Annotated in this window: 52 protein-coding genes, 2 tRNA genes and 2 pseudogenes (1 of these 56 cut by a window edge); 40 read left to right on the forward strand and 16 right to left on the reverse strand. The window is 46.2% G+C overall.

Annotation, left to right across the window (positions count from 1 at the left end; translation table 11 throughout):
* The first annotated feature begins 83 nt into the window (after positions 1-83).
* Positions 84-1,246 (forward strand): annotated as a pseudogene (locus BST85_RS09350) (3-deoxy-D-manno-octulosonic acid transferase).
* Here BST85_RS09350 and BST85_RS09355 read toward each other — a convergent pair.
* Together BST85_RS09355 and BST85_RS09360 are read right to left on the reverse strand one after the other, a co-directional pair.
* Positions 1,223-1,873: a DUF2461 domain-containing protein gene (locus tag BST85_RS09355; protein WP_104813007.1), complete on the reverse strand. Its 651-nt coding sequence runs from the start codon at positions 1,871-1,873 to the stop codon at positions 1,223-1,225. The pseudogene BST85_RS09350 and the gene BST85_RS09355 overlap by 24 nt on opposite strands.
* Positions 1,870-2,637, reverse strand: coding sequence for an XRE family transcriptional regulator (locus BST85_RS09360; RefSeq protein ID WP_104813008.1), 768 nt, complete (start codon positions 2,635-2,637; stop codon positions 1,870-1,872). The genes BST85_RS09355 and BST85_RS09360 overlap by 4 nt, the downstream gene beginning before the upstream one ends.
* Positions 2,638-2,728: 91 nt before the next feature.
* On the opposite strand from BST85_RS09360, the gene BST85_RS09365 reads away from it, so the two are divergent.
* The 23 genes from BST85_RS09365 (at position 2,729) to BST85_RS09475 (ending at position 29,748) form a co-directional block, all read left to right on the forward strand.
* Positions 2,729-3,154, forward strand: coding sequence for a hypothetical protein (locus BST85_RS09365; protein WP_245917668.1), 426 nt, complete (start codon positions 2,729-2,731; stop codon positions 3,152-3,154).
* A gap of 963 nt (positions 3,155-4,117) precedes the next feature.
* Entirely contained in the window at positions 4,118-5,233 is a 1,116-nt protein-coding gene (locus BST85_RS09370) for an acyltransferase family protein (RefSeq protein WP_181039997.1), read from the forward strand.
* A 94-nt stretch (positions 5,234-5,327) separates the two neighbouring features.
* Positions 5,328-5,400, forward strand: a tRNA-Gly gene (locus BST85_RS09375).
* A 39-nt stretch (positions 5,401-5,439) separates the two neighbouring features.
* A tRNA-Leu gene (locus tag BST85_RS09380) sits at positions 5,440-5,525 on the forward strand.
* Between the two features lie 1,043 nt (positions 5,526-6,568).
* Positions 6,569-6,955: a response regulator gene (locus tag BST85_RS09385; RefSeq protein WP_104813969.1), complete on the forward strand. Its 387-nt coding sequence runs from the start codon at positions 6,569-6,571 to the stop codon at positions 6,953-6,955.
* Positions 6,956-6,997: 42 nt separating this feature from the next.
* On the forward strand, positions 6,998-8,176 hold the full coding sequence (locus tag BST85_RS09390; protein ID WP_104813010.1) for a sugar transferase: 1,179 nt from the start codon (positions 6,998-7,000) through the stop codon (positions 8,174-8,176).
* A 146-nt stretch (positions 8,177-8,322) separates the two neighbouring features.
* Positions 8,323-9,048 carry a TolC family protein gene (locus BST85_RS09395; RefSeq protein WP_104813011.1) on the forward strand — a complete coding sequence of 242 codons (726 nt, stop codon included), beginning with the start codon at positions 8,323-8,325 and terminating at the stop codon, positions 9,046-9,048.
* Positions 9,045-11,423 (forward strand): hypothetical protein, encoded by a 2,379-nt coding sequence (locus BST85_RS09400; protein WP_104813012.1) that lies wholly within the window; start codon positions 9,045-9,047, stop codon positions 11,421-11,423. Before BST85_RS09395 ends, BST85_RS09400 begins: the two co-directional genes overlap by 4 nt.
* A gap of 36 nt (positions 11,424-11,459) precedes the next feature.
* Complete coding sequence (locus tag BST85_RS14345) at positions 11,460-11,633, forward strand: hypothetical protein (RefSeq protein WP_181039998.1); 174 nt, start codon at positions 11,460-11,462, stop codon at positions 11,631-11,633.
* Positions 11,630-12,853: a lipopolysaccharide biosynthesis protein gene (locus BST85_RS09405; protein WP_146090698.1), complete on the forward strand. Its 1,224-nt coding sequence runs from the start codon at positions 11,630-11,632 to the stop codon at positions 12,851-12,853. Before BST85_RS14345 ends, BST85_RS09405 begins: the two co-directional genes overlap by 4 nt.
* Positions 12,850-14,331 (forward strand): O-antigen ligase family protein, encoded by a 1,482-nt coding sequence (locus BST85_RS09410; RefSeq protein WP_104813014.1) that lies wholly within the window; start codon positions 12,850-12,852, stop codon positions 14,329-14,331. The genes BST85_RS09405 and BST85_RS09410 overlap by 4 nt, the downstream gene beginning before the upstream one ends.
* Before the next feature lie 200 nt (positions 14,332-14,531).
* The gene (locus BST85_RS09415; RefSeq protein ID WP_104813970.1) at positions 14,532-15,515 is read left to right on the forward strand and encodes a phosphoribosyltransferase family protein; all 984 of its coding nucleotides are present in this window, start codon (positions 14,532-14,534) and stop codon (positions 15,513-15,515) included.
* 11 nt (positions 15,516-15,526) lie between these two features.
* Positions 15,527-16,729, forward strand: a complete 1,203-nt coding sequence (locus BST85_RS09420) for a glycosyltransferase family 2 protein (protein WP_104813015.1) — start codon at positions 15,527-15,529, stop codon at positions 16,727-16,729.
* 19 nt (positions 16,730-16,748) lie between these two features.
* A complete protein-coding gene (locus BST85_RS09425; protein ID WP_104813016.1) occupies positions 16,749-17,912 on the forward strand; it encodes a glycosyltransferase family 4 protein in 1,164 nt (387 codons plus the stop codon).
* Positions 17,909-19,123 (forward strand): glycosyltransferase, encoded by a 1,215-nt coding sequence (locus tag BST85_RS09430; protein WP_104813017.1) that lies wholly within the window; start codon positions 17,909-17,911, stop codon positions 19,121-19,123. The genes BST85_RS09425 and BST85_RS09430 overlap by 4 nt, the downstream gene beginning before the upstream one ends.
* Positions 19,114-19,731, forward strand: a complete 618-nt coding sequence (locus BST85_RS14590) for an acyltransferase (protein WP_104813018.1) — start codon at positions 19,114-19,116, stop codon at positions 19,729-19,731. The genes BST85_RS09430 and BST85_RS14590 overlap by 10 nt, the downstream gene beginning before the upstream one ends.
* 6 nt (positions 19,732-19,737) lie before the next feature.
* Positions 19,738-20,928, forward strand: coding sequence for a glycosyltransferase family 2 protein (locus tag BST85_RS09440; protein WP_104813019.1), 1,191 nt, complete (start codon positions 19,738-19,740; stop codon positions 20,926-20,928).
* A gap of 23 nt (positions 20,929-20,951) precedes the next feature.
* Positions 20,952-21,410 (forward strand): glycosyltransferase, encoded by a 459-nt coding sequence (locus tag BST85_RS09445; protein ID WP_104813020.1) that lies wholly within the window; start codon positions 20,952-20,954, stop codon positions 21,408-21,410.
* A 154-nt stretch (positions 21,411-21,564) separates the two neighbouring features.
* Positions 21,565-23,571 (forward strand): LruC domain-containing protein, encoded by a 2,007-nt coding sequence (locus BST85_RS09450; protein ID WP_104813021.1) that lies wholly within the window; start codon positions 21,565-21,567, stop codon positions 23,569-23,571.
* Positions 23,572-23,814: 243 nt separating this feature from the next.
* The gene (locus tag BST85_RS09455) at positions 23,815-26,187 is read left to right on the forward strand and encodes an arylsulfatase (protein WP_104813022.1); all 2,373 of its coding nucleotides are present in this window, start codon (positions 23,815-23,817) and stop codon (positions 26,185-26,187) included.
* 501 nt (positions 26,188-26,688) lie between these two features.
* The gene (locus BST85_RS09460; RefSeq protein WP_104813023.1) at positions 26,689-27,483 is read left to right on the forward strand and encodes a DUF3050 domain-containing protein; all 795 of its coding nucleotides are present in this window, start codon (positions 26,689-26,691) and stop codon (positions 27,481-27,483) included.
* A 229-nt stretch (positions 27,484-27,712) separates the two neighbouring features.
* Complete coding sequence (locus BST85_RS09465) at positions 27,713-28,411, forward strand: SIMPL domain-containing protein (RefSeq protein WP_245917669.1); 699 nt, start codon at positions 27,713-27,715, stop codon at positions 28,409-28,411.
* A gap of 776 nt (positions 28,412-29,187) precedes the next feature.
* Positions 29,188-29,748 carry a hypothetical protein gene (locus tag BST85_RS09475; protein ID WP_104813025.1) on the forward strand — a complete coding sequence of 187 codons (561 nt, stop codon included), beginning with the start codon at positions 29,188-29,190 and terminating at the stop codon, positions 29,746-29,748.
* Between the two features lie 255 nt (positions 29,749-30,003).
* On the opposite strand, the gene BST85_RS14350 is transcribed toward BST85_RS09475, so the two are convergent.
* Positions 30,004-30,171: a hypothetical protein gene (locus tag BST85_RS14350; RefSeq protein ID WP_181039999.1), complete on the reverse strand. Its 168-nt coding sequence runs from the start codon at positions 30,169-30,171 to the stop codon at positions 30,004-30,006.
* 101 nt (positions 30,172-30,272) lie between these two features.
* On the opposite strand from BST85_RS14350, the gene BST85_RS09480 reads away from it, so the two are divergent.
* The 4 genes from BST85_RS09480 to BST85_RS09495 all read left to right on the forward strand — a co-directional run bounded on the left by BST85_RS09480 (position 30,273) and on the right by BST85_RS09495 (position 32,360).
* A complete protein-coding gene (locus tag BST85_RS09480; protein WP_104813026.1) occupies positions 30,273-30,701 on the forward strand; it encodes a hypothetical protein in 429 nt (142 codons plus the stop codon).
* A complete protein-coding gene (locus BST85_RS09485) occupies positions 30,688-31,635 on the forward strand; it encodes a hypothetical protein (RefSeq protein WP_146090699.1) in 948 nt (315 codons plus the stop codon). The genes BST85_RS09480 and BST85_RS09485 overlap by 14 nt, the downstream gene beginning before the upstream one ends.
* 64 nt (positions 31,636-31,699) lie before the next feature.
* Positions 31,700-31,993, forward strand: coding sequence for a hypothetical protein (locus BST85_RS09490; protein WP_104813028.1), 294 nt, complete (start codon positions 31,700-31,702; stop codon positions 31,991-31,993).
* 19 nt (positions 31,994-32,012) lie between these two features.
* Positions 32,013-32,360, forward strand: a complete 348-nt coding sequence (locus BST85_RS09495; protein WP_104813029.1) for a hypothetical protein — start codon at positions 32,013-32,015, stop codon at positions 32,358-32,360.
* Here the strand turns inward: BST85_RS09495 and BST85_RS09500 are convergent, their stop codons facing one another.
* Positions 32,361-32,657 (reverse strand): hypothetical protein, encoded by a 297-nt coding sequence (locus BST85_RS09500; protein WP_104813030.1) that lies wholly within the window; start codon positions 32,655-32,657, stop codon positions 32,361-32,363.
* A gap of 640 nt (positions 32,658-33,297) precedes the next feature.
* Between BST85_RS09500 and BST85_RS09505 the strand changes: the two genes are divergently transcribed.
* Together BST85_RS09505 and BST85_RS09510 are read left to right on the forward strand one after the other, a co-directional pair.
* On the forward strand, positions 33,298-34,317 hold the full coding sequence (locus BST85_RS09505) for a serine hydrolase domain-containing protein (protein ID WP_181040000.1): 1,020 nt from the start codon (positions 33,298-33,300) through the stop codon (positions 34,315-34,317).
* A gap of 130 nt (positions 34,318-34,447) precedes the next feature.
* Positions 34,448-35,026, forward strand: coding sequence for a hypothetical protein (locus tag BST85_RS09510; RefSeq protein ID WP_104813032.1), 579 nt, complete (start codon positions 34,448-34,450; stop codon positions 35,024-35,026).
* Between the two features lie 151 nt (positions 35,027-35,177).
* On the opposite strand, the gene BST85_RS09515 is transcribed toward BST85_RS09510, so the two are convergent.
* Positions 35,178-35,696 (reverse strand): peroxiredoxin-like family protein, encoded by a 519-nt coding sequence (locus BST85_RS09515; RefSeq protein WP_104813033.1) that lies wholly within the window; start codon positions 35,694-35,696, stop codon positions 35,178-35,180.
* 10 nt (positions 35,697-35,706) lie between these two features.
* A complete protein-coding gene (locus BST85_RS09520; RefSeq protein WP_104813034.1) occupies positions 35,707-36,288 on the reverse strand; it encodes an NAD(P)H-dependent oxidoreductase in 582 nt (193 codons plus the stop codon).
* 105 nt (positions 36,289-36,393) lie between these two features.
* On the opposite strand from BST85_RS09520, the gene BST85_RS09525 reads away from it, so the two are divergent.
* From BST85_RS09525 to BST85_RS09545, 6 genes and pseudogenes are all read left to right on the forward strand, one after another.
* Positions 36,394-36,780 (forward strand): winged helix-turn-helix transcriptional regulator, encoded by a 387-nt coding sequence (locus BST85_RS09525; protein WP_104813035.1) that lies wholly within the window; start codon positions 36,394-36,396, stop codon positions 36,778-36,780.
* Between the two features lie 177 nt (positions 36,781-36,957).
* On the forward strand, positions 36,958-37,389 hold the full coding sequence (locus tag BST85_RS09530; RefSeq protein ID WP_146090700.1) for a hypothetical protein: 432 nt from the start codon (positions 36,958-36,960) through the stop codon (positions 37,387-37,389).
* 404 nt (positions 37,390-37,793) lie between these two features.
* A pseudogene (locus BST85_RS09535) lies at positions 37,794-38,578 on the forward strand (PhzF family phenazine biosynthesis protein).
* A gap of 778 nt (positions 38,579-39,356) precedes the next feature.
* Complete coding sequence (locus BST85_RS14515; RefSeq protein WP_245917671.1) at positions 39,357-39,581, forward strand: hypothetical protein; 225 nt, start codon at positions 39,357-39,359, stop codon at positions 39,579-39,581.
* On the forward strand, positions 39,503-40,243 hold the full coding sequence (locus tag BST85_RS09540; RefSeq protein ID WP_245917672.1) for a hypothetical protein: 741 nt from the start codon (positions 39,503-39,505) through the stop codon (positions 40,241-40,243). The genes BST85_RS14515 and BST85_RS09540 overlap by 79 nt, the downstream gene beginning before the upstream one ends.
* A 197-nt stretch (positions 40,244-40,440) precedes the next feature.
* Entirely contained in the window at positions 40,441-42,663 is a 2,223-nt protein-coding gene (locus BST85_RS09545) for a SulP family inorganic anion transporter (RefSeq protein ID WP_104813037.1), read from the forward strand.
* Positions 42,664-42,978: 315 nt separating this feature from the next.
* Here the strand turns inward: BST85_RS09545 and mutS are convergent, their stop codons facing one another.
* Both mutS and BST85_RS09555 read right to left on the reverse strand, forming a co-directional pair.
* The gene (gene mutS, locus BST85_RS09550) at positions 42,979-45,564 is read right to left on the reverse strand and encodes a DNA mismatch repair protein MutS (protein WP_104813972.1); all 2,586 of its coding nucleotides are present in this window, start codon (positions 45,562-45,564) and stop codon (positions 42,979-42,981) included.
* Positions 45,565-45,635: 71 nt separating this feature from the next.
* A complete protein-coding gene (locus BST85_RS09555; protein WP_104813038.1) occupies positions 45,636-45,932 on the reverse strand; it encodes a GIY-YIG nuclease family protein in 297 nt (98 codons plus the stop codon).
* A gap of 325 nt (positions 45,933-46,257) precedes the next feature.
* On the opposite strand from BST85_RS09555, the gene BST85_RS09560 reads away from it, so the two are divergent.
* A complete protein-coding gene (locus BST85_RS09560; RefSeq protein WP_245917673.1) occupies positions 46,258-46,806 on the forward strand; it encodes an RNA methyltransferase in 549 nt (182 codons plus the stop codon).
* Here the strand turns inward: BST85_RS09560 and folK are convergent.
* Positions 46,796-47,923, reverse strand: a complete 1,128-nt coding sequence (gene folK / locus BST85_RS09565) for a 2-amino-4-hydroxy-6-hydroxymethyldihydropteridine diphosphokinase (protein ID WP_342750425.1) — start codon at positions 47,921-47,923, stop codon at positions 46,796-46,798. The two genes, BST85_RS09560 and folK, sit on opposite strands and share 11 nt — an antisense overlap.
* Before the next feature lie 50 nt (positions 47,924-47,973).
* Between folK and BST85_RS09570 the strand changes: the two genes are divergently transcribed.
* Positions 47,974-48,705: a queuosine precursor transporter gene (locus BST85_RS09570; protein ID WP_425427894.1), complete on the forward strand. Its 732-nt coding sequence runs from the start codon at positions 47,974-47,976 to the stop codon at positions 48,703-48,705.
* A gap of 42 nt (positions 48,706-48,747) precedes the next feature.
* Positions 48,748-49,377 (forward strand): LysE family transporter, encoded by a 630-nt coding sequence (locus BST85_RS09575; protein WP_104813039.1) that lies wholly within the window; start codon positions 48,748-48,750, stop codon positions 49,375-49,377.
* On the opposite strand, the gene BST85_RS09580 is transcribed toward BST85_RS09575, so the two are convergent.
* On the reverse strand, positions 49,343-50,164 hold the full coding sequence (locus BST85_RS09580; RefSeq protein WP_104813040.1) for a DUF2797 domain-containing protein: 822 nt from the start codon (positions 50,162-50,164) through the stop codon (positions 49,343-49,345). The genes BST85_RS09575 and BST85_RS09580 overlap by 35 nt on opposite strands.
* A gap of 44 nt (positions 50,165-50,208) precedes the next feature.
* Between BST85_RS09580 and BST85_RS09585 the strand changes: the two genes are divergently transcribed.
* Positions 50,209-51,726, forward strand: a complete 1,518-nt coding sequence (locus tag BST85_RS09585) for a GH3 auxin-responsive promoter family protein (protein WP_104813041.1) — start codon at positions 50,209-50,211, stop codon at positions 51,724-51,726.
* 240 nt (positions 51,727-51,966) lie between these two features.
* On the opposite strand, the gene clpX is transcribed toward BST85_RS09585, so the two are convergent.
* The 6 genes from clpX to BST85_RS09615 all read right to left on the reverse strand — a co-directional run.
* Entirely contained in the window at positions 51,967-53,199 is a 1,233-nt protein-coding gene (gene clpX, locus BST85_RS09590; RefSeq protein WP_104813042.1) for an ATP-dependent Clp protease ATP-binding subunit ClpX, read from the reverse strand.
* Positions 53,200-53,220: 21 nt separating this feature from the next.
* Positions 53,221-53,895, reverse strand: coding sequence for an ATP-dependent Clp endopeptidase proteolytic subunit ClpP (gene clpP, locus BST85_RS09595; RefSeq protein WP_104813043.1), 675 nt, complete (start codon positions 53,893-53,895; stop codon positions 53,221-53,223).
* An 85-nt stretch (positions 53,896-53,980) separates the two neighbouring features.
* Positions 53,981-55,303: a trigger factor gene (tig, locus tag BST85_RS09600; protein WP_104813044.1), complete on the reverse strand. Its 1,323-nt coding sequence runs from the start codon at positions 55,301-55,303 to the stop codon at positions 53,981-53,983.
* An 89-nt stretch (positions 55,304-55,392) separates the two neighbouring features.
* The gene (locus BST85_RS09605) at positions 55,393-55,737 is read right to left on the reverse strand and encodes a phage holin family protein (protein WP_104813045.1); all 345 of its coding nucleotides are present in this window, start codon (positions 55,735-55,737) and stop codon (positions 55,393-55,395) included.
* Positions 55,738-55,818: 81 nt separating this feature from the next.
* Positions 55,819-57,351 (reverse strand): SGNH/GDSL hydrolase family protein, encoded by a 1,533-nt coding sequence (locus BST85_RS09610; RefSeq protein ID WP_104813046.1) that lies wholly within the window; start codon positions 57,349-57,351, stop codon positions 55,819-55,821.
* 19 nt (positions 57,352-57,370) lie between these two features.
* On the reverse strand, positions 57,371-57,671 hold the 3' end of the coding sequence (locus tag BST85_RS09615; RefSeq protein ID WP_104813976.1) for an OmpP1/FadL family transporter. Its footprint extends 950 nt past the window's final position; 301 of the gene's 1,251 nt are visible here — the last part of the coding sequence; the start codon falls outside the window, past its right edge; it ends in the stop codon at positions 57,371-57,373.

Consider the following 57,671-nt stretch of genomic DNA (forward strand, 5'->3'; position numbering starts at 1 on the left):
GGCTGCTCTACAACTTCCTGACCTATCTGACAGTCCCCATCCTTTGGCTGGCCGGAGTTTTTAGCCCCAAGATGGGGGAGTTTATGCGCGGCCGAAAAGGGGTTTTCCAAAAGTTGGAGAACGGCCTGGCCCCCAACAAAAAGACGATCTGGTTTCACTGTGCCTCCTTGGGCGAATTTGAACAAGGTGTTCCCATCATGGAAGCCCTGAGAAAAGAACTACCCAATTATCAGATCCTAGTCACCTTCTTTTCACCATCGGGCTTCACCATTAAAAAAGATACCCCCTCGCAGATGCCGTGATCTATCTACCCCTGGACACCCGGGCCAACGCAAGACGCTTAGTGGAGTTGGTCGATCCGGCCATCGCCATTTTTGTGAAATACGAGTTCTGGCCTAACTACCTTTTCGAGCTGGAAAAGCGAAGCATCCCGGCGATATTGGTTTCCGGTCTCTTTAGAAAAGATCAGGCCTTCTTTAAGTGGCATGGTGGACTGCTTAGAAAAGCGCTAGGCACCATGGAACATTATTTTGTGCAGGACCAGCATTCGTCCAGATTGTTGGCAGAATTAGGACAAAAGAATATTACCGTTAGCGGGGATACTCGCTTTGACCGGGTCTCTCATCAAATTGAACAGGACAACCAGCTGGATTTTGCCGATGAGTTCGTCAAGGGTCAACTCTGCCTGGTGGGAGGTAGTACCTGGCCGGAGGATATGGCGGTATTGCTGCCCTTCCTAAACCAAACCAACAATATAAAGACCATTCTGGCTCCCCATACTATGGACAAGGATAAGATCGATGCCATGGTATCCTCTCTGGACAAAAAAGTGATCCGTTACTCGGAAAGGGAAGGTAAAAACCTGGCTGATTACCAAGTACTGATCGTCGACACCATTGGTCTTCTCTCCCGGCTCTATTCCTACGGAGACATTGCCTATGTGGGAGGAGGCATGGGTACTTCTGGCCTACACAACATCCTAGAAGCCGCCACCTTTGGCGTCCCCATCGTCATTGGGAAGAATTATCAGAAGTTCCCCGAGGCAGTTAAGCTGGAAGATATAGCCGGATTACACACGGTTAAGAATGCGGAAGAATGCAGTGATATCCTGACCAAACTGACCACCGATAGACAGTTTAGGGAAAAGACAGGAATGATCTGCGGCCACTATGTGAATTCCAATACCGGGGCCACAGAAACGGTGATGGCCTATTTGCGCAAGCTACACGCTGACGGCCTGGTTTAAATATCTCCTAAAGGACAGCAATTCCATATAGGTCTTGATCACCTCTTGTTGAAAATCTTTCCCTGAGATCTGCTTCTGGCTAAAGGGACGGAAGACGGCAAAATTCGTGCGTTTTAAAAGCTCGATATGAGGATGATCCTTGTCAAAACCCTTGGGTGGTCGGCTAAGTGGTTCAGGATCTACCACCTGGAACATCTTTTTAAATGAAGGCTTATCCAATATTGCTTGTAGCTCCTCTCCATTGTAGTCTATAGCTTCGCGAATGCTGGCCAAGGCTTTGGAAGACGGATGCCAATAACCTCCGCCGACAAAACTCTCGTTCACCCCCAGTTCGATATAAAAATCCCCCTGTTTACTCACCTGATCCAGGCCTGCGCCAAAGTGATCCTTGTAGACCGGGCGGTTAGGGTGATAGAGCAAATTATTGTTGATCCGATTGATGGCCTTCCTTCCCGGGGTATCGAAATAATCCGGATCGATGGCCGCCAGTTGCTGGTTCATGTCCTCCAACCAGTCAATAAAGAAATCCCTGACCGCCATGTACTCCTTGCGGTGCTCGTCCATCCAGGCCTTGTGGTTATTGGCCTGTAAACGTTCTAAAAAATCGAAGAGATGGGCAAAACTCATGCCTGCAGATCCCGGATTTGGCCCTTTAATTCATTCATGGAATTCTGCAATTGCCTGAGCAAATTGCTTTCCGTGGGCTCTTCCAAGCCAAAGGTCAAACGGGAGTTCACCTGCCAGAGTTCCTGAATATCTGAAACGGCCACCTCTATGGGTAGGTATTCCGGGTTAAAGGAAATGAGGCGAACCCGATCTTGGGACCCAGGAATCTTTTGCAATTTCTTGACCAAGACCGAATCTTGCAAGACCACTATATAGATACGGCTGTCCGAGGCTGTGGCCAGGTTGTCCACCGCCCGTCCCAGCACCCAATCGTTGGGACGGATATTGGGCAGCATACTATCCCCTTCTACCTGAAAGCCCCTGTAGGACGCATTGCGGTATTCCGGCAAGGGAAAATTGAAAGTGGGCAAACTCTGAACCCATTCGACATCCTGTACGTTGTGCGGGTAACCCGCTGCAGCTTTCTGGTTGACCAATAAGATAGTCTCTTGTTCGTCCTGATCGATGGTCACCACCTTGGGCCCTACGTCCCCACCGGAGAGATCGGCCTTTTTAGTGTAGCTTTTACCGAACAACCACAGCGGGTTGATCTGGTACTCGTCCAAAAGCTGCATGACTATCTTTCCGGATAGCTTGGTCTTACCGCGTTCGATATCTGCAGTAGTAGCTCCAATTCCTAAATGAGTGGCAAAGGCCTGTTGGGTAAAACCGAGTTCTTCCCGGACTTTTTTAAAACGTTGGGCTTCAATTGGTAGTGGGTCCATGCTCAAATTTAGCAATAATTGGAATATTTCCAAGCTAATTTATGGAATATTTCCAGTCTGAATTTCAGGGAGTTTGGGTAAATTTAGTCCCATGAGTCAACTTTTCTCCCTTTTTATTTCTCGTTTAAAAGCTACCGAACCCGGCCGGTATCTAACCTATATCATTGTGTATTTTTTATGGGGGTTTGGCATGAACGAATTTGGCCAATGGGCCAAGATCGCCCGATTTGAGAATTGGTGGCAGATCATCACCTGCTACATCCTCTATATGATCCCAGTTTCCATCTTTCTCAGACCATACCCATACTGGCAACAATACTTCTATGCCTTACTGCCAATGGGTGTCCTGGAATTTGGGGGATATGCCTTCCAAACTTCCTATGCCTACCCGGAGAATATATTGGACCAGTATTTCGGCATCCGCAATTTTGCCCTGGCTATGACGCTCTTCTTTGGGCTATATATCCCCTTGGGGAATTGGGGAGTAAATAGGATCTATTCCCTTTTTAAGAAATAACTCATCTAGACTTAGCCGCCACTGGTCTACACTAAACGTCCATCCATCGACAATTGTCTTTGGTCAATAAACCATCCTCTTACTTTTATCCTGTTTCTCATGATTAATAGAGCAGACCAGGTGTTAGCCTTAACTCCAACTGCAAATTAAAGTTGCATCTGGCCCAATGAAGAAGCCAAATGATTGATTGATGAGTGTATGGCTAATTTTCATTTAAGTTGGTTTTTGTAAATGCAAATGACTATTTGCGTATTGGTTCAAGCCATACACTAATGTTTGGTTAGTTGAAAGAGGCCGGGTGAACACCCGGTCTTTTTCAGTGTAAAGGCAACCATTTGAATAGCGGATTTGAATTCAGAATGCACAGTAATATAATTTCCACAAATTTCATCGACGATCAGAACTGAATCTAGTTTTGAGAGTCTTATGTCAATCAGGATGAAATAATCGGCTAATTACAAACAGTGAATTTTCTATATAACGGAAAAGGCTAGATCGCGCTGACTAGCCTTTTCCTCTTAACCAAAATTTGTATGGCACAACCAAAGCCATAACACTGCAAACGATTTTACCTTTTACCTTTAAAATTTACAAGATAGGTTTGATTTGATTTTCTCGTTTGTTACCATTTTGGATTACGAGGGCTCAGTCTACACTGAGGTTGGGTATCCATGAGCCCTCGGCACAAGTAAATAATCTACAAGTCGTGGTGTGCAACCACAGCTTGAATATGGAAAAACGTTTTTTGCTTCCAATCTCTATTCGATGGATACACCTTTTATGTCGACGAAATGCAAATTACTTTCGACGAGCTGTTTGTCTACTTCATCGCAAATGATTGAATCTTAAAAAAAGAGAGATTGAATAAAATTGAAGATGATTGAAACTTGTTTTAACTTATAATACTACTTTTGGGCTCTGAGTTTCTTGAAGAATACACATTCGTCGATAATTTATCCCTTCGTGAATCTGAGAAAACAACTTTCGTCTCTCCGTTTACAGCGCGTATCTAATCATCGATACATCGCAGAACTAGATGGATTGCGCTTTATTGCTATTATCAGTGTTGTCCTTTTTCACTCCAATGGAAGATTAAGGGAATATTTTCAAATTGAGTACCCCTTCGTTTCCGATTTTTTGCGCTCGGGTTTTTTTGGTGTAGAAATTTTCTTTGCGATTTCAGGTTATATCCTGTCCTTACATATTCTTAAATCCGAAAGTTTTAGGTACGGAGATTATCTAAAAAGGAGAGTCCTAAGAATAGAGCCACCTTTTATAATTGCCATGTTATTGCAGTACTGCTTGTTGATGATCACCAAACCTGGCATTCGAGAAGATATGACCAGATCGTTGCTGCATGTACTCACTTATACCTCAAATTTTATAGGGGAGAATTTAATCAACGGTATAACATGGTCATTGGAAATAGAAGTACAGTTTTATCTTATTTTGCCTCTCATTCTTTTACTTCGCTATCTTAAGACTCCCGTATTCATTATCTCACTGTTAGTTCTGGGATTGCTGTCTATGAATCTGAATAATTATATAGAGTTCAAATTCATCACGAAGTTCTTCAATTACTTTCTCGTTGGAATATTCATCGCAATCCTTCAAACCAGGAAAATTAAAATAAGGACGCATTTCCCGGGATTCAACATTATTCTCGTTTTTGGAATTTTTCTCTTGTCCATGAAGGGATTACAGGATTGGATCCCAACTCATGTCATCAATATCGTACGACTGTTATTCATGTTGATCCTTTTTAACAATGTACTGATCCTTAAATCCGGAATCCGATTTTTTAAAATACGCTTTGTTGCCTTATTCGGGGGAATGTGTTATACCATCTATTTGTACCACATTATTGTCTTATCCGCTTTTTCCAGACTCATCCTACCTCAGATTAGAGATCTCATAGCCTCAGACAGCCTCTTTTATTGGTTAGGCCTCAGTCTGATGGTCATTTTTTCATTGTTTTTATCTGTCATCCCTTATGTACTCTTTGAACGACCATTTATGTACAGGGATTGGCCCAAGCGAATGCTCGTGCTTCTTGGTTTGGGAAAGAAGAGTGATTAAGGTCAAAAAAACGACGAAAAAACTATCATAAATCCCGAAATGTTTTAAATTTGCTCCCCCTTGTTACAACAACGGGAACGTTCTTTATAGACATGCGAAAATAGCTCAGTTGGTAGAGCGCCACCTTGCCAAGGTGGAGGTCGCGGGTTCGAATCCCGTTTTTCGCTCGAGAAAAGCCGACGCTGTTCGGCTTTTTTTAAGTCCATGCAGAAGTGGTGGAATTGGTAGACACGTTGGACTTAAAATCCAATGGGCAGTAATGCCCGTGCGGGTTCAAGTCCCGCCTTCTGTACAGATGAATATAAACCAAGCACGAATAGTGCTTGGTTTTTTTGTTTTCTGGAGCCACGGAAGTTTACTTCCAAGTGGCGGAGGGAAACAAAAAACTAATGACGGCGGAACGCCGGCTTGGTTTGTATTTTCAAAATGGCCTAGCGGGACTCATCGAGCGAAACGCAGTGAAGCGAGATAATTCCCGCTTCATTAATTCCATTTCCTCATAAATAAGTGGACCCTGAATCAAGTTCAGTGTAACCTTCGTTTGATTCCCGCACCATATACACCTACCCGCCAGCTGGCCCGTTCGCTAAAAATGACTCGGCGGGACTCATCGAGCGAAACGCAGTGAAGCGAGATAATTCCCGCCCTTTTCATTCCCAATTCTCTTTTAAAGTGGACCCTGAATCAAGTTCAGGGTAACCTTCGGTTAATCCCTGCATCACATACGCCCGCCCGCCAGCTGGCCCGTTCGCTAAAAATGTCCACCGGACATTTTCTAAACGCTCGGTCCGGTTTTTTTTCTCAAAATGGACTAGCGGGACTCACCGACCGCAGGGAGATAATTCCCGCATGATAAGTTGGCAGTAAGCATTAAGCATTAAGCATTAAGCAAAATTATTCATCATTCTTATTGCGGAAACCAGACTACCGACTAGTGACTAAATACTACCTACTCGAATAAAAGCTTGCCCTCCAGAAGCAGGGTTAACCCTTTTTACCTTGGGGCCCCTATTCCCCTACCGGCTGCAATCGAGCATTCCAAATCACCAGCTCCTAGCAAAAGGCCACGGCATACTCGGGATTCGTAAACTCCAGATTGGAATTCATGAAATCAAATCGCCAAAACAGATCTAATCCTTTCATGAATTCGACGGGTGATCTTCAGACAACATTCAAGATGTGGAATCACCTCAGACTTCACACCTAACCCAACTAATATCCTAGAAATTACGTCGAGGTTCGTCCGCCATTCGTCTACACTTATTGGGGATCAATCGAAATAAAAAATTTACTGTAAGTGGTCCATTTATGTTTGCTGATGCAAAGCTATCAATAATGAAAAAACGAATCTTAGCCATAGACGACGAGCAAACCATCGGCGTGATCCTGGAGAACTTTCTGGCAGAAGATTACGAGGTTATTACCAAACGCTCTGGAGCCGAAGCGCTGGACTGGTTGGAGACCCTGTTGCCAGACCTCATCATCAGTGATATTCAAATGGAACCTATGGACGGTTTCCAATTACTGCAAGAGATAAGAACCATCGGATACATGCGACACACCCCCGTGATCATGTTATCTGGACGAACCGAAAGTTCGGAGCGTATCAAGTGCTACCAGATGGGCGCACAGGATTATCTCACCAAGCCCTTCAACCCGGAGGAACTGAAAGAAGTCGTAAAAAAGAATCTTTTCCCCATCCATTTTGCGGCCAGCTGGTAAGTTGAAAGCCACTGGAGCAAATGACTGGAAAACAACAAAGCCATGAAACTGCTATACATAGGAAATGACCTGAGCTTCTACAAATCATCCATACAGGATATGAACATGAAGATCGTGCAGGCTCCAAACGGATTCGAAGCTATGCAACTACTGGATACTGAACGAAGTGTCCACGTGATCCTCTGCGAGTATGAGCTCCCGGGAAACCACGGTCTCTTTTTCCACCAGAAGATGCAAGAGAAGAGCAGTAATCTAATGATCCCCTTCATCCTTGTGCAACAGGCCTTCAATCCGCTCATTTTCCGGGAAGCTCGGGAAGCAGGTGTCAGCGACTATTTCGTAAAAGCCGTTAGCGAGGCTTCGCAAATCATTAAGCGCGCCTTATCATTGGCCAGCCGAAACCCGAAACATAACGAGTCTGCTCCAACAGACAACCCACGAATGAAAGTACCCTTGAGTAAACGGCTTTTCGATATCGTATTTGCGTCTTGCGCACTACTGGTGGCCACTCCATTGCTGACGGTAATCATGTTAGCTATCCGACTGGAATCCAAAGGAAAGGTGTACTACATAGCCAAACGGGTTGGACGTAAAACCTTCGATTTCTATAAACTCCGCTCCATGCGACAAGGTTCGGACCAACTGATCAAACAACTGGCCGTAAAGAACAACCAATACAATACAGAATTGACTCAACCCGAAGAGGACCTGGGGAGCTGTCCCCTATGTGCAAAATTACCCGAAGAAACGAACTGTTCTCCTGTTATGTATATCGAAGACGAACAGATCTGCGAGCATTGGCATGCGGAGCGCAGCCGTCGAGCGGCTGAGGCCCAATCCACCTTTATTAAGATCGAGAATGACCCCCGTATCACCCGGGTGGGTAAATTCATCCGGAATACCAGCATCGACGAATTACCCCAACTACTGAACGTGATCAAAGGGGACATGTCCATAGTTGGCAATAGACCCCTACCCATTTACGAAGCTGAACTTCTGACCGAAGACATGATGTCCAAACGCTTTCTTGCACCTGCAGGCATCACAGGCCTTTGGCAGGTAGAACTGAGAGGACGAGGTGGTGTGATGTCCGAAGAGGATCGAATCGCCCTGGACAATAGTTATGCCGATAAGTTCATACATAACAATTACTCCGTCTGGTACGACATCAAACTCATCTTACGCACCATCCCTGCTCTACTGCAGCGAGATACGGTTTAACAAGGACCGAAAGGCCTTTTTTTGTTTTAGGTATATCCCGGAGAAACGACCATTCGTCTACACTTATCTTCGTTCAATCGAAATATAATTACGCCGGCACAGCAGGAATCTAATTTTGTAGTATCAAACCGACAAATGATACTGAAATGAAAATCAAGTTCACCATTTGCTGCATACTGCTAAGCGGAATTTACTTTTTCGGCTTTGCACAGCCGATGCCGCAGGAGGCTACTACCCCAGCACTGGATCTGATCCTTCCGGATCTGGATGTATTTGTTGACGGAGCCTTGGCCAAGAATGGGATGCTGAACTACCGAAAATTGGATCTCGAGGTTCGGGAATCTGATGTAAAGACCCAACGTCGCCTCTGGACCCAGAATATGGGAATACGAGGAGACGTCCGATACGGTACATTCAACAATTTTGTTACCAATGTAGAGGGAGTAAACAACTCGGCCATCACCACCTTCAGTGAGCAGATCAACTACGGAATTGGCCTGTACATCCAGCTCCCGATCTTCGACATCTTCAACACGAACAACCAGACCAAACGCGCGAAAGTACAAGTGTCTCAGGCCCAAAGCCTGGTCGAGGATCAACAGCTCATCATTCGTGAATTGGTCATTCGTCAATACGAAGACCTGCAACTCAAGTTTGAGCTACTCAAGATACACTCTACTAACTACGGTAATGCCAAGGTCAACATGGAAATGGTAGAGAAAGAATTCCGCAATGGCCAGTTGATCGTCTACGAATACGTCCGCCTGGGAGACATTACCGCGAGAATCCAAACCGATTATGAAAAAGCCAAATCTGATTATCTCCTGGCCAAGCAGGTCTTGGAGAATACCTCTGGCATAAGCATACAATGATGAAACTCATCGATTTTTTCAAATTAGTGCTGCGACACAAGGTGGTGCTGATCGGCACACCCATCGTACTAGCCGGGCTAGTACTGGTGTTAACCACCAACCCCAAGTACGATTACTATTCAGAAACCATGCTCTACACCGGCTTAGCCTCCGGTTCGTCTGTAGAGATGGAAAAGTCGTTCAACTACTTTGCCACCAACATCGCCTTTGACAACCTGATCAACATTGTCAATTCCAGGGAGACCCAGGAGGAAGTAGCGATCCGATTGCTGAGTCAGCACCTGCTGCTGGACAGCTACAATCCCCGCTACATTTCCGAAGACTCCTACCAAAAACTGATGGAAACCGTTCCTGATGAGATCTTCCAAATGGTGGTCCGGGAAGGATCGGACAGCAGCAAAGTAACAACCACCGATGACGACCAATTGGCCGCTCTCTTTCCGAGCACGATTTCCCGGTCGGACTACGAGCAAACTGTGGCCAAGCTGTCCGAGTATATGCGGAGCAGCAACACCAATTTTGTCTACGAACTGTTGAATTATGAAGATGAGCACTACTCCATTAAAGCCATTTCAGAGATCAAAGCGGTTCGAATGTCCAACAGTGACTTGGTCAAGATCAGTTACCAGATGGACGATCCGGGTATCTGCCAGCAGACCTTAGCTATCTTTTCAGAGGTCTGCCAAAGGAGATACCAGGATATCAAAGAGAATAGCTCTGATGCCGTGGTCAAGTACTTTGAAGAGCAGCTACGGATGGCAGAAGACAAACTAAAACAGGCCGAGAACACCTTGTTGGAATTCAATAAGGACAACAACATCATCAACTACTATGAACAAAGTAAAGCGGTAGCCATTGTCAAGGAAGAGATGGAGGTCGATTACAACAAAAAGAAAGCAGCATTGGCGGGTGCCCTGGCCGCTACCCAGACCATAGAGGAAAAGATCGCCATCCAAGACAGGGTGCAAGCCAAAAGTCAGGCCGTACTGGATAAAAAACGGCGCTTAGGCGACCTCAATTTTGAGGTGGCCATGGTAGAATCTTCTACCCTTGACCAGGAGGCCAAATCCGCTAGACTCACTGCGTTGAAAGAGGAAGCTAGCCGTTTGGATCAGGAAATCAGAACGGGCGTAAACGAATTGTACTCCTACCAGAATTCCATTGAAGGAGTACCCCTTAAAAAGACCCTGCCAGATTGGATGGACAACACGGTCAAATCTGAAGACCTGAAGGCCGAGTTGGACGCCATGGACGACAGGAATGAAGAGTTTCAACGTCGCTATGCCGACTATGCTCCAGCAGGGGCAAACTTAAAACGCATTGAGCGAGAGATCGCTGTTGCCGAGGAAGGCTACCTGGATATCCTGCACGGACTAAACCTGGCCAAACTGAAATCCCAGGACAACGAGTTGAGCTCTAACCTGAAGACCTTCGACCCACCCTATTTTCCACTATCCCCTATTCCGACTAAGCGGAAGTTGTTATTGATTGCTTCCGTCTTTGTCGGATTTATTGTGGTACTGGCCGTCATCCTGGTCATGGAATACTTTGACAATACGCTGAAGAATCTAAAAAATGCCAGTAAGAAGATCCAATTGCCTGCCCTTGGTGTAATTCCCAAGATCCGTTTGAATCCCGGGCAAGTAGACCAAACGATCGTCTTACAGCGATTGATGCAGATCATCATGCAGAAATTAAAGCGTGCCTGCCACGAGCAAGGTATGGAAGTAAGTACCAAGACCATACTCATGATCAGCACCCAAGCCAGGGAGGGCAAAACCGTCATGGGTAAGAACATGGGGCTGTTCCTGGCCAATCAAGGTAAACGTGTACTGGTGCTTAACTACGAGCAACACAGATCATCCCCCAAACAAAATAGCAGGGTCTCGTTGACCCACAAGCTATTGGGTTATCCCGATCCACGCGTAGATCAGCAGCATGAATTCTTACAAGTAGATGAGCAGTCCTGGGGAATAGTCGATACAGCCACTTACACCCTGAACGACTCTTTTAATGCGGTTAGTTCTTATACCGACATCCTGAAGCAAAACAAGATTAGCTCAGATTTCGCACCCCATTACGTCATCGTGGAATTGCCTGGGCTACTGAATCACACTTACCCCATGGACCTGGTCGCTCAAGCCGATCTATCTGTGTTGGTCTGCCGTTCCAACCGATTGTGGAGTGAAGCAGACAAGACCCTGATCGATAACCTCAAGACTTTGACCAACGATCGCCTACAGTTTGTCCTGAACGGGGTCGAATTGGAAGAGATCGAAGCTGTACTGGGCGATCTGCCCAAGGACCGTTCGCAGGTTCGTTCCAGGCTAAAGAATATGCTGCGTTTCCAATTTTATGCCGGGAACCGGATCTAATGCACAGAAATAAACGGATTGGATAACCCAAGTAACGTGAAACAGCTACTCAGCAAACTCATCCGGGAAGATAACTTCCTGTCATTGGCTGGCAACCTGCTGATCGCCCTGATCGGGGTGGGTGGGTTTGCCATCCTAGCTAGAAGTCTTCCCAAAGAGGCTTTTGGGCAGTGGGTGTTGTTCATAGCCGGGCCTCGCTTATCGAAATGATCCGCTTTGGCATAACCAGCATTGGTCTGGTCCGGTTTCTCTCCGGTGCAAATCGGAAAGAGACGGAGGCCTTAATTGGTGCTAATGTGGTCATTGGGCTGGTTGCTTCTGTACTGGTTGCCATCCTTTTGTGGACCATCGACGCCAACTTGGGTGAGCAGATCGTCGGAACCGGTTTTGAACTATTCTTTCGGTACTACCCCATTATGATCCTGGTCAATCTGCCCTGGAACAATGCAGTTAGCATCCTTCAAGCCCAAATGGGTTTTGGCAGAATACTCCTGATCAAGGCCATAAACAGCGGATTGTTCTTTAGCTGTTTATTGGTGCATCTGTTGATACAACCACTGAGCCTGGACCAACTGATCGGTTGCCTGATCGCTGTAAATGCCCTGGCCTCCACGGTCACCGTGGTCAAAGGTTGGGATGGTCTGGCCATAATCGGCCGAACCAGCAAAAAGGCCATAAACACCCTCTTGAACTTTGGGAAATACACCACCTTTACTTTGATCGGGACCAATTTGCTCCGAAACGCAGACACCTTCCTGATCAGCTTGAGTCCGCTGGGACCCGCAGCTGTAGCCCTCTATAGCATCCCTTTAAAACTGACCGAATTGCAGCAGATCCCTTTGCGAAGTTTTGTAGCAACTGCTTTCCCAAAGATGTCCAAAGCCAGTGGAACAGGAAATATCGCCGGACTGAAAAAATTATTCTACAGCTACTCTGGTGCTCTGAGCATACTCTTTGCCACCGGAAGTATTTTGACCTTTCTGTTTGCCGATCTCCTGGTATTGATCCTGTCCGGCAGTCAATATGCAGGAACTGACCCTATAACCGGTTTTAATGCAGCTGATATCCTGCGTGTATTTTCGATCTACGGATTATTGCTGCCTTTGGACCGTATGACCGGTATTGCACTGGACAGCATCAACAAGCCTCAGATCAACGCCGTTAAAGTGGCTTTAATGGTGTTATTGAACATCATTGGAGACCTCATCGCCATCTTCGTTTTTGAGTCGCTTATGCTAGTGGCGGTGGCTACCATCCTCTTCACGCTGATGGGAATACTGCTAGGCATGTATTTTTTGAACAAGCAAATTGAGTTGCGTTACAACCCCATTTGGAAGTCCGGTTTTGCATTCTATCATTCAGGTTGGAAAAACATGGTTTCCAAAATTCGCAAAAACTCGATCCCTAACACAACAACTGATATCCGATGAACCTGACTAGGAACAACAACCCTTTTGAGCAGGTTTCCGGGCAAGCACGCCTGGCCAGACCTATTCTGTTGGTTGGCATTGGCATAGCCACTGCAGTATCGGCCGTCATTGTGGCTAAGTTAGAATTGCTAGGTGTGATCTTTTGCCTGGGAGTGGTTGGACTAGCCTTTTACCTGAATTTGATCTTTAAGAACCCCCGGCTGGGCGTACTTTCGGTCCTTGTGATGGGATTTCTGGCCACTGGCCTGTCCCGCTATGTACAATTACCCTGGGGCCTTTGCGTCGATGGGTTGATCGCCTTGACCTACCTCGCCTTATTCTTTAAAGGATTTGAGACCAAACTCAAATGGAGGAACGCAAAATCTGGCCTGACGCTAGTTACCGTGCTCTGGATGGTCTACGTACTCTTTCAATTGATAAACCCGGAGGCCGTTAGCCTGGAAGCCTGGTTCTATGCCATGCGCGGATTGGCCATGTACCAGTGGCTGCTGATCCCTTTGGCCTTCCTGCTGTTTAACAAACCTCGGGATCTCAAGATCTTTTTCTGGATCTGGGGGATCTTGTCTGTCCTTGGAACACTGAAGGGCTTTCAACAGTTCTTCCTAGGTGTAGATCCTTGGGAACAGAATTGGTTGAACCAGGGAGGAGCAGAGACCCATGTCCTTTTTAGCAAACTGAGAATATTCTCCTTCTATTCAGATGCCGGGCAGTTCGGTGCCTCCCAAGGACATACGGCTGTCGTATTTGGTATCCTGGCCTTGTTTAACAGGCACAACCATCGTCTGCGAATGTTCTTTGTGGCAGTGGCCCTGGCCGGTCTGGTGGGAATGGTGATCTCCGGAACCCGGGGAGCCCTGGCTGTTCCGGCCATAGGAGGGATCGTCTTTTTGATCCTTAGAAAGAACCTGCCCATACTGATACTGGGCGGATTACTGGGAGTGGGTGTCTATATCTTTTTTGCCCATACCAATATTGGACAGGGCAATGCGGAGATCCGGAGGATGCGGACAGCCTTCGACCCCAACGAGGCCTCACTGCAGGTCAGACTGGACAATCAGAAAAAACTAAGCGGCTACCTAGCATCCAGACCCTTTGGCGGAGGCGTCGGATCAGCCGGGAATTGGGGGCAACGCTTTACCCCACATACCTTCCTGGCCAATACAGCTACCGACAGCTGGTATGTCATGATCTGGGCCGAGACCGGTGCTGTAGGCCTAAGTATCTACCTGATCATCATCTTGTCGATCTTGGTCAAAGGGGCCTATCACGTGATGGCGAAAATCAAAGATCCGTGGCTCAATACCCAAATAACGGCCCTCGTTTGTGGAATGGCCGGAATCATGGCGGCCTCCTATGGTAATGGGGTGTTTGGACAATTCCCGACCGGTATTCTGATGTACCTGGGGATGGTCTTTATGTTCCTGGCCCCAAAGTGGGAGAAGCAGTACCGGAACACCTTGAAAAAGCAGCTGTATTAAACCAGTTACTACTCGATAAAATGGGGCCATGGCCTCATTTTCTGTTTTTGGCCCATCTAGCCTATTCGACCATTCGTCTACACTTATCCTCGATCAATCGAAATATAAATTCCCCACCCCGGCAGGAAACTAAGTTTGGGGTATTTAAGGAGCTGACCAAGCCCAAACAACAGCGAACAGCGAGAATTAAACAGCGCATCATGAATTACAAAGCCATTAAAGACCTCAATGAGATCATCCTCAAAAAACTACATCTGATCCCTCGAAATATCGATCTGATCGTAGGGGTGCCACGCAGCGGAATGCTACCAGCTAATTTGCTGGCCCTCTACCTCAACAGGCCATATACGGATATCGATTCTTTTCTCTCAGGCCACATATACAAGGCTGGTGCCCGCGGACAATTCATTAACATTTCAGAGATCAAGAAGGTATTGGTGGTCGATGACAGCATCGCCTCGGGATCGGCCATGAAGGAAGTCAGGCACAAACTGGCTCAGCTGGAAGGTGACTTTCAGATCAGTTACGCCGCTGTTTATGTGGTTCCCGGGAAGGAGAAAGAAGTGGACTTTAGTTTTGAATCTGTTGCCACACCGCGCTACTTCCAGTGGAACATCTTTAACCACAGTAGCCTGGAAAAATCCTGTTTTGACATAGACGGGGTGTTGTGTGTAGATCCTACCGACGAGCAGAATGACGACGGAGAAAAATACCGGGAGTTCCTGCTAAATGCCGAGCCCCTGTATATCCCGGGAAGCAAACTGGGAACCTTAGTCACCTCTCGTTTGGAGAAATACCGAAAAGAGACAGAGACCTGGTTAGATAAGCACAACATCGAATATGACAAGCTGGTCATGCTAGACCTGCCGAACGCCAAGGCTCGTCAACGGGCCAATAACCACGGACAGCACAAGGCCAAACACTACCTGGAGGCTCCGTTCAAACTATTTGTGGAAAGCGACCTCCACCAAGCCATGGAGATTAACCGAATTTCCAAGAAGCCTGTCTTCTGTACGGCCAATTTCGAGATGGTGTACCACTCACAATCCCTGGTTTACAATTTAAAGAGCGGAAAGTACCTGCCCTTTGTGCGCAAGATCGCACTCAAGTTGCGGGATATCATCCAAGGAAACTCCTTAACCACTGCTCCTACCGAGAGCCGGTCATTTAGTTCCATCAAATAAAGCACCTGATCATGGAAGTAATCATTAGCTGTCTTGCAACAATCGAACTCCTGCTCTTTGCCTACCTGGCGGTCTCGGGGGCTTATATCCTGGTCTTCGCCCTGGCCGGTCGTTTCCGCAAGAAGCAATCTTATCTGTCGGAAAGAACGAACCGCATTGCGGTTTTGATCCCGGGATATAAAGAAGATGCCGTCATTGTGGATGTCGCCCGACAAGCGCTGGAACAAGACTACCCCGCTGACCACTACCGAGTGTATGTGATAGCGGATTCATTCCAGGATCGAACCCTGAAGCAGTTAAGTCAATTGGATATCGAGCTGATCGAGGTCAGCTTTGAACAAAGCACTAAAAGCAAGGCCCTGAACAAGGCCATGGAACGGATCACACTACCATACGATATGGCCGTGATCCTGGATGCCGACAATGTGATGAAAACCGACTTCCTGAACCGCATCAACCAGGCCTACAACAACGGGCATAGCGTAATCCAAGGCCGACGCTTAGCCAAGAACGACAATACGGCCTTTGCCATATTGGACGGGATCAGTGAGGCCATTAACAACCACATCTTCCGGCAAGGGCACCGGGCTATGGGGCTTTCTTCCGGCATCATTGGTTCCGGTATGGCCTTCGAATACAGCCTGTTCAAAACCCTGATGAAGTCCGTTCAGGCAGTGGGAGGTTTTGACAAAGAATTGGAATTTCGCCTTTTTCAGCAGGGGGTTTCCATAGAATATTTAAAGGATGCCCTGGTCTTCGACGAGAAGATCCAGCAGGTCAGTGACTTTAAAAATCAGCGTCGCCGCTGGTTGTCCACCAATGGGATCTACCTCAAGAAATTTTACCGGACAGCCTGGAAACAATTAATCGGCCAGGGAAACCTGGATATGGCCGACAAGCTATTCCAGATGGTGCTGCCCCCACGCGTATTGTTACTGGGCAGTGTGTTTCTCCTAAGCGGGCTGATTGCATTACTGCAGTTCAGTGAATTCGGTGAGTCGCTTTGGGTACCGGCAAATGCCTGGTATGCACTACTGGGTGCTGTCGTACTAACCTTCGGTATCTCTACACCCCGATCGTATTACAACTGGGCCACATTAAAAGCCGCCCTGGCCATACCCAAAGCCTTTGTGGTGATGTTCGGGCTGCTCTTCAAGTTGAAAGGAGCGAACAAAGAATTCATTCACACCCAACATCACCAGGTGAATTCTTAATCTGGAAAGGTCGAACAGCATGAGAATAGGTATAGAAGCACAGCGATTATTCAGACCCGAAAAACACGGGATGGATCGTGCTGTTTTGGAGTTGATCAAGCAGTTGCAACAGCTGGATACCGTGAATGACTACTTCATCTTTGTCCGATCCGACCAGGACCGAGGCGTAATACAGGAGACAGCCAACTTCACCATAGTCGAGATGAGCGGATCCTACCCGGTATGGGAACAGATCAAACTGCCTAAACTGGCCAAACAGTACCAATTAGACCTGCTACACTGCACGTCTAACACGGCGCCGGTCTGCTCTTCCACGCCGCTGATCACTACTATACACGATATCATTTATCTGGAAGGAAACCTGACCGACATCTTAAAAGGCAAGGCCACCACCTATCAGAAAGCCGGCAATCTCTACCGAAGACTGGTAGTTCCCACGGTAGCCAAAAAGAGTGAGGCCTTGATCACTGTTTCTCATTACGAAAAACAAAACATGAGTGCCTATTTCGGCACCCAGCAGGCCAACAAGCTACATGCCATTCACAATGGGGTTAGCCAGCAGTTCCAGATCCAACAGGACTTAGAAAAACTGCAAGCCGTTCGCGAAAAATACAAGTTACCTTCCCAATACTTGCTGCACTTTGGGAGCATGGACCCTCGCAAGAACACCCGGCGAGTGCTGGAAGCCTTTGTGCTCTATACCAAGGCCGTTGACCCCACCACCAATTTGGTCCTATTGAGTTACTCCCAAGAAGCTTTGATCGCCAATCTGCAAATTTTGGAAGCAGAAGACTTGCTGCAGCAGATCACCCTACCGGGATACATAGACGACCAAGACCTGGCTGCTATCTATCAAGATGCCGTCCTATTCTTGTTCCCCTCCCTGCGCGAAGGTTTTGGGATCCCCATCATTGAGGCCATGGCCTGTGGTGTACCGGTAATCACCTCCAACACTTCTTCCATGCCAGAAGTAGCTGGTCAAGCTGCTCACTTGGTAGACCCAACTAAAGTCAGTGAGATTGTTAAGGGTATGTTGGAAATACTCGGGGACAACAATTACCGCAACTCCCTGATCGAAAGAGGAAACAGGCGTCATCTGGAATTTTCCTGGGAGGCCATGGCCCAACAGGTGTTACAGATGTACAAGAGCATATTGAACCCTACTAAGAAGAACCCATTATGATACAAGGAAGAGACATTGTGGTCGTCAGTATCCAGCCCTGGGACATCGAAATAGGCAGTAATTGCAAGAACATTGCCAGCCAGTTTGCCAAGCACAACCGCGTGTTGTATGTCAACCCACCGCTAGATCGGATCACCAGCATCAAAGACCGCAAAACCGAAAAGGTGCAAAAGCGCCTGGAGATCGTTCGCGGGAAGCGATCCGACCTGGTACAGCTGGAGCACCATCTTTGGAACCTCTATCCATCTGAGCTGATCGAATCCATCAACTGGATCAGATCCGAATACTTGTTTGGCAGGCTTAACAGACGAAATGCACGGATTCTCGCCAACAACATTCGATCTGCGATGGACCGACTTGGATTTAAAGACATCATCCTGTTTAACGACAGTTCCATGTTCTTGGGTCTTTATTTGAACGAAATGATGAGACCAAATCAGTACACTTATTATATGCGGGATTTCCTGATCAAGGTCCCTTATTGGTCAAGACATGGGTCCTATATAGAACCCCAACTGATGAAGCAGGTCGACTTGATATTGAACAATTCACAATACCTGACCCAGTACAGCCGTCAATTTAACAACAACAGTTTTATGGTGGGACAGGGATGTGATTTAGAGGAATTTGACGACTCTGACAACCGATTAGCCATACCGGCTGATCTGGCGGCCATCCCGGGACCTGTAGTGGGTTATGTAGGATCCTTAACCAGCTTGCGATTGGACATCCAATTACTGGAATACATCGCCCGCGAACGCCCAGACTGGAAGCTGGTACTGGTGGGGCCCCAAGACGAACAGTTCAAGGCCTCTTCCCTGCACCAAATGAACAACGTTCACTTTTTGGGTAACAAAAGGCCGGACGAGCTTCCAGCCTATATCAAAGGTTTTGACGTAGCCATCAACCCGCAAGTGATCAACGATATCACCATTGGGAATTACCCCCGAAAGATTGACGAATACCTGGCCATGGGCAAAGCTGTCGTGGCCACCAAGACCGTTGCCATGGAGATGTTCAATGAGCATGTCTACCTGGCCAAGACCCATTCGGACTATGTGGATATGATCCAACAAGCGATCTATGAAGATCCAATGAAACGCTACCACCAACGCACCGAATTTGCCAAGAGTCATACCTGGGAGAACAACGTAGCCGCTATCTATGACGCAATCCATCATTCCATTGAAAACAGAATAACATGGAACTAGCACATCGCATTAAACAAACAGAGCGCTTGAAGCGAATTATACATTGGATGATCGTCATACCTAACCAAGCCCGGCCACGATTGTGGGTCAAGTGGTTTGTGAATCCCTTCTTTCACGAAAAGGGCAAGCGCGCTTGCCTGAGAAGAAGAACCCGCCTGGACGTAGTGCCCTGGAATAAGTTCAAACTGGGAAGCGAATCCACCATAGAGGATTTCACCGCCATCAACAACGGGGTGGGTGATGTCATCATAGGCGATCGAACCCGCATCGGACTATCCAATACGGTGATCGGCCCAGCTCTTATTGGTAATGATGTCCGGCTGGCTCAAAACGTGGTGCTGTCCGGACTGAACCACAACTACGAAGAAACAGACTCCCCCATTCACGCCCAAGGAGTATCCACTGCGCCCATCGTGATCGAGGATGAATCCTGGATAGGGGCCAATGCCGTGATCGTACCCGGTGTCACTATTGGGAAGCATTCCATCGTCGCTGCCGGCAGCGTGGTGACCAAGAATGTACCGCCCTACTCGGTTGTTGCAGGCAACCCGGCCCGGGTGATCAAGCAGTACGACAAACAATCTCAAACCTGGATCAAAACAAGATAAACTCCTATGGAACTACTAAAAATCACTTTCTGGGTCCTCTTCTTTATTGTTTTTTACACCTATATCGGATATGGCCTGGTCCTATATGTCCTGGTTCGTATCAAGCGTCTGTTCGTTGGTAAGACCTCAGCCGGAGCCGATCCGTCTTACGAACCCGAGGTGACCTTGTTGATCCCGGCCTATAACGAAAGAGACTATATCGATCAGAAGATCAAGAACAGCATGGCCCAGGATTACCCGGCCGACAAACTAAAGATCTGTTTTGTGACCGATGGCTCGGACGACGGAACACCAGAACTGGCCAGACAGTACCCTGGTGTTGCGGTTTACCATTCCCCAAAGCGGAAAGGAAAGATCAATGCCATGAACCGCGTCATGCCATTGGTGGAATCTCCCATCGTGATCTTTAGCGATGCCAACACCCTCTTGGGGGAGCAGTCCATAAGAAGGATCGTCAACCGATTTACCGACGCCACCGTTGGTTGTGTTTCGGGCGAGAAGCGCATCATCAGCAAAGAAAAAGATACGGCGGCCGGAGCCGGAGAAGGGCTTTACTGGAAATATGAATCCACCCTCAAGAAATGGGACGCCGAACTGAACTCAGTAGTTGGTGCCGCCGGAGAACTCTTTGCCATACGCACCGAACTCTACCAGGAAGTAGAGCCAGACACCATCTTGGACGATTTTATCATCTCCCTGCGGGTGGCCCAACAAGGCTACACCATCCAATACGACCCGAAGGCCTTTGCCATTGAAACCGCATCGGCCAATGTGCAGGAAGAACTCAAACGGAAGATCCGCATCTCGGCGGGAGGGATTCAATCTGTGGTCCGACTGCGCACCTTGCTAAACATCTTTAAGTACAAGACCCTGTCCTTCCAGTATATCTCCCACCGGGTACTTAGGTGGACCCTGACTCCGCTTTGCCTGATCCTAATGATCCCTGTGCTGTCGCGAATCGCACTGGACGAAGGGCTGCTAAGCAATAGTCTGTATACCGTGCTTTTCTGGGGACAGTTAATGTTCTACCTGGGGGCGTTGGTCGGACTGATCCTGGAGAACCGTTCCCTTCGCATCAAGGTTTTGTTTGTCCCTTATTATTTCCTGATGATGAACTATTCCGTGGTCATGGGCTTCTCCCGTTACCTGAGTGCCAATCAATCCGTCAATTGGGAGCGAGCTCAACGCGCTGCATAAACACCTATCAAAAACAAAGCACCATGAAACTAGGCGTCCTCATCTTATGCCACAACAACGAAAAGGAAATTCAGGAGCAACTCATCATCAAAAATTTTGCTAATCTGAACAACCTGGAGATCTGCCTAGTCAATAACCACAGTTCGGATAGCACCTACGAGAAATTGTCAGACATTCAGGAGTATTGTAAAAACATCTATTTGATCAACATCAACAAACACAAATCGGAACAAGCTGCACTGAGAGCAGGTAGCCGATATATGTTCAACCAATCCGAGGCAGTGACATTGGGTTATATTCCCAACATGGACAAATTGTCCTTGTATCAACTATTAAAAGGGCTCGCTCAAAATATGGAGGACATACTTGCCTTTCTGCAGCAGATTGAACGGGTTAGCTCCACCCGAGTAACCAAATGCCAAGAGATTTTTGAGATTCCACTGGAACTGTTGGATTCCAGATCCAATTCACAATCCGTCTAGGCCCGAAAATAGCTATTCATTCGTCTACAGTTATTGACCCTTGGACTATACCGATTTACAACTCGTAGATTATATATAAACTGAATGGGCTAGCAGAATATTTTTACAGGAAATTTCCAACCCAATAAGGCAGAATGCCCAAAAGAATAATTACATGAAAAAAAGCAACATTTTGATAAGTCTCTTGGTCCTGATCATGGTGAACTCTTCATGTACAAGACCGGAAGTAGAAGAATCTTTGGATCAAGAACAAGAAGGTATAGAAACTACCGTAGAAGACAATACTACCCTGGCTATACCGGCCGGATTCGATTTCTCGACCTACAGAAGCGTGGAGATCGTCATCAACGACCCTTCCCCTTATGCCAAATACGATGTGTATGCCTATATCACGGATTCGATCAGCCTGGGTATGCAGACCTATGAGGATCAGAGCGGGCAGATAGTGACCCGGGAAGTATTTCGGAACGATGTGATCAATAAGCAGATTTACAGCGGAGCGGTAAGAGGAGGAAATCTGAATCAAACCGTCAACGTACCTAAGTTCTGTACTCAACTCTATATCCGGCGCAACGAAAACCTAAATGTTAGTGCAGAAATCGTTCCCATTATTGACGACAAAGTAGATTACCTCTACATCGACCGTCGCCCAATCCGCAACAGCGGGACCGTAACGGATTATTTATACTGCGTAAACGGCTCAGGCGAGCACTTCCAGGTGGACCCTTTGACCGGAGAACTTACTTACCTATCCGATATGCCCATGGGTAGTTGGACTGCGGCAATTGACCAGGAGAACCTCAAAATGTACTCCATCGGAAGGAGCAGTCCTTACCCCTTGATGCGCTATGATATTGAAACAGGAGAATGGGACACCGTAGCCAATCTTGGTATTGGAGGACCCAGATTGGATTACAACGATGAGGACGGGTTGCTCTATTTCTCCAAGGACAGTACCCTGTACACCTTTGACCCCGATACCGGAGAAAATTTAGCGACCTGGGATATCATAGGAATACACAACACCCAAGGTGGAGACCTGGCCTTTGCCGAAGATGGCACTCTCTTTTTATGTTCCTTCTCTGGACTGTACAGGCTAGACCTGGACGAGAATAACGACTACCAAAGCACTCGGATCAGCGCTGACAACCTACCCTTTCAGCCTACTTCCATGACCTTCGATTCCAACCAGGAATTGTGGCTGGCTAACAGCAGTAGCAGCTCTGACCTGATCATCATGGATACCCAAACCGGAGGCTGGGAATACCGCTATGGGCAGAATGCCGGAAATGGGACCGACTTTGGCCGGACCATTAATGACCTGACCACCTTTAGGATCTTTAGCGACACCGTAGACGATACGGATTCTGATGGGGATGGCATCCCGGATCGAGACGATACATTTCCTGATGATCCAGATCAGGCATTTGAAGAATACACTCCTAGTAGATATGGTACAGGAACCGTCGCTTTTGAGGACCTTTGGCCATCCCGTGGAGATTACGACTTTAACGACATGGCATTGAGTTATCAAGTCACCGCAATTCTAAATGCTCAGAACCTGGTAGTCAAACTAGAGATCGAGTGCCGTGTAAAAGCAAACAGCGCCGGATTTAACAATGGCGTTGGTATTGAAATAGAAGGAGTTTCTCCTGCTCAAATAGAAGGTGTTTCCGGAACCGTATTGACCGAGAATTATATCAATCTAAATGCAAACGGAACTGAAGCGAACCAAGGAAATGCCGTAATCATCCTATGCGACAAAGCTAGCAACTTCACTAACCTATCTACCATCACGGTAGACCTTACTAATCCGATGACTACGCAAGCCCTGGGAGTTGCGCCCTTTAATCCTTTTATCATTGTCAACGGACAACGAGAAAAGGAGGTGCACCTACCCAATGGACATAAAACAGACCTGGCACAAGACACCTTCGACGTAGAAGGGGTGAATGCCGACCCAGATGGCAATTACATTGGTGACAACGGACGTCCGTGGGCCATTAGCATCATCCACGATTTTAAAGTACCCAAAGAATCGGTTTCTATTGAGAATGCCTACAATTACTTTACCTCCTGGGCACTCTCCGGAGGCGTTGAGTATACCGATTGGTACAAGGACAATCCCGGATATCGCAATGATGGATTGCTAGACAATTGAAACATCCTGAATCGTTGTTTTTAGTTCGTTAACTAACCAGGTGAATAAGGGCGGAATAAAACCCGCCCTTACCATTTGTTCAGCAGTAGGGTTCACTAAAATATGGATCAAATAAAACGGTCAAAACTCACATTTGACAGCTTGTCGATACTCTTGTTCATCTCATCGAAGGTATTCGTCTGTCAATCGAATAATGTATAAACGCCGTCCAGGTGGTCTTAGCTTTGAATAAATATTGATAGCATGAAAGTATTACCAAACAATAACGTACTGGCAATAGCACTGAGCTTGATCACTTACTGTTCTTGGTCACAAGAAGTGCTGCCCTTTCCAACACCGACCTCATCCAGTAGGGCGGGATTGAACATTGCCAATTCCATTCACAGTCCAACCCCGGAACCGAGAAGAATCTCTGAGGACGCACCCAACATATTGATCGTCTTGATCGACGATATAGGTAACGGAACTTCCAGTGCATTTGGAGGAGAGATCAATACACCAAACCTAGAACGTATTGTCAATAGTGGGATTGCCTACAACCGCTTTCACTCTACCGCCATGTGCTCTCCCACCAGGGCATCCTTACTCACGGGACGAAACCACACCTCGGTAGGCAACGGACAGATCTGCGAACTGGCCAATGACTGGGATGGCTTTACCGGTAGAATCCCAAAGACTGCGGCAACGGTAGCAGAAGTTCTAAAGAATTACGGATACAACACGGCCGCTTTTGGAAAGTGGCACAACACCCCGGCAGAAGAGACCACATCCAAAGGCCCATTCCACAGCTGGCCCACGGGATATGGCTTTGAATACTTTTATGGATTCCTGTCCGGAGAGGCCTCTCAGTACGAACCCAGCTTGGTCAGAAACACAACCGTAGTTGACCATCCAGAGACCAGCGGAGGAAACGACTATTATCACGTCACCGAAGACTTGGCCGACGACGCCATCAAATGGATCAGGGAGCAAAAAGCATTTGCGCCAGACAAACCATTTTTCATGTACTGGGCTTCTGGGGCTGTTCACGGTCCTCATCAAGTGACCAAAGAATGGATAGACAAATACAACGGGAAATTTGACGATGGATGGGATGCTTACCGCGAACGCGTATACGAGCGGCAAAAAGCTATGGGTTGGATACCAGAGAACACGGTTCTGACGGAACGTGACCCCAGCATGGCCGCTTGGAAGGATATCCCGAAAAAAGAGCGTCCCTTCCAAAGACGACTAATGGAGGTCTATGCCGGGTTTACCGAGCATACCGATCACCACGTCGGGAGAATATTTGACGAGATCGAACGGATCGGTGAAATGGATAATACCTTGATCATTTACATCTGGGGCGATAATGGATCTTCTGCAGAAGGACAGAATGGGACCATTAGCGAGCTATTGGCGCAAAACAGCATTCCGACGACAATCGACCAGCACTTAGCAGCACTGGACAAACTAGGTGGTTTGGACGTGTTAGGTAGCGGTAAAACCGACAACATGTACCACGCTGGTTGGGCTTGGGCAGGTTCTACCCCTTATAAATCGACCAAATTGGTCGCGGCACATTTTGGCGGTACACGACAACCCTTGGCCATCTCTTGGCCCAAAGGTATCCAGCACGACAAGACGCCTAGACCACAATTTCACCATGTGAATGATATAGCACCCACCATATACGAGATACTCAATATAACACCTCCACAAGTTGTCAATGGGGTATCTCAAGATCCCATAGATGGTGTTAGTATGGTTTACACCTTCGACGATCCTATGGCCGAGGGTCGTTTGCGAACTCAATTCTTCGATATAATGGGAAGTCGAGGAATCTATAAAGATGGTTGGTTTGCAGGCACCTTTGGCCCAAGAAATCCCTGGGTACCAGGTTTGCCGCCTGGCATAATGGACTGGAACCCGGAAAACGACCAATGGGAGTTGTACAACATCGACCAAGATTGGTCCCAGTCCAATGACCTGAGTAAAACCCATCCGGAGAAACTCGAAGAAATGAAAAGTCTTTTCTTGGTAGAATCTGCCAAAAATGACAATTTACCCATTGGAGGAGGACTGTGGTCCGTAATCTATCATCCGGAAGATGCTCCAAAGACCGATTATACCGAGTGGACCTTTTTGGGAGATATAGATCGCATGCCAGAATTTGCCGCACCTAAGCTCGGTAAGTTCTCCAACACCGTCCAAATGGCCGTCAATGTGCCCGAAAATGCCAATGGCGTCCTCTATGCCTTAGGAGGCTTTGGTGGCGGCCTGACCTGCTTTGTAGAAAACGGCAAATTGATCTATGAATACAACCTCTTTGAAATAGAACGAACCGTGATCAGTGGAGAAAAACCACTTCCTGAAGGGGAGGTTACCATCAGTGTGGTTTCCACCAAGCAAAAACCACAGGCACAATCGCCTATGGATGTTGTGATTTACGTGAATGGCGAGAAGTACGGCTCTGGCACAATCCCAGTCATTGCTCCGCTTACATTCACGGCCAACGATTGCTTGGATTTTGGAAAGGACCTGGGGTCGCCCGTGTCTCTAAACTATTACAACAAGGCACCTTACCACTTTAATGGAAAGATCATTGAATCCACTGTTAAATACCCGAAATATTGATACACATTTATCCCCACATAAGTGTTTGATGAGCAATTTTTGTTCTCTAAAGCTGAGTGTCCCGGGCAACTGGGGATAGATTACCTGGGACACTCTATTTATGAGCATCCGATCCTTTGTCATGATTGGGGTCGGATGCACTTTTAAAACGCTAACCAAATGACCACCAAGACTATGACATTTTAACGCTATCAGAACCCTATCTTACTAAAACAAAAATTATCATGGACCCTATTAGTCTATTCCTTTTCAAACGAAAAACGTGCTATTTGCAACAAAATCAGCATCAGACTGCTTCTTTTGTAACTCGCTACACCTGTCCTTGGCGCAGGGTGCCCACGACCTTTTAAAAAAGGTTATCCATTCAACTATTCCAGTAACCACCCACTTTTTCGGAGACCGGGTTTGAAAACCATCATGCCTGTTGACCGATTATTTTCAAACTGAATTGCAACACCAGTCAATCTATGTTAGCCCATAGTTGACCCGATTATACATAAGATGAAAAGAGTTGAAGAACTTCAAAACGATCTGGCAGCACTCACCAAAGCGCTTCAGGAACACAAACTTTACGAGCACCTAAACGACCTGGACGACATCAAGGTCTTTATGGAAAATCATGTTTTTGCGGTATGGGATTTTATGTCCTTGCTTAAATACCTGCAACAGCGACTGACCCATGTGGAGATCCCATGGTTCCCTCCCAAGAACCCAAAACTTTCCCGGTTTATCAACGAAATTGTGTACGGCGAGGAAAGTGATATCAACGAATTGGGAGAAGTTAAAAGCCATTTTCAGATGTATTTAGATGCCATGCAGCAGTTAGGCGCAAGCACCTTGAAGATCGATCATTTTATCGACCTCCTTCAATCTGGCTATACGATGGAGTACGCATTAGGTCATTGTGGAGTGAACAAAGGCGTGGCGGATTTTGTACGCTTCACATTCTCGATCATCCATACAAAAAAACCACATATCGTTGCCTCCGCCTTCACCTTTGGCCGAGAAGATCTGATCCCCGAATTGTTTATTGAAATTCTACGGAAGACCGATTCCAAACAACACAGTCTGCGAAAATTCGAGTACTATTTACAACGGCATATTGAATTGGATGGAGACGAGCATGGTCCGCTCTCACTGCTGATGATCGAAGAACTCTGCGGCGATGACGATCAAAAATGGATCGAGGCTACGGCTGTGGCCAAACAGGCGATACAACAAAGAATTCGATTATGGGATGCCGTTTCGTTGGAAATTACACTGAAGAAGAAAGATCTATGTCGAGTATACCTTTAGGCAAAGGCTGAAGTAACTTTACCTGATTTGGGTAGCTTGTTTAAGGTATAACTAATCAGATGAAAAAGAGGCGGGAAAAGCCCCGCCTCTTTTCGTTCTGTCCCTTCGCTTCCCTCAACGCAAGGGCCAGTTGGCCCCTTGCTTAGCCTCGTTCACGCAATCTTAATTGCTCGCTCCCATCCTAGGCACGACCTTTGAACTGTTGAATTTAAAATCAAACAACTTGAGTATGAAAACCCTTATCCTTTTATGGGCAGTACTAGCAGTTAGCATTACTACACAAGCCCAAACTAAGAATTTTATCGATCAACCCTATATGGAGACCACAGCGACAGTAGATTCCCTGGTGGTTCCAGACAAGATCTTTTTGGCCATCCTGATCACCGAGGCCGATACCAAGGGAAAGGTCTCTACCGAAGTGCTGGAACGCCGCATGTATAACACCCTGACCGGTCTGGGGATAGACACCAAAGAGAAACTTAAACTCTCTGATGTTGGATCCAACTTCAAGAAATACTTTTTAAAGAATAAGCAGGTACTCAAAGACAAATCCTATACCCTGGAAGTAGGTGATGCTGTAACCGCCGGAAAGGTGATCGTTGGTCTGGAAGAGGCCGGTATTTCTGATGTCGAACTCAGAAAACTGGAATTCTCAAATCAAGATAAACTATTGAGATTACTGGAGCGTAAAGCAATTCTCGAAGCAAAGGATATTGCCAATAATATGGTCGAACCCTTGGGGCAATCTGTTGGAAAGGCCATCCACATACAGAATAGTTCGAGTTTTCAATTACCTCGAAGAGAATCTGGTGCCATGGGCTACAAAGTTACTACCATGGACTCCTTTATGGAACAAGAGGCTATTGACATAGAATTTGAGGAGATACGTTATATGGCGAGTGTGCAGGTGAAGTTTGCACTTGATTAAAGCGTTAGGGGTGAAGCTATCTGTCATTCCTGTCTTAAAGAAGAACTCGTCACATCGAGTGAATTCTCGTCAGTGAATTTGTATCGAGATGCGGTGAGCAGTGAAGAGAAGTCATTCAGGGCTTGACCCACGACGGAGCGTTAAAAAAATGTCCGGTGGACATTTTTAGCGAACGGGCCAGGTGGCGTGCTGGCATTAAATATGGTCATTTGCTTGAAATATCTCGAATCGAAAATTCGATTCTCGTTTTTTTCCTCTTCATTTTCTTTGCTCGTCCAAAGAAAACGAAGCAAAAGAAAAGACGCCCTCCGCAAGGAATTTTTGCTTCGCAAAACCGTCCAAGATTGCCTAAAATCTCTACAGGGATTCGCGATTTCTTAACGGCAATCTCGGACCTATTCTGGTGCTCCAGGGTTACCACACCGTAGTAATCGTTAGGAGAACTGCGATCTAGCCAAATATAAAAATGGCCCATATGCCTCTTCCCGTAAAATGTGAGGCAGCAAAACGTCGCATTTAGTTGTGTTTGAGCGCAGCGAGTTCTGCTAAATGCAGTTTTGCAACGTAACATTTAGGGAAGGGTTGCATCCGGGGCCTAGCTTTTTTGGTTCTTTTTTGAGCGATGTAAAAAAGAACAAAGAGAACAGGGGTCAGGGCTCCCCCTGAATTATGTTATGGAGGTTCATTTCGAAAGAACCCCGCTCTTAACGATTAATTAACCTCAACCCGGTAGGACATTTCCTCCATGGAATGTTTCATTAGCAAACAACATTGCCATGAAATCGATAAAACTCTTCCTCCTTTTGGGGCTGATCACTTTTTGCTCCTTCGCCCAAGAAAACGACAACTCAACTTCTAACGACTCTGCCAAGATCAGGCAGCACGAGATCCGGGTAGATGTATTGGAAGGACTATTGGTTCCTGCCTTGGACATCAACTACGAATACATCTTCTCCAAGCGTTCCGGTGCCGGACTAGCGGTCTATATTGCCCTGGACGACCTGGGAGGAGACTACCAGCAATGGGCCATTGCCCCCTACTACCGGCAGTACTTCTTTAGCAAGGAGGAATATGGCGGAAAAGGCTTTTTTGTAGAAGGCCTGCTACAAGTGGGTGGTGGTTCTTACGAAGACATCTACTTAGAATCCTCCGATACCTTTTCCTACCAAGAATCCAACTGGACCCAGTTTGGGATCGGTTTTAGCTTTGGCCAGAAATGGGTCAGCTCCAATGGTTTTGTAGCCGAGCTTAGCCTGGGTGGTGGGCGCTACTTTGGTGCGGACAATGGGCCGGAGGCTTTTTTTAGAGGGGGTGCGCTCGTGGGGTGGCGGTTTTAGCACTTCGTGCCGTGATTCGTTAGTCGTGATTCGTTAATCGCGGGTTTAGTCTATAGTGGGTGGTTCGTAGACGGTAGTTGTATGTACGTCACATCGAGTGAATTCACGGCAGTGAATTTGTATCGAGATGTGTTGTTCTCGATACAACGACCTGCGGTCGCCACTCGAACTGACGGTTCTAAATTGAAGGTTGAAGAGGTCAGGGTGAAAAACTGGCTTAGTCTGCAGTCCAACAAGGGTACTACTGACGAGAGACTACCGACTACTCACTTCTAATATAGGTCGAATGATAACCGTCTTCCCTTCCTTAAAGGCTCGCTCGGAGATCTTGAGGTAGTCTTGTTTTCCTTTTTCGGTGGTGTAGTCGACGAAATAGGTTTCTTCCTGGCTATTTTTTGCTATGACTATTATTCTGAGGCGCATCTTATTGGCACTTATTGAGTTATGCTAGAGGGTAGAAAAATACGTATTTATTGGTATTGCCTAATCCTCTGTGATACATTTCTTTGAAAGAAACTTTTATTATGAAACTAGAATTTGAAGTTACCCGTAGAGAAGCCTTCATACTCCTTGATGGCCTGAAATACCTCAGACAACAAACAAATAATCAAGAAACCTTAAAGGCGCTTACCAAGATCATAAGAGAGATCATCAGGGATGGCAATCTGGAGATCGAAGTATTTAAGTTATTGGTTAAGGTGCTAAAAAATGATTCCACTCCAGGAGTGAAATTTGAGCTCGACTCTAGCTTGAAAAATGATCTTGACATAAGCCCTACTTTCATAAATAGTGTACATGGACTTCGCAGTGACTGTAATCTTGTCCTTGAATACATCGTCAAAAAGCACAAACCAGGTAAGGCCCCAGGAAGTGTATCCATACAGAAGACCAGGAAGTGTGAAACAATCCAAGACGTTATCAACCTGATCGTAGATAAGTATGAGAGCATATAATTTCCTCCTGGGTTTATTCTTTCTCTGTTCCTTATCGGTGTTGGCCCAGGAAGGAGAATCTACCAAACCCTATTTGACCTTTAAGGTTGGACAATCCTCCAGTAATAGTTATACCAAAGGCGAACCTGCAGTGTTTACAGCGACCTACCCTGCTAACGACACCGTAGATAATTCGTTTCTGATCAATGGGTATGCGGAGGTGGCCATCAATTTTGAAAATACCGACTGGACCTTCGGAATTGCGGGAGAAGTTCAAAAAAACACACTTATTGACAAAGAACAGGATGTGCGTCAGTTCGGTGTAACCTTTGGTAACAACTTTCCTATCAGAAGGAAAAAATCGGATACCGATGAATTCGGACCGGATCGTCCGCTGAAAGGACTTTTAGTCTTTAGCGGAAGCTTAAAGTACTCCGAAGATCGCGAAAAAGAAACCGAAGCCTTTCAAGGTCATATTGGACTTACCTATGAGCAAACCGACAATCGGGCAGGTATTTTTAATACCAAGCGATTCTATCCCAAACATCAATCAAAAAGCGATTTTGGTTACTACTTGCTTTTTAGACACGATTACAACTTTGGATTAGGATACATCGGCGGGGACGAAAATGTTCTCTTCGGAAAAATGAACCTACAGTTCAATGCACACCCGCTAGGCGGCTTAATGAAAAAATTGCTTGATCAACGGGAATTTCTCATGCTGCGATTTACCTATGATGCCCGAGCACCGTTCATAGGGTCCACCGACCTGGACGAGCATCCATTGAGAACATTTTCTGGGGGGATCAAGTACAAGATCAAAAAGAACAATGTGGTCGAACTTAGTTACAACTGGAACAAGGGAGCTAACCCCTTTGCCGGCTTGGATAACCAGGAGTTTGAGACCATAGTGATCAAGTTAAGTTTAGATCTGAATAATCGCAAGGAGGAATAAGTAATTTGCCTCTATTATTCCCTATAGTTAGTATTCTCATATTTTCATTCAACAAATCAAATACATGCAAGACACCCAAACAATTACCCTATCCGAAGATCTGTTCAGCGACCACCCTAATAACCAAAATGGCTGGAGTCAAGACTATGCCGAATTGATCATTAGGACTGCCTTAAAGGAAATGAGCCATCCGGTCAATCCAGATGAGGTAAAGTTCACCCTTTATACTAGCCAAGCTCTTGTTCAAGACAACCCCCACTCTGAAGTCTGTTTTGTGGAAACTGATCAACCAGGATTTTTCTTTGTGATGCGGGATATGATGAACTCCATCAACGTGGTGTACAACCGCTGGGATTAATTAAACCTAGGAATCTATCATGAAGAAAATCATAAAAGTCCACCTTAGGACAGTTAAAGAGAATGGGATGGGCCTGATGGACCAGGACTATTACCACGACAAAATGACCATTAATCATGGTCGTCTGGAATATGCGGACGAGGACTGGTATGCAGCAGAATTTGAAACGGAAGAAGAATTAGTCACCATTATTATAACCGGCCAGGACATCCCACCGGATTGGGACGACACACCCGGACACCATATGGAGATCAAGGTTTATGTGCTGGATGCTGCTGAAGAGCGGGACATAGACTTTCACGACGATGAGCCTCTGTTGGTTGATGGTAGGTTTCGGTTTGAGTGGACCTTTGAGGAGGAGAGCTGATTATTCAGGGCCTTCGACCTCCCCCACTTTATACTCCTCCACATTCCATTTGGAAGTACTATCCGGCTCGTAAACTTCCCATTGGTCCCAAAAATGAAAGTTGAGTTCCAGCGGGATCTTTAGATCATCCCAAGAAAGTCTGATCTGCAACCAGTCCATATCCTCCGGGGAATAATCAAAGTCGAAAAGCGCATCACCCGCATTTAGTCTTTTGAGTATATCCTCCTCTAGAGCCAACTTTAGATTCTTTATGCAGAGTTGATAATCCTCCCTGGCCCAAAGTTCCTTAACCGTCAATTTTGGGTCTATCTAATCATTGTAAAGTGGTTTTAATGACGTTCCCTGTATCATGTGAACTCTTTTCTTTTTTCTTCTTAAGACCCAATAGTTGTCTAAGGAACGTACGTCTTCTTCGGTAGCGCAACTACAGAGTTTGAGGGTGTTGAGGGGGGAGCACATGGGGATATGGTGATTCGTTAGTCGCAAATCGAGTCTGTAGTCAGTAGTTGGTAGTCGGTATAGTTAGCACTGCCGACTAGGGACTAGGGACTAGGGACTACTGACTACAAACTTCTCAAAACAGGTCGACAATGTAGGAGAATAATCATCTCAAACTTTGGGGTAAGGAGGGAAAGTTGTTAAGGGGGTGGGTTGATAAATTTTGTGGGGGTGAGTTATGGGAAACCGTAAGGACGAGATTAAGAATTATTCCAAATTTCGGTAATTGATTGTGGGTATGGGAAGTAGTATAAGATGATTTGGATTGTCACGTTTTTTCATCGGAAATACGTGTTTTTACTTAGTTAAAACCGTTTAGAAATTTCTAATTTGAAACACTTAGAAACGTTTAATGTGCTGTATAACGCGAAAATATTCCCAACAAGTCACATTATTTTGGGGATATTACAAGTTAGCTACCATACAAACAATCACCCCAATGAAAAGAACGATTTTATTCATAATCTTTGCCATGATACTCACATTTTTATCTTGCAAAGAATCCAGAAAAAGAAAAACAACAGAAATTATATCATCTGAAAATGTTGTGCCAGTAGAAGAATTTCTCTTCTCTACATTGATTTCTAAAAATGGTAAAATTGTCCTAGAAGAATATCATAACGGAAAAACAAAAGATAGTCTTTGTGATGTACAGTCTTTAACAAAAGGACTGATGAGTATTCTCATTGGAATAGCCATTGACAAGGCGTACATAAAGCATATCGATGAGCCAATAGAAAACTATTTCCCTGACGAATTCAAAAATTTGACTGATAAGAAAAAGAGCAACATCACAATTAGGCATCTTTTAAACCAATCTTCTGGTCTTTCTTGGAAAGGCTATTTGGAACACGAAGCATGGTTGAATAGTGAAGACCCCATTTCTTTTGTTTTAAATAAGAATTTAGAAAATAGTCCTGGTGAAAAGTATAATTATAATTCGGGAGCGACACATTTGCTTTCTGTTATCATAAGTAGAGTAACTGGAATGACCACTTTAGACTTTGCAAACAAATTTTTATTTAATGACTTGCATATTACATCTGTAGATTGGCAAAAAAGAAACAAAGGTTATTATGACGGAAGTGGTCTTGGTCTTAAAATGAAACCAATTGATTTAATGAAACTAGGTCAATTATTAGAAAAAAATGGGATTTGGAACGGTAAGCAATTAGTTTCTAAGGAATGGGTGCAGAAACTATTTAGTGAAAACGAAAAATATGCCACAGAATGGGGTTTGAGAAATTCTAAACACGGATTTTGTTGGTATCATTCTGAATTGAAAGGTAACAAAATTGATTATGGAATGGGGTACGGAGGGCAATTTATCATTATGATTCCTGATAAAGAACTCATCATTGTTACAACCCAGAATCACGACACACCAAATGGAATTGAACAACAGATTAAATTCTTGAATGGAAAATTAGCAAAACTGATAAAAAAATACGGCAGCTAACAATGCATATAAAAAATAGGCGAAACAGTAATAAATTCAAAGCTTTTGGCTCGTTTCAAACTTTGTGCTTAGCCGAAAGTTTTTTGCCTCGTAATCGCCTACTTTTCATATACTAACCGTTGTGAGCAATATGAGAAAAACGCTATCGATATCAATTTTACTTCTGATTTTCTCTTGTACGCAAAGAGAATATAAGACAATTGACTTCGGACAATTTGAAATAACTGTTCCTGAAAATTGGGACAAATATGAAGCCCAAGGAATTGATAGTTACGTTGGCGGAATAATAACTGAAACAAACGATACTTTGGACTTTGATTTTGGAATGTATTCTGGCGATTTAAGCAGAAGTGATTTTCCAATGGTTTATGACTCGCTCGGATTGGCACAACTGACTGAAAAGGAACTCGAACTACTGCCGAAAACAAAACACCTAATCGTTGACAGTATTACCGGAGATATTGACTTTAAAGAATATTTACAATACCAATTTGAATACGATTCAATTGATTGTTTCCAAGCAAAAATAATTACACCAAGAAATAAAGGTTTTGGCGGAACTGGAATTTATATTGACAGCTTGACTGGAACAAAGCGGAATTTTGACAAAATCAAGTTTGGATTCTATGGTTTCTATTTAGAAGAGAAAGTACAAACCGAATTTTTAAAAGCTCTGAAAACATTAAAATTTAAAAAATACTGTGAATAAAATACTGCTCACAACAATGTATAACCGCAATTACGGCGGATTCGACTACGTCCGAATCCACTCGGAATTGCTAACGCCTGTGCTAAACCGAAAATTAACGCAAATAAACCCGTAACTGACGGTTATACGAGACCGTTGTACGCAAGCTGAGCTAAAGCATCTCACCTCTTGCCGGATAGCCTGACTGTACAATATAATCAACAGCTTTAATAAAAGACGGCAAATAGGGTCTTCCCCAAGGATTACTGTTTATTGCTGAATAATAAACTTTATTATTATTGTCAATTAGAAATAATCCTGGTTCACTAAATTTACTTGGTTCGCCATCTTTTACTCCTACACTCATGTACAATGCCCATTTTCTTGCGGTTTCTTCGGGCAATTCGTAGCCTAAGGTAAGATTTGGCAGTTCCCATTTTTGTCGTGAAAGCCTTGCCCGTTGTTCAGAGTCCATACTTACGGCTACAACATTTACGCCTCTTTGCTCAAATTCGGGTAGCAATTCCTGTAATTGTTGTAAATACTTTTTACACAATGGACAATGTAACCCTCGATAAAAAACAACCAAAGTAAAGTTTTCTGGATTTTGGTCTGCCAAATTCCATTGATTTCCATCAAATGATTGAAACTGTAAATCTGGCGCTGTATGTTTTGGTGTTGGTCTATTCATAATAAATACTTTAAAAGTATGCTTTCAAATGATTTTCAAAACGAATAAAATCATTCTCTATTTCTGGATTTTTCATTACATCATATGCCATAAATGTTGGTAATGATTCAAAACCAAACCACTTAAAATTAAGATGCATTGGTTTTAGCAAATCATCTTCACTCAATCCATTAAAAAAAGGTTCCTCTGGATTATTAAAAGCTTCTTTTGGTGCATTAGCCGTTACTGACATCATATACTTTCCGTTTAACTTTCCACCTAAACCGTAATTCTTCTTCGGTGCTTCTTTACTTCTGCCATCACCATCAGACATTTCGCCCATCATACCCATCGAAAATACTTCATCAATATATTTTTTAAACGACCAACTTACACCCATCCAGTTCAAAGGAGTTTGAAAAAAGACCACATCTGCCCATTTGAATTTTTCAATTTCTTCATTGACATCATAATTGTCTTCCATTGTAGTTTTCTTGATATTGTAACCGTTGCCCTTAAAGTGACTTTCCGCTTTTTCAGTTAAACTTGCGTTTAATTTTCCTTCAGAAAATGGATATTTCTGATGACCGTTGATTATAAAAATATTTTTCATTTTGAATTTTTAATTACATTTGTTTCGCAAAGAAACCAATATTAGTTTAAAAAGGAAACTATTATGTTTTCATTTGAACAAATAGTGGTAACCATAAAGTAACTAATGGCAAGAAAATATATAGACAATCCAAATGCTTGTTCCTTGGTGCATACGATGAACATAATTGGTAATAAATGGAAACCCATAATTCTCTATTTACTATCTAATGGTTCTATGCGCTTTGGAATGTTAAATGCGCTTATTCCTACAATCTCAAAAAAGGTGCTGACTAATCAACTGAAAGAATTAGAAAACGATGGATTACTTTTAAGACAGTCCTTTGCAGAAATTCCACCAAGAGTTGAATATTCATTGACTGAAAAAGCAATTGGGCTTTTGCCTGTTTTAAGAATGTTAAGTGATTGGGCAAATGAAGCTTATCCAGAAATGGAATTTGAACAATGTAGAATAATAGAGAATGGAAAAAAGCCAGCGTACAACAATGTATAACCGCAATTACGGCGGATTCGACTACCCTTCGACTTCGCTCAGGGTAAACTGAATCCACTCGGAATTACTAAAGTCTGTGTCAAACAGAAAATTAACGCCTATTAACCCGTAACTGACGGTTATACCAGACCGTTATGCCAAAAAAAATAACAGCAGTATAGAAACCAACCAGAATTAATGGCTGATTATTCTTTAAAAATGACCTCGACTCAATTCACGGAAAAAGTGATAGAGTTATATAGCCAGGCAAGGTATAGCAGCTATTATCATCCAAAAATCAGAAGAGGAAGATCACACACCATATCAGCACGAGTAGAAGATTTGTTAGCTGCTTTCCTGGGGTTTAATTTAATGAAAGATTTTGATATATACGTAGATCAACCGATAACTATAATTGGATTAAAAAAACAGTTATATCCAGATATTATACTTTCTGAACAGGGAGTTTTAAAAAGTTTTATTGATGTTAAAATGGATCTTGGTTGGAAAAGAGATGGTTTTGTGAAATTTTGCTTTGATAAAGACAGAGAGATTCAAAGCACTCTCTCACGAAAATATAGCCTAAAGGACGGTTTGACAAAAACAGTTTCAACCGGACATATTTCTTGAAGTCTTAAATATCATATCGTCATTATTTCAGATAAAAATATTCCAGACATAAAATTCAAAAGAAATATTGAAGAGACAAACAACCTGAAGAATGTGAAGGTTTATTGTTTAACCTCTAATCAACATCCTAATACTTATGATGACGTTAAAGTGGTTCTAGATTCTATTAAAATCAATCATGAACAATTTGAACTTTTATTAGAGAATTTGTAATCAAAAGCACCTCAACGAGGTAAATTATGTCTTACTACACACATACATTGGTATTGGATATTTAGCGTTGCGTTACTCATCGATTTAGCGTTCAGATTATTGGGATGTTGCGAGCATAAATAAATTCGCACCGATTATTTGCATTTCTCCCTACTCACCATTCACCAACCATGATTCACTACCTTTGTCCTATGAAACTAAAACTCTACCAAATCGACGCCTTCGCCACTGCCCCCTTCACCGGCAACCCAGCCGCAGTAGTCCCCTTATCCGAATGGCTCCCAGATGCCGTGATGCAAAACATCGCCATGGAGAACAACCTGGCAGAAACGGCCTTTTTTGTTCCCAAAGGTGATGGCTATGAGCTGCGTTGGTTTACCCCCAATATTGAAGTAGATCTCTGTGGCCACGCCACCCTGGCCTCGGCCTATGTGCTGTTTAACCATGAGGGGCATGATGGAAATAAGATAGACTTCCATAGCCCACGATCTGGGCCACTTAGTGTTTCCAAAAACGGAGAACTACTCACCCTTAATTTCCCGGCAGATGAAATTAAGGAGGTAGACCTCAGCGAAGAAATGGCGGCCTGTTTTGACATCCAACCCACCAAGGCCTACAAAGGTAAGACGGACTTTATGCTAGTCTATGAAAACGAGACTCAGATCAGAACCCTGACGCCCTATATGGACCGTATCAATGCCCTGGACGCCCGCGGGGTCATTGTCACCGCTCCCGGCCAGCAAGTGAATTTTGTCTCCCGCTTCTTTGCCCCCAATGCGCCGTCCCCGAGGACCCCGTTACCGGCTCCGCCCATACGACCCTCACGCCTTATTGGGCTGAACGCTTAGAGAAGAATTCGCTTTCGGCTATGCAGCTCTCCGAGCGCACCGGGAGGTTGCAGTGTAGGTTTTTGGGTGAACGTGTTGAGATTGCTGGCGAGGGTCGGCTATACCTTATCGGCGAAATATTTGTCTAACTCAACCCGTCACATCGAGTGAATTTACGTGAGTGAATTTGTATCGAGATGCAGGGTTCTCGATACAATTTTGTAATGCAAAATCACTCGAACTGACGCTAGGAAAGGTTCTCGATACAATTTTCTCACTTCGTCCAAAAATCACTCGAACTGACGCTAGGAAAGGTTCTCGATAAAATTTTCTCACTTCGTTCAAAAATCACTCGAACTGACGAACAAGCTTCATCCAAAACCGGCCCATATGCCTCTTCCCGTAAAATGTGAGGCAGCAAAACGTCGCATTTAGTTGTGTCTGAGCGCAGCGAGTTCTGCTAAATGCAGTTTTGCAATGTAACATTTAGGGAAGGGTAGCATCCGGAGCATCCGGGGGCCTAGCGCTTTTTGGTACTTTTTACTCGCGTTGTTTATATGTTAGACAGAAGTGCTCGTGAATGCTTTGCATTTCATCAATGGAAAAAGAACAATAAGAAATGGATTCCGGGTCAAGCCCGGAATGACATGGTCCTCACCTTTCTCTGCCAACTGCCAACCGCCCACTGCAGACTACTGAGTACTGACCACCGACTACAGACTACAGACTACAGACTAAAACCCCTTCTCACGTCTCACGTCTCACATCTTACTCAAATGCCTCGCTTAACTGTTAACGGCTAACGCTTAACACATAAGGCGGAAAAACAATTACTTGAATTTCACTAACTTAGCTATCACCTTTACAAAAACCCACTTTGCTTTAGTTTAATCACCCGGTCATTGTGCCTGGGTTAAGCATGAACAAATGTCAACAGCAGCCGGTTTTATAGAAGGCCTTCACCAAAAATTATTATCGGAGTCTATCCGCCGCAAGGTGGAGCGATTTTTTCTGGTCCTGGCACTGGTCAGTTTCCTGGTTCACCTGGCCGTCATCTATATGGGGAAATTGGGTTGGATCAACCTGGGCGATCAGGGAGAGCTGCTCCAAAATCCAATAGCCGCAATTTATACCCCTTTTCCTTTATCCTGATCTACGAGGTCTATCTGCTCATTTATTACCTGCCGCGATCCATCACCACTTACATTCAAAAGCAGTTCGAGATCATAACCCTTATTGTGATTAGGCGCATCTTTAAAGACCTTTCCAAGATCGATCTTAGTGCAGACTGGTTTTCAAACCCAGGAGACCTGCAACTGACCTACGACCTGATCGCTTCCTTACTGCTGTTCTTTCTGATCTACCTGTTTAGGCTGCAAAGTAAGAAGCCCACTCTGGCCACCCCAGCTAAAGATTCCCAAATTGGTCAGTTTATCCGCATGAAAAAACTGATCGCGACACTACTGGTGCCCATCCTATTTCTAATGGCACTGTACACCCTTTCGGATTGGATACTGGACTTGATTTCCAGCACGGGAGGTACTTTTAAGAATATCAACGATATTTTCTTTGATGAGTTCTTTGCTGTTTTGATCATGGTGGATGTTATTTTGCTGCTGCTGTCCTTCTTTTACACAGACCGCTTCAACAAGATCATCCGCAACTCCGGTTTTGTGATATCCACCATCTTGATCCGATTGTCCTTTGGCGTAGATGGACTGATCAATGACCTGGTCATTATCTCTGCTGTTCTTTTTGGCCTTTTGGTACTCTATATTCACAACCGCTATGAGCTGCTACCTGAAAGAGGATAGCCGAGAACCTCCGATGAGTTAGAAGTCGGTAACTCCAAAGTCAAATAATTGGCAGACTGGATTCCGGGTCAAGCCCGGAATGACATGGTCCTCACTCGAGTAACGATTAACGAATAACGACTCACGATTCACTATTTCATCTAGAATTACTATTTTACACGCTTATGCTTCATTTCAACTAACCATCGTATAATTATATGGAAGGCGTACCTAAAAAAGGTATTCAAGGATTAATAGAGAATTGGCAAAGCGATTTGATCGCAGCCGTAAGTGTAGCCCTCATCGCATTACCCCTTTCACTGGGTATTGCCCTGGCGGCAGGAGCACCGGCCATGGCGGGGATCTTCTCCGCTATTGTGGGTGGAGTGGTCACTACCCTCTACCGGGGAGGTCATATTTCGGTGAATGGGCCCGCCAAGGGCGTCATTGGGGTCATCCTGTTGGGGATCGTCATCATGGACGATGGCAGTGGCCAGGCCTTTAATTATGTGCTGGCAGCTGTGGTGGTCTCCGGAGCATTACAGGCCTTGTTGGGCGTACTGAAACTGGGGCGCTTAGCAGACATTTTCCATACCTCCGTGATTCACGGAATTTTGGCGGCCATTGGAATCATCATCTTTGCCAAACAGATCCATGTGGCCATGGGCACCCACTCGGACAGTCCAAGCATAGTACAGAATCTCATCGATGCGGTGGTTTACCTGCCCCAGGCCAATCCCTTTGTGTTGGTCATTGCAGTCACCGGTCTGCTGATATTGTTATTTAATCACAAGATCAGCTCCCGGGTATTTCATTTCCTGCCCGCACCCATGTGGGTAGTGGCCCTGTCCATTCCCTTTGTCTACGCCTTCGATTTCTTTGAGCCACACACCATGTCGCTCTTTGGAAAAGCATACGAAGTAGGCCCGGATCTGTTGCTGGATATCCCGGACAATATTTCAGAATCGCTGATGTTCCCCAACTTTGGGATGATAGGCACCATCGAATTTTGGACCACAGTATTCTCCATGTTGATCATCACCAGTATTGAGTCCCTGGCCATAGCCAAGGCGGTGGACAAGATAGACCCCTACAAACGGAAGACCGATCTAAATAAAGACTTAACCGGAATTGGACTGAGTACCATGGTAGCCGGGATGATAGGTGGACTGCCCATCATTGCTGTGATCATTCGCAGTACGGTCAATGTGCACAATGGTGCCAAGACCAAGTGGTCCAATATGTACCAAGGGTTGTTGCTACTATTATTTATCCTGGTATTGAGTCCCATCATGACACAGGTTCCGCTCTGTGCCTTTGCCATACTGCTGGTATATACCGGTTTTAAACTGGCCTCGCCTGCCGTATTTAAACAGGTCTACGACCAGGGGACCGAACAATTGGTCTTCTTTATCGGTACAATGATACTGACGCTCTACACCAACCTGTTGGTAGGATTATTAGGCGGATTATTCCTGGCCCTGATCACCCATATGTTATTAGCTAGGCTGACCATTTCTCAATTCTTTAAACAGGTCTACAGTTCCCGCACCAAGTTGATCGAGTTACCCGATGGCGGATTCGATCTTAAGATAAGAGGGATTGCGAACTTCTTAGGTATACTGAAAGTAGATAAACTGGTTTCTCAAATCCCTTCCGGTGCCGATGTCAATATCGACCTTTCTGAAGCCCGACTAGTAGGAATGACCTATATGGATTACCTGGTAGAATATCTTAAGGCGCAACGGGATACCGGAGGTAGCGTGCATATCGTTGGTTTGGACAACCATGTTTCCTCTTCCCTCTATAACCGATCCTTAAAGATCAGTCTGACCAGCTCGGCAGCTAAGTTGTCCAACCGACAAAAACGCTTGCGGAACCTGGCCACCGAAAAGGATTATCAATATTCCAGCCAGGTCAATTGGAACACCAAATACCTTCAGAAATTCCACTTCTTTGGGATCCGACCCCTGGAACGCAAATACAATTGCCTGAGGGGCTCTTTTGACGACCAAGACGTTTCCTGGGAAATAGCCGATGTCACCTACAATGTGGGCCAGGCCTTTACGGCCGAGACCTTTGACATGACGCTGATGGTCCTTAGGCTCAACAAAAACATCCCTGTATTCTCCATGGAAAAAGAAGGGGTGCTGGAAAAACTCTTCGACCGGGTAATGGCCTTTACCGGCTATAAGGACATCGACTTCGACATGTACCCGGACTTCTCCAAGAAGTTTTTGCTCATGGGGAACGAGGAAGACGAGATCCGCTCCTTTTTCACCCCGGACATCATCAAATTCTTTGAAGAAAATCCGATCTACCACCTGGAAAGCAATGGCGAGGCCCTCCTCATTTTCAACAAGATCAAACCCGCCCGTACCGACGAAACCCTGGAGTTTATTGAATACGGCAAGGAGCTGGCAAGGGTATTAAAAGCCTAGAGTCGGCAGTAGGCAAACTTAAAAGAACCCGTCACATCGAGTGAATTCACGCTAGTGAATTTGTATCGAGATGCAGGGTTCTCGATACAACGACCTGTGATCACCACTCGAACTGACGACAAGAGGGTTCTCGATTCAACGACCTGCGGTCGCCACTCGAACTGACGAGGAGGTGGTTCTCGATACAATTTTGTAATGCAAAATCACTCTAACTGACGCGGAGGTGGTTCTCGATACAATTTTCTCACTACGTTCGAAAATCACTCGAACTGACGATTTTTCATAAGAAAAAGGGTACGGGCTTCCCCGTAAAGACTAATTCTTCTTCGCTTGAGCCCCCTGCAACGTCCTCTTAATCTCATTGAGCTTCATCAAGGCCTCCACAGGCGTCAGCGTATCGATATCCGTCTCTAGGATCTGATCCCGGATCTCTTCCAGGAGGGGATCGTCCAGTTTGATAAAACTGAGTTGTAGTTCTTGCTCAGAGAGGGTCTTAACCTTATCGGAGAGTTCTTCTGAGGAATGGGATTTTTCCAGTCGCTCCAGGATCTTATTGGCCCGGGTGATCACTTGCCGCGGCATACCCGCCATCTTGGCTACATGTATCCCAAAGCTGTGATGGGAACCACCGGGAACCAGTTTCCGCAGGAAAAGCACCTGCTCCGGGCTTTCCTTGACCGAGACATTGTAGTTTTTGATGCGGTCGAAGGTCTCCGTCATCTCGTTCAGCTCGTGGTAATGGGTTGCGAAAAGGGTCTTTGCATGACTGGGATGCTCGTGCAAGTATTCCGAAATAGCCCAGGCAATGGAGATCCCATCGTAGGTAGAGGTCCCGCGCCCGATCTCGTCCAACAGCACCAGGCTGCGCTCGGAAATGTTATTCAAAATACTGGCCGTCTCGTTCATCTCGACCATAAAGGTGGATTCCCCCATGGAGATATTATCGCTGGCACCTACCCGGGTAAAGATCTTATCCACTACCCCCATACGGACGGATTCAGCCGGAACAAAACTTCCCATTTGAGCCAGTAGGACAATCAATGCGGTCTGCCGCAATATGGCCGACTTACCACTCATATTGGGCCCGGTGATCATGATGATCTGCTGATTCTCCCGGTCCAGGAAGACGTCATTGGCCACAAAGGGCTGGTCCGGCGGTAACTGCCGTTCGATGACCGGGTGACGCCCCTGGCGGATATCCAGGTCAAAACTATCGTCCAAGGTTGGACGACAATAGTTGTTCTCCAGGGCCTGGCTGGCAAAGCTGCAGAGGCAATCCAATTGGGCCAAGGCTCTTGCTGTACGCTGTACAGCCGGAATATGCGGAATGAGGTTTTGCAACAGCTGTACATAGAGCTGCTGCTCCAATATCCCGATCTGTTCCTCGGCCCCCAGGATCTTGCTTTCGTATTCTTTGAGCTCTTCGGTAATATAGCGCTCGGCATTGACCAAGGTCTGTTTGCGGACCCATTCTTCCGGCACCTTGTCCCGGTGCGTATTGCGCACTTCGATATAGTAGCCAAACACATTGTTGGAGGCGATCTTGAGCGAAGGGATGCCCGTAGCTTCTTGCTCCCGATCCAGCATTTGGTCCAGGTAGTCCTTGCCGCCTCGGGCCAAACCTCGGTATTCATCCAATTGGTCCGAAAAACCGGTCGCGATCACATCCCCCTTAGCCAGTTGTACCGGGGCCTCTTCGTTCAAGGTTTCCTTGATGGTCTCTCTGAGGGCTTCGGCCGGATCAATGCGCGCTGCCAAGGCCTTTAAACTGCTCTGCTCAGAATGGGAAAGTATTCCACGCAGCAGCACCGCAGCTTCCATGGAATTTTTAAGCCCGATCAGTTCCCTAGGGTTGATCTTGCCAGTAGCCAGTTTGGCTGCCAGTCGCTCCAGGTCCCCCATCCTTTTTAGATGAGACTGGATGTCGTCCAGCAATTCAGTCTGCTCCATTAAGGACTGCACCACCGCATGCCGTTCTTCTATAGCCGTCTTTTCCTTAAGCGGTTGAGCCATCCAACGCTTCAGCATCCGACCACCCATGGCGGTTTGGGTGCGGTCGATGATATCCAGCAGGGTCACCGCATTTTCTGCCGGTGAGTAGAAAAGCTCCAGATTGCGCAAAGTAAAGCGGTCCATCCACACATGGTCCTGGCTGGCCATACGCGTAATACCCGTGATATGATCCAAGGACGTATGATGGGTCTCCCCTAAATAATGCAGTACCGCTCCCGCAGCGATCAGTCCGGTGGGTAAATGCTCTACTCCAAAACCTTTGAGATTGGTGGTCCCAAATTGACGGTTAAGGGACTCCATGGCATAGTCCGACTGGAAGATCCAGTCCTCCAAAAAGAACAGCCGATTGTGGCCCAGAAAGTTGCTTTGCCAGTGACTGCGTTTGGCCTTATTGACCAGCACCTCCGGTGGGTTCATGTCCTGTATCCACTTATCGATCTCCTCTTCACTGCCCTCGCCTAGCAGGAATTCTCCAGTCGAAATGTCCAGGAAGGCAACACCCAGCCCATTCTTGGCCTGATGGACCGCTGCCAGGAAATTGTTCTTTTTCTGGTCCAGTATATCATCGCTCAATGCGACTCCTGGTGTAACCAATTCCGTTACTCCCCGTTTGACGATCCCCTTGGTCATTTTGGGATCCTCTAGCTGGTCGCAAATAGCGACTCGGCAACCGGCCTTCACCAACTTGGGTAAGTAGGTGTTTAGCGCATGATGCGGGAAGCCCGCCAACTCGGTCTGGTCGCCTCCATTGTTACGGGCCGTCAGGGTGATATTCAGTATACCTGCCGCCCGCACTGCATCGGACCCAAAGGTCTCGTAAAAGTCCCCCACCCGGAACAACAATAGCGCATCCGGATACTTCGCCTTGACGGCGTTGTATTGTTTCATTAACGGGGTGACCTTTTTGGGCATGAACAATTGTGATCAAAGTCATTCCGGGCTTGACCCGGAATCTAGGATTAACTATACCAATCTTCGGAAATATCTGCCCATTTTGGGTTGACCTGCTCGATCAACTCGACCTTCCACTTTCTCTTCCAACCCTTGATCAGTTTTTCACGACGGATTCCAACAGCAGGATCCAAATGAAACTCATAATACACTAACCTGATTAAGCCGTACCGAAAGCTGAAGGAGGACTTGTTCTTTCCCGACCTATGCTCGTATACTCGTCTAAAAATGTCGTTGGTCACACCTACGTAAAGTGTGCCGTTTCGTTTGTTCGACAGGATATAAACATAAATCCCTTTGTCCATCAATGCTCCAGTACATTTTATTGACTGGGGAGTGATGTTTGACTAAAGTAAAAACAATGGGATTTTCGGCGAAACGGATAAAGGGGTTGTTATCCGAAGTTATTAACAAAATTGGCTGTTCTTTGAGCCTTTGCTAAGTGGATTCCGGATCAAGTCCGGAATGACTAGCAACAAACCGGTATGTTTATTGAAAAAAGGCACAGTGGATTCCGAATCAAGTCCGGAATGACCGGTAACAAATATTTTCTCTTTCAGTAATGGTCAAGCCGGAATGACTTACAACTCGAATCACGACTAACGACTAACGATTCACTAAATTTGTATTGTGAAACACCGCAAACTAAAAAACCCCGAACTGGGGCGGATGAAAGCAGACGAATTCAAGGAATCCAAAAAGATTCCCTTGCGCATCGTGTTGGACGATATCCGCTCGCTCAATAATATTGGGTCGGTGTTTCGAACGGCCGATGCCTTCCGGGTAGAGAAGATCTACCTCTGCGGGATCACGGCCCAACCACCCCATAAGGACATCCAAAAGACCGCCCTGGGAGCCACAGATAGTGTAGACTGGGAGTATGTGCAGTCCGTCACCGATCTGGCGGTCCGATTAAAGGCAGAAGGAGTACAATTACTGGCCATTGAGCAGGCTGAGGATGCCGTCTCCTTGGACGAATTCCGTGCGGGGCCCCAGCAGACCTATGCCGTGGTCTTTGGAAATGAGGTAAAAGGAGTAAGCCAGGAAGTGGTTTCCATGGCCAATACGGTCATCGAGATCCCCCAATTTGGAACCAAGCATTCCCTAAATATTTCCGTCAGTGCGGGGATAGTGATCTGGCAGCTGTTCGATCAGTTAAAGGCCACCCTTAACTCCTGATCTGCTCCAAGACCCAGAGGTAATCCGATCTATTTTCTACCAAATCGCGACCACTGAGGTCCACGATCTTGATATTGTCCTGGTGCTGCTGCTTGATGTAATCCAGGTAGCCCTGGTTAATCTTATCCAGGTAATTTCCTTCTATGGTCTTTTCGTAAGAGCGACCCCGCTTCTTGATATTCTTGAGCAGTTGCCCAGTTTCCTGGTAGAGGTAAACATAGACGTCAGGCTTGGGTAATTCCTTGTGCATCAGGCTGAACAACTTCTTAAAGAGCTCAAATTCCTCTTCCACCAAGGTCACCTGAGCAAAAATCAGGGACTTATAGACATCGTAATCTGCGATCACACAGTCCTTGAAAAGGTCGTATTGAGTAATGTCTTCGGCTAGCTGCTGGTAGCGATCTGCCAGGAAAGACATTTCCAAGGGGAAGGCGTATCGATTCTGATCTTGATAAAATTTGGGCAGGAAAGGATTGTCCTTAAAACGTTCCAGTATGAGTTTGGCGTTGAATTCGGTGGCCATTTGGTTAGCCAGGCTGGTCTTCCCGGCCCCTATATTCCCTTCAATGGCGATATAACTGAACTTACTTAAATCCCAGTCTTTTCTGGGGTTTCTCAGCCATTTGGAAAGGCGCTCAATAGGTTCCTCTGCCAATTGCCCCAAGAGTTCTTGGGTTGTCTTTTTTAAGACCGGATGTTCAAGCTCCGGGGCCAGGTCGTTCAGCGGTTTGAGCACAAAGGACCTTTTCTGCAGATGCGGATGCGGGATCTTCAGGGTCTTGGTCTCCTTGATTTCGTCCCCGTAGTAGAGGATATCTAGGTCGATCGGGCGGGAAGTATAGCCTTCCTTCTTTTTGCGCCGACGGCCCATATCCTTTTCAATGGCTAGCAACTCCTTGAGTAGCTTACCAGGTTTTAGTCTGGTGTGTACTGCTATGACGGCATTGAAGAAATCGTCTCCCTCAAAGCCCATGGCCGGGGTCTGGTATACCGGTGAGATTCGTTGAACAGCTCCCACCCGATAGTGGATGGCGTCTATGGCCAACTGCAACTGTTCAAACTTATGCCCCTGATTACTGCCCAGGGAAATATAGGTGAGGATGGGCAATTTGATCAAAAATGGTTTTACCTTTAACGAAATTACACAATCCAATGGATTCCACGTAGTTGGTATCCCATTCACCTATCGACCGGACAAGACAAATACGAGCCCAACGCATCTACCTCATCCTGGCAGCCCTGTTTATCTGCTCCTTGGTAGTGTCCAACCTGATCTTTCAAAAGTTCTTTTATTGGGATTTCTTCGGTCTCTACACCTTCGAGATCTCGGTGGGCATACTGCCCTATCCTATCACCTTTCTGATCACCGACCTAATCTCTGAGGTCTATGGTAAAAAGAAGGCCAACCAGGTAGTGACCGCAGGTATCTTCGCGTCCTTTTTCTCTTTGCTGATCGTCTACATAGGGAATGCCGTGCCCGCCACGGAGTGGAGTCCTGTAAACGACAGCTTGTTCACCAAAGTATTTGGGGCCACAGCCGTAGCTGTATTTGCCTCCATGATGGCCTACCTGCTAGCCCAGTACATCGACATCTATATCTTCCACTTCTGGAAACGACTTACCAAGGGAAAGCATCTGTGGCTTAGAAATAACTTCTCCACTTTCACCTCCCAATTTGTGGACACCTTTACGGTCCTCTTCCTGCTTTGCAGCTTTGGAAAGATCGAATGGAGCTTGTTCCAAGGCTTGTTGATCAGCGGTTTCTTATTTAAGGTTTTGGTTGCTGCACTGGACACACCCATCCTCTATGCCGCCGTCTACGGGCTCCGCAAATACCTGGGGTTGGAATTTGCCCAGGAGATCACCGATGTAAACCTGCTACTGACCGAAGAGGAATAGCCTTGAGCGTAAGGTTTTAAAGCGGGCTGCTACTAAGCCCATATGATCATTTTATTTTTATTGATCGGATTGATATTGGCTGCCGTTGGAGGTGCCCCTCTGGGTGCTTCCAATATCGCGGTCGTTTCTGCGGCCACCTCAGGCAATCAGATCCGGGCGCGCAGATTGATCCTGGGAGCCGGTTTGGGCGAAGTGGCCCTGGCTTTCCTGGCCGTATGTTATTCCAGCTTGTTGGCGGAATTCTTCCAGATGAATCCTTGGGTGCAGGCCAGTTTTATCGGACTGTTCTTTCTTGTTGGTATCGGATTTCTACTGGCAACAAGACTGCGCCATTTCCCGAAAGTAAAGACTCCTAAACTGCCTGAAACGGCCCTTAGCTCCGGATTCTTACTCGCATTTTTAAACCCACCCGTACTGCTTTTCTGGATCTTGGCCATCGGCCTAAGCAGCCGCTATCTCTTACCCATTTCGGATCAAAGCTCCATACTGGTGTTATCACTGTTCTTTTTGGGAGTGATGCTGGGAAAAGCAATGATATTGCAGGCTTACGCCCTTTATGGTAAACGGATACAAGAACGCGGAGCAGGAGATAAGAACAAGCTATACCGCCTGATCGGTGTAGTACTGATCGTGCTATCTACGCTTCAGGGGCTGCGGTTTTTCCTGATTTGATCCCCAGGCGGATCACATAACCTTCGTGGCCTCGCAGGTTGAATACCCGGTTATCCGACAGCAACAGATACTGCCCTTTGATCCCTTCTAAGGTACCTTCAAATGCCGGTGTCTTCTCCAAATTCAAACTAGCAATCTTCTCCGGGTATTTGTTTACTGGAAAGTTGATCTGGGTCTCGGTATTGTTCTCTAGAAAATACTCCTTGGTCTCCTCCGGGATGAATTCCTTCAGTTTGTCCCGCCAGTCGGCCAGGTCCTCATCTTTCACGTCGTTTTTTAGCATGGTCCGCCAGTTGGTCTTATCGCTGACGTGTTCTTTCAGCGCCACTTCCGCGACCCCGGCCAAATACCGATTGGGAACCTCCAAGATCTCCATGGCCTCATGGGCTCCCTGGTCGATCCATCGCGTGGGTACTTGGGTTTTACGGGTGACTCCAACTTTGACGTTCGAGCTGTTGGCCAGGTAGACGATATGCGGTTGCAGTTGCACCTTTTTCTCGTACTCCAGGTCCCTATCCTCCTGTCCCAGATGGGCTTTGGATAGTTCGGGGCGCATCACCCAATCTGCAGCCTGGGGGATCTCGTAAAAGCAGTCGTAGCAATAACCCTGGCGGAAGATCTTCTTGTCCTTACCACAATTCAAACATTGGTAGTGTACAAAAGTGATGCTGATCTCCCGACCGATGAGCTGGTTCATATGCAGGACATCATCCTCGAAATTCAAGAAATACTGGATGGTATCGTCCAATTCTACCGGCATTTTCATCAAGACCCCTTGGTAATCCATGCTGATTTTTTTCTATTTTTAGCCCAATAAAGATAGGGTAAAACATGCCAATCCCAATCGTAAATTCTATCGCCTCCTGGTTCCTCAAAAAGCGGTCCCACCAGATCGAACTTTTTGTGAAATACCCCATTGAGGTACAGGAAGAACTGTTGCAACACCTCATCTCCAAAGGGAGAAATACGGAGGTGGGAAAACGCTATGATTTTGCCTCTATTCGCACCTACCAGGACTTTGCCAGGCAGGTGCCGGTCTCTACCTACGAGGAGATCGAATACGACATCGAACGGACCCGTCAAGGGACCCGCAACATTTTCTGGCCGGGACATATCAAGTTCTTCGCCAAATCCAGTGGGACCACTTCTTCCAAGAGCAAGTTCATCCCGGTTAGTTTAGAATCCCTGGAAGATTGCCATTATGCAGCATCCAAGGACCTCTTATGCATGTATTTGAACAACAATCCAGATGCCGAATTGTTCCTGGGCAAAAGTTTGCGTTTGGGCGGAAGTAAGGAGCTTTATGAGCAAAATGGGACCGTTTTTGGCGATTTATCGGCCATTTTGATCGATAATATGCCATTTTGGGCCGAATTTTCATCAACTCCGAGTAATGACGTCTCCCTGATGTCAGACTGGGAAACCAAGATGCAGGCCATTGTAGACGAGACCATCATGGAAAATGTGACCAGCCTGGCTGGAGTACCCTCCTGGATGCTGGTCTTGCTGAATCATGTCCTGGAAAAGACCGGGGCGGAGTCTGTGCTGGAGATCTGGCCTAACCTGGAGGTCTATTTCCACGGAGGGGTCAGTTTTGAACCCTATCGGGATCAGTACCAGAAGATATTACCGAGTTCTGATTTCCGCTATTACGAGATATACAACGCCTCCGAAGGCTTTTTCGCCATCCAGGACCAAAACGACAGCAATGAACTGTTGCTGATGCTGGATTACGGCATCTTCTACGAATTCATCCCCATGGACACCTATGGCAGACCGGAAGAGAAGGTCATCCCGCTAAGCGAGGTGGAAGTAGGAAAGAATTACGCCATAATCATCACTACCAATGCAGGATTGTGGCGCTATAAGATCGGGGATACGGTGAGGTTCACTTCCATCAGTCCGTATCGGATCAAGGTCAGTGGACGCACCAAACACCATATCAACGTATTTGGAGAGGAATTGATCATCGAAAATGCCGAAACCGCCTTAAAAAAGACGGCCAAGGCCCACGATCTGGAGATCGTGGATTATACGGCAGGCCCCATCTTTATGGAAGGTCGGGAAAAAGGCGCCCACGAATGGATCATCGAATTCAAACAACCCCCAACGGACCTGGTTGGTTTCAGTTCCAAGTTGGACCTGGCGCTACAAGAGGTAAATTCCGACTACGAGGCCAAGCGGTATAACAATACTACTCTAAACCCACCCACAGTACATTGTGCCCGGGAAAAGCTGTTCTACGATTGGCTGAAGGAGAAGGATAAATTGGGCGGACAGCACAAGATCCCCAGGCTCTCCAATACCCGGGAATACGTGGACGAATTATTGCGTCTGAACGACAATTAAGAACCTGATTTCTTAGAATCCCATTTACCGAATTTTCTGACAATTCAACGAGTTTATTTGTAGGAATATTCTACTCGCCCTACTTTAGTATCAAAGAATTAGCAGTTGGGGCTGTTAAAGGGAACTGTACATAAGAAGAATGGTTCAGCAAACCATACAGTTTACCCGAAACATTTCGAGTATTGAGACAAGAAAGCCGGAGGAGACTCCGGCTTTCGTCATTTGTAATTAGCAGATTTCCTAAGAAACCGCTTTTAGCTTCTTAATGGTGGTCTTGTTAAGCTTTTCCCTGGCGTATTCCACATCTACTACCAGCTTCTTATCCTCTGTTCCCGGCATATCGAACATGGCATCGGTCAGAACGGCCTCACAAAGCGAGCGCAGCCCTCGGGCACCTAGTTTGTATTCAATGGCTTGGTCTACGATGAAATCCAGTGCGTCTTCCGTCAGGCTGAGTTCGATCTCGTCCATCTCGAACAACTTAACGTATTGCTTCACAATAGCGTTCTTAGGTTCGGTCAAGATGGCTCTCAGAGTATTCTTGTCCAGTGGGTTCATATAAGTGAGCACCGGCAAGCGGCCAATGATCTCCGGGATCAATCCATAATCCTTCAGGTCCTTGGGGATAATGTACTTCAGCAGATTATCTCGCTCCAGGGTATGTTCACTTTTGGAAGCGCTGAACCCGACGGCCTGCATATTGAGCCGCTTGGAGATATTTCGCTCTATCCCGTCAAAGGCACCTCCGGCAATAAAGAGGATGTTCTCTGTATTGACCTCGATGAATTTTTGATCCGGGTGTTTACGGCCTCCCTTGGGTGGCACGTTGACAACGGTTCCTTCCAACAACTTCAGCAGGGCCTGTTGTACCCCTTCTCCGCTCACGTCACGGGTTATGGAAGGATTATCACTTTTACGTGCGATCTTGTCGATCTCATCGATAAAGACGATCCCGTTTTGGGCTTTCTCCACATTGTAATCTGCAGCCTGAAGCAGACGGGTTAAAATGCTCTCCACATCTTCTCCCACATAACCGGCCTCGGTCAAAACAGTGGCGTCCACTATGGCAAGCGGCACATTGAGCATGCGCGCAATGGTCTTGGCCATCAGGGTCTTCCCGGTACCGGTTTGCCCAACGATGACGATATTACTCTTCTGGATCTCGATATCATCCTCGGTCTTGGGCTGCAGCAACCGCTTGTAGTGGTTATAAACTGCCACGGACATCACCTTCTTGGTATATTCCTGCCCAATGATGTAGTCGTCCAGAAAAGCCTTGATCGCCTTGGGCTTCTTCAGGATCATCTCCTTACTCAGCTCATGGTTGTTCGAATGCAGAGCCTCTTCGACCACAATCCCATGGGCCTGCTCGATACAACGATCGCATATATGGGCATCCAATCCCGCGATCAGCAGGTTGGTCTCCGCCTTTTTACGGCCACAAAACGAACATTCCAATTCCTCTTTCGACATCTTCCTCGTCTTAGGTTTCTCTTAGTTTCGGGACAGGATCTCGTCGATCATCCCGTATTCTTTAGCCTTATCGGCCTTCATCCAATAATCCCGGTCACTGTCTTCGTAAACCTTCTCGAAGGTCTGACCAGAATGGTTGGCAATAATGTGATACAATTCGTCCTTCAGGGTCAGGATCTCTCTGGCCGTGATCTCGATATCACTGGCCTGTCCTTGAGCCCCTCCCAATGGCTGGTGGATCATCACTCGGGAGTGGGTCAAACCACTGCGCTTGCCTTTGTGACCAGCACATAGCAATACGGCCGCCATGGAGGCTGCCATCCCGGTACAGATCGTTGCCACATCCGGCTTGATGAACTGCATGGTATCGTATATCCCCAGGCCAGCATAAACGCTTCCTCCAGGAGAGTTAATGTATATCTGTATGTCCTTGGTGGCGTCCGTACTCTCCAAAAAGAGCAACTGGGCCTGAATGATGTTTGCTACCTGGTCGTTGATCCCGGTGCCCATAAAGATGATGCGGTCCATCATCAGACGGGAGAACACGTCCATGGCCACGGCGTTCATCTGCCGCTCCTCAATAATATTAGGGGTTAGGCCCACGGGATACATGCTGGATACGATCTTGTCGTAATAGGTGCTGCTCACTCCCTGGTCCTTGATTGCAAAGTCTTTGAATTCCTTGGTATAATTCATAAGTATGTTCAGGTTCTCTGATAAAAAAATAAAGCGCTGAATTGGTTTAATTCAACGCTTTAAAGATAACTATTTTCGTGCTGAATTAAGCGTAGGCCTCTTTGATAAAGGTCTCGTAATTGACCTCTTTAGTCTTCAATTTGGCGTTTTCCTTGTAGAAATCCAACATTTTGTTGGTTCCCAGCTGTTCGCTCATTCTTCTGACCTCGTCCTGGTTGGCCATGATACGGGCCACTATACCTTCCACTTCTTCGTCTGTTGGGTTGGTCTGACCAAATTGGGCCATTTGGGCGCGGATCATGTCCGACGCATAGGATTTTAACTCCTCGAAGGTGATCTCCAGGTTGTTGTCCTTGCGCAGTTTGGCTTCGATAAGTTGGTAACGCAGTCCCTTTTCAGAACGCTCCCACTCGGCCTGTGCTTCCTCGTCTGTCAGTTCTTTCTCCCCGGAAACCTGAATCCAACGTTGCAAGAATTCTTCCGGCAGGTCGAACTTGGTGTTCTCTATGGCAGAATCAACCACATCGTTCAGCAGCTTCTGATCGCTCTGTTGCACAAATTGAGACTCGGCGTCTTCCTTGATCTTTTGACGCAGTGCCTCTTCTGAGGTTACCACACCAGGGCCAAATAATTTATCGAACAATTCCTGGTCCATCTCGGCCAGTTCCCGAGCGTTCACTTCTTCTAAAGTTAGCTTGACGGTGATATCCAACCCCTTTGCTTCCTCCTGTGATACACCCAGATAGCGGGTATTCTGATGCTCGTCGGCAAAGAGATTCTTGGTCTTTAGCTCGATCACATCTCCCGGTTTTGCACCCAGGATGGCCTTAAGTTGAGACTTGCCTTTGACCACTTCAGTCTCGAAAGTGGTCTTTTGCTCCATCTCCTTTTCGTCAGAAGTAAAGGTACCGGTGATCTCATCTCCGGCTTCTACTTCTTGCTTATTGATCAGCTTTCCGTACTGCTTGCGGATGGTCTTGACCTGGTTGTCGATCATTTCATCGTCGGCAACAACCTTATATTGGGTGATGTTCTTTCTACCTTGCAATTTCACATCAAAATCAGGGGCCAGTCCCAAGTCGAATTGGAAAGAGAAATCCTCCCCATCCCAATCGATATCCTGCTCGTTCTTAGGTAGTGGATTACCCAAAACTTCCAGTTTCTCTTCGGTCAGGAATTTCCCCAAATTGTCCTGCAGTAGCTTGTTGACCTCTTCTACCAGCACAGCCTTCCCGTATTGCTTGCGGACCATACCCATAGGCACATGTCCCTTTCTAAAGCCAGGAATATTGGCACTCTTCCGATAGTTGTTCAGAATATCGTTTACTTTCTGCGCGTAGTCGTCCTTTTGGATCTCTACAGTTACAACCGCGTTTAGGCTGTCGACGTCTTTTTTCGTAATGTTCATTGAATACGTTTTTACCACCCTTAAAATGGGTGGCAAAATTACGATAAATTCAAGAAGTTGACAAGCTTATACCCGTCCTTATGAAGGGTTTAACGGTCTTCTTTCAGTACCGAGAACAAGATGGACTGCAAGATGGACAACAACAGACTAAAGAGCACGGCCCACCAGATTCCGTCGACAGCAAAGCCTCCGACAAAATAATCGGCCATCAGGATGATACAGGCATTGATGATTAGCAGGAAAAGACCAAAGGTCAGAATGGTTACCGGCAGGGTCAAAATGACCAACAGTGGCTTTACAAAGAAGCGTAAAAGGGCTAGTACAAGTGCGACAATCACTGCGGTCCAATAACTGGTTACTTCCACTCCTGGCAGGATATAGGCCAGGATCATAACCGCAAGTGCGGTTAGTAGTAGTTTGACTATTGAATTCATAAACAATGGAGGTTGGTTGTTTTAAAGATACAAAAAACCACCCCGAAGGGTGGTTTCTTAAACCTTGTATGAAAAGGGCAACTAGTTATTAGCTGCAGTAATTGTCGGATAATTACCGATCAATACCTGGGGGATAGTCCCTCCATAGGTGCGGTTAATGGCCTCAATGGCCAAGTTGGCGGCATAGGCATACCCTCGTGGAGTTGGGTGAACTCCATCAAGTGAGAAACCTCCACCAGTCACAAAATCGTCTGTCAATATTCCTCCTTCATAAGGAACTCCAATGCTGGCAATCTCAGCCAGAGCAGATCGGGCATCAACAAATGCCAACCCGTTAGCAGCTGCAACAGCCTCGATGGTAGCATTGTAAGCTGCTCCCGCTGCTGCAACACGTCCTTGCTCAATTCCTGTCAGGATAAAGTTATCAGCAAGTGGTACGGCAACACCGATAACCGTGGTCGGATCTCCGGGTACAGCTTCAGCTCCTAGCACAGAAGCAGCTGGCAAGGTAACCAGGTCGGTCTCATTTGCCTGACGCAACTGTCCCAGTAGTCCTGCTGTGACAGGATCCAGCTCAAATGGAGGTCCTTGCAAGACCTGGCTGATATCGGTCAGGTCATCATCGGTCATAACTGGGAAGTTGATCCCGGCTTGGAAATTGACCACACGGGCCGCAGCTTCCTCGGCAGTGATCACCCCAAAACTGACCAAACCAGGTAGAATTGCGGTGTTGTACAAAGCGTAATTTGAATTCACAAAATCTGCAGTTGCAGCATCCAGTGGAATGGACTGGGCTGGCACTGTGGTGAAATATGGAATAGAGGTCACATCTGGGATGTTGAATAACACTCCTCCAGAGGCACTTGCATTTAATGCATCGACCGTTTGGCTATACACAGAAGCAAATACATTAGGATCGGTAATGTCATTAGGACCATAAGTTGTTGGGTCCAGGTTACCGGTTTGATCTACCCCGGCTCCACCGGAGGTTGCATAGCCCAGAATATCATTGTTCCCTATCCAAAGCATAAAGAAACTTGGTGAACTGGAAGCAGCATCACCAGCAACAGTGGCGTTATCTGCAGTGGCAATCCGCGCATAATACGGGTTAGCCGTTCCATTTGCTACACCGGCCAGGCTTCCGTATCCGGGAGCCAACAAGTGAAAACTTTTAGCACCAGGGATACCCATGTTTCCGTAAGGACCGGGAATCTGGTTGGCCACATCAGTAGTAGGAGTTCCTTCTAAAATAGCGGGACCAGGATTACCATTCTCGTCTACAGATAGTACAAATCGGGTTTGAGAGATCTGGGTTCCGTTAAGCAGTAATCCACCTAGGTTGTCGTTTACCAAGGGCTGGGTAAATTCTCCTCCACCGGCTTTGGCAAACTGACTGGCCATGATGTTTGGCAGGGAATTATTCTGTCCGGTTATATATACTGTACCATCGGCAAACCCAGCAGTCAGGGAGTTCCCCACCGCTACGAAATTACCGAGGTTAGCCTCACCAGAGGTATAGAATCCCTCGTCGGTAACGGCGTTCTCAAATTCGGGCTCACAGCTGGCAAAAACTACCGCCAAGCCCAATAAACTATATAGTGATATCTTCTTCATGATTCTAATTGTTTTTGGATTACATGCGGTAGCTTACCCCAAGACCCGGGATAAACGCATTGTTCTTATATGATCCTTCAAATGGTACTGCCTGTCCATTCTCAAAGTAGCTGTCGTAAGAGGCGTCAACTTCTTTAAAGTGCAGATACAGGAAAGAAGCATCGATCTGCAGACGGCTATTCACGTTAAAGGTGAGACCGGCTGTATAACCGTTGCTGTCGTTCCTCGGAGTCTCAGGTGCAAAGAACCCTGGCTGAATAGGTGACTCGTCAAAGTAATAACCCGCTCGCAGTGTAAACTGGCTGGTTGCGTCAAACTGC

Origin of the sequence: Aureitalea marina, assembly GCF_002943755.1 — a bacterium.
GTDB lineage: Bacteria > Bacteroidota > Bacteroidia > Flavobacteriales > Flavobacteriaceae > Aureitalea > Aureitalea marina.

Bases quoted from the DNA above. Each gene is read 5' to 3' on its own strand.
- BST85_RS09610 (WP_104813046.1), bottom strand. From the start codon at position 57,351: ATGAAGAAGATATCACTATATAGTTTATTGGGCTTGGCGGTAGTTTTT.
- BST85_RS09510 (WP_104813032.1), top strand. From the start codon at position 34,448: ATGAGAAAAACGCTATCGATATCAATTTTACTTCTGATTTTCTCTTGT.
- BST85_RS09385 (WP_104813969.1), top strand. From the start codon at position 6,569: ATGAAAAAACGAATCTTAGCCATAGACGACGAGCAAACCATCGGCGTG.
- BST85_RS09480 (WP_104813026.1), top strand. From the start codon at position 30,273: ATGAAACTAGAATTTGAAGTTACCCGTAGAGAAGCCTTCATACTCCTT.
- BST85_RS09460 (WP_104813023.1), top strand. From the start codon at position 26,689: ATGAAAAGAGTTGAAGAACTTCAAAACGATCTGGCAGCACTCACCAAA.
- BST85_RS09395 (WP_104813011.1), top strand. From the start codon at position 8,323: ATGAAAATCAAGTTCACCATTTGCTGCATACTGCTAAGCGGAATTTAC.
- BST85_RS09515 (WP_104813033.1), bottom strand. From the start codon at position 35,696: ATGAATAGACCAACACCAAAACATACAGCGCCAGATTTACAGTTTCAA.
- BST85_RS09575 (WP_104813039.1), top strand. From the start codon at position 48,748: ATGATCATTTTATTTTTATTGATCGGATTGATATTGGCTGCCGTTGGA.
- BST85_RS09390 (WP_104813010.1), top strand. From the start codon at position 6,998: ATGAAACTGCTATACATAGGAAATGACCTGAGCTTCTACAAATCATCC.
- BST85_RS09445 (WP_104813020.1), top strand. From the start codon at position 20,952: ATGAAACTAGGCGTCCTCATCTTATGCCACAACAACGAAAAGGAAATT.
- BST85_RS09605 (WP_104813045.1), bottom strand. From the start codon at position 55,737: ATGAATTCAATAGTCAAACTACTACTAACCGCACTTGCGGTTATGATC.
- BST85_RS14350 (WP_181039999.1), bottom strand. From the start codon at position 30,171: ATGCGCCTCAGAATAATAGTCATAGCAAAAAATAGCCAGGAAGAAACC.
- BST85_RS09495 (WP_104813029.1), top strand. From the start codon at position 32,013: ATGAAGAAAATCATAAAAGTCCACCTTAGGACAGTTAAAGAGAATGGG.
- mutS (WP_104813972.1), bottom strand. From the start codon at position 45,564: ATGAAACAATACAACGCCGTCAAGGCGAAGTATCCGGATGCGCTATTG.
- BST85_RS09450 (WP_104813021.1), top strand. From the start codon at position 21,565: ATGAAAAAAAGCAACATTTTGATAAGTCTCTTGGTCCTGATCATGGTG.
- BST85_RS09405 (WP_146090698.1), top strand. From the start codon at position 11,630: ATGATCCGCTTTGGCATAACCAGCATTGGTCTGGTCCGGTTTCTCTCC.
- BST85_RS09360 (WP_104813008.1), bottom strand. From the start codon at position 2,637: ATGGACCCACTACCAATTGAAGCCCAACGTTTTAAAAAAGTCCGGGAA.
- clpP (WP_104813043.1), bottom strand. From the start codon at position 53,895: ATGAATTATACCAAGGAATTCAAAGACTTTGCAATCAAGGACCAGGGA.
- BST85_RS14515 (WP_245917671.1), top strand. From the start codon at position 39,357: ATGTCAACAGCAGCCGGTTTTATAGAAGGCCTTCACCAAAAATTATTA.
- BST85_RS09520 (WP_104813034.1), bottom strand. From the start codon at position 36,288: ATGAAAAATATTTTTATAATCAACGGTCATCAGAAATATCCATTTTCT.
- tig (WP_104813044.1), bottom strand. From the start codon at position 55,303: ATGAACATTACGAAAAAAGACGTCGACAGCCTAAACGCGGTTGTAACT.
- BST85_RS14590 (WP_104813018.1), top strand. From the start codon at position 19,114: ATGGAACTAGCACATCGCATTAAACAAACAGAGCGCTTGAAGCGAATT.
- BST85_RS09490 (WP_104813028.1), top strand. From the start codon at position 31,700: ATGCAAGACACCCAAACAATTACCCTATCCGAAGATCTGTTCAGCGAC.
- BST85_RS09430 (WP_104813017.1), top strand. From the start codon at position 17,909: ATGATACAAGGAAGAGACATTGTGGTCGTCAGTATCCAGCCCTGGGAC.
- BST85_RS09420 (WP_104813015.1), top strand. From the start codon at position 15,527: ATGGAAGTAATCATTAGCTGTCTTGCAACAATCGAACTCCTGCTCTTT.
- BST85_RS09415 (WP_104813970.1), top strand. From the start codon at position 14,532: ATGAATTACAAAGCCATTAAAGACCTCAATGAGATCATCCTCAAAAAA.
- BST85_RS09530 (WP_146090700.1), top strand. From the start codon at position 36,958: ATGGCTGATTATTCTTTAAAAATGACCTCGACTCAATTCACGGAAAAA.
- BST85_RS09365 (WP_245917668.1), top strand. From the start codon at position 2,729: ATGAGTCAACTTTTCTCCCTTTTTATTTCTCGTTTAAAAGCTACCGAA.
- BST85_RS09475 (WP_104813025.1), top strand. From the start codon at position 29,188: ATGAAATCGATAAAACTCTTCCTCCTTTTGGGGCTGATCACTTTTTGC.
- BST85_RS09525 (WP_104813035.1), top strand. From the start codon at position 36,394: ATGGCAAGAAAATATATAGACAATCCAAATGCTTGTTCCTTGGTGCAT.
- BST85_RS09580 (WP_104813040.1), bottom strand. From the start codon at position 50,164: ATGGATTACCAAGGGGTCTTGATGAAAATGCCGGTAGAATTGGACGAT.
- BST85_RS09455 (WP_104813022.1), top strand. From the start codon at position 23,815: ATGAAAGTATTACCAAACAATAACGTACTGGCAATAGCACTGAGCTTG.
- BST85_RS09485 (WP_146090699.1), top strand. From the start codon at position 30,688: ATGAGAGCATATAATTTCCTCCTGGGTTTATTCTTTCTCTGTTCCTTA.
- BST85_RS09545 (WP_104813037.1), top strand. From the start codon at position 40,441: ATGGAAGGCGTACCTAAAAAAGGTATTCAAGGATTAATAGAGAATTGG.
- BST85_RS09425 (WP_104813016.1), top strand. From the start codon at position 16,749: ATGAGAATAGGTATAGAAGCACAGCGATTATTCAGACCCGAAAAACAC.
- BST85_RS09555 (WP_104813038.1), bottom strand. From the start codon at position 45,932: ATGGACAAAGGGATTTATGTTTATATCCTGTCGAACAAACGAAACGGC.
- BST85_RS09505 (WP_181040000.1), top strand. From the start codon at position 33,298: ATGAAAAGAACGATTTTATTCATAATCTTTGCCATGATACTCACATTT.
- BST85_RS09585 (WP_104813041.1), top strand. From the start codon at position 50,209: ATGCCAATCCCAATCGTAAATTCTATCGCCTCCTGGTTCCTCAAAAAG.
- BST85_RS09355 (WP_104813007.1), bottom strand. From the start codon at position 1,873: ATGAGTTTTGCCCATCTCTTCGATTTTTTAGAACGTTTACAGGCCAAT.
- BST85_RS09400 (WP_104813012.1), top strand. From the start codon at position 9,045: ATGATGAAACTCATCGATTTTTTCAAATTAGTGCTGCGACACAAGGTG.
- BST85_RS09440 (WP_104813019.1), top strand. From the start codon at position 19,738: ATGGAACTACTAAAAATCACTTTCTGGGTCCTCTTCTTTATTGTTTTT.
- clpX (WP_104813042.1), bottom strand. From the start codon at position 53,199: ATGTCGAAAGAGGAATTGGAATGTTCGTTTTGTGGCCGTAAAAAGGCG.
- BST85_RS09410 (WP_104813014.1), top strand. From the start codon at position 12,850: ATGAACCTGACTAGGAACAACAACCCTTTTGAGCAGGTTTCCGGGCAA.
- BST85_RS09465 (WP_245917669.1), top strand. From the start codon at position 27,713: ATGAAAACCCTTATCCTTTTATGGGCAGTACTAGCAGTTAGCATTACT.